The sequence below is a fragment of the Lysinibacillus sp. NPDC093190 genome (assembly GCF_050280425.1).
Taxonomy (GTDB): domain Bacteria; phylum Bacillota; class Bacilli; order Bacillales_A; family Planococcaceae; genus Lysinibacillus.
Window position 1 is genome coordinate 1 of sequence record NZ_JBNNVG010000021.1, and the last position, 57671, is coordinate 57671.

Genomic DNA, 57671 nt, shown 5'->3' on the forward strand with positions numbered 1-57671 from the left:
CAAAAATCTTATTAAATTTAAAGTATAAAGAAATCGGGGTTCATCTGGGTTAACGTGCTGAAAGATTTGTGCACCCCAACATTTGACTTAGAACCAAATAATAGCGAACGCCCGCGCTTCAATGATCGAAGCGACGGAAAGAAGAGTAGCGACGGAAAGAAGAGTCAGGGCGACGGAAAGAAGAGTAGCCGACGGAAAGAAGAGTCAGAGCGACGGAAAGAAGAGCAGCCGACGGAAAGAAAGGCCAGAGCGACGAAAAGAAGAGTCAGAGCGACGGAAAGAAGAATCGGAGCGACGGAAAGAAAGGCCGGAGCGACGGAAAGAAGAGTCAGAGCGACGGAAATAAAAGTCAAATGGTGGATAGCCCCATCAAACCGTACATAAATTTGATGTCGAACAAAAAAAGACATCTCAGAAATAAATCTGGGATGCCTTTAATTTTTTATTTACGATCCATAATTTGGTCGATTAAGCCGTATTCTTTTGCACGCTCAGCAGTCATGAAGTTATCGCGGTCTGTATCTCTTGCAATGACTTCAAGTGGTTGACCAGTGCGTTCTGATAAAATACCATTTAATTTTTCACGTAAGAATAAAATACGTTTTGCAGCGATTTCGATTTCAGTTGCCTGACCTTGTGCACCGCCAAGAGGTTGGTGAATCATTACTTCTGCATTTGGTAATGCGAAACGTTTACCAGGTTCACCAGCAGCAAGTAGGAAAGCACCCATAGATGCTGCCATTCCGATACAAATTGTTTGTACTTGTGGCTTGATAATTTGCATTGTGTCATAAATTGCCATACCAGCAGTAATAGATCCACCTGGTGAGTTAATGTAAAGAAAGATATCTTTTTCTGGATCTTCTGCTTGTAGGAATAGAAGTTGAGCAACAATTGAGTTAGCAACGTTGTCGTCAATTGCGCTTCCTAATAGGATAATACGGTCTTTAAGCAGTCGTGAATAGATGTCATACGCACGTTCACCACGACTTGTTTGTTCAATAACTGTAGGAATTAAATTCATGTTAAATCCTCCTTAAAAAACTAAATTCGAATACTTTTGCTGAAAATTTTCATTGTATTTCAGCTGTAACCTTATCATACACATTATAGTCAGGGAAGGTCAAATATTAACCCTGTTAAAGTGAAATAAATTAAATCAATTTCGCCTTGGCGTAATTGTAGCTGCCGCATCGCTTTCGAACAGACAAACGATTGTAGCTGCCGCATCGCTTTCGCACAGACAAACGATTGTAGCTGCCGCATCGCTTTCGAACAGACAAACGATTGTAGCAGTCGCATCGCTTTCGCACAGACAAACGATTGTAGCTGCCGCATCGCTTTCGCACAGACAAACGATTGTAGCAGTCGCATCGCTTTCACACAGACAAACCCATTGTAGCAGTTGCATCGCTTTCGCACAGACAAACGATTGTAGCAGTCGCTTCGCTTTCACACAGACAAACCATTGTAGCAGTCGCTTTGCTTTCGCACAGACAACCCATTGTAGATGCCGCTTTGCTTTCACTACAGAAAACATTTGCCGCTGCCGTATCGCTTTCGCTCAGATAAACAATGTTGGTCACGCAGGTGTTTTCACAGGATGTGAAGTTCTTAGCCTGAGTTCCTTTTTTTAGTAGGTGTTTTGACACTTACTGGATGAAGATAAAAAAAGTTTAAATGTTTTGCATTCTATAGTTGAATTATGGGCAATAGGTTTGTATAATTGGTAAGGTCACATAAGTTAAAGTACAGTACACTATTTTGTCAGGTATGCTTCAAATGAGGGTTATCTACATCATGCTTTTAGTAAAGCCAAGGGTGAGTACTTTTTTTTTGTGTTCAATTGCCCTCGTGGTGTAATGGATAACACGTAAGATTCCGGTTCTTGCACTGGGGGTTCGATTCCCTCCGAGGGCGCCATTTTACTGATTATTTGATATACTTTTAAAACTCAATTCTCCTAATAAGTAGTTTAGCAGCCTGCTTAGTGGGGAAAAGAGAGGGTAAATAATGGGAATGTTGCCTAATAGGCATTATTCCCGCATTTGTTCCTTTCAAACCTTCAAAAAGGCAACAACTCCAAATTATTTTTTAGTGAACATACCGTACGTGAAGACTAGTTATACTAGTCGAAAAAAAGAATCCTATCTGAGGGGATTCTTTTTTTTTTTGCAAAATATATCTAACTTTAGCACCGATTGTGAATGTATAAATATTCATAATTGGTGCTATTTTCTTTTTTTAATACCGTTTTATTCTAGATAAACCAAATGGAATAAATTTTTATGCGAAATGTTATTGTCTAAAAAGAATAATGTTACTATAATTGACCTAATAGTCTAATATTTCCGAATTGATAAAAATATTAATTGTATTTCGGGAAATAATTGAATTAGGGGGAGAGCTATGAAAAGAAGTTTATCTATGTTACTGGTAGTCGTAGCAGCATTTGTGCTAGTTCTAGCAGGGTGTGGCGCAAAGGACAAGACATCGTCCGGTAGCGTGCCATCCGAAGATGGAAATGGTAAGAAAGTTTATAAGGTAGGAACAGAAGCGACATTTGCACCATTCGAATCGCTTGACGATAAAGGAAATATTGTAGGATTAGATTTCGATATTTTGCAGGCGATTGCAGATGAAATGGGCTTTGAAGTAGAGTGGCAAAATATTGGCTGGGAGCCTGTCTTCCAAACTGTTAAAAATGGGGAAACAGATATCGGTGCAGCAGGGATCTCTATTAATAAAAAGCGTAAAGAAACGTTTGACTTTACAGAGCCATATTATGAATCTCAATTATTAATCGTTGTAAAAGAAGATTCCAAGATTAAATCATTAGCTGATTTAAAGGATAAAAAGATTTCAGTACAAATTAATGCTACAGGTCATGAAGCTGCGAAAAAGCTACAAGGTGATTCAAGTCCAAATATTATGGCGTTTGAAAATCAGCCGGTTGCTATCAAAGAAATGCTAAATGGCAACGTGGATGCTACGATTGGTGATAATGCGGTAGTTTATGAATATATCAAAGCTCATCCAACAGAGAAGCTTAAAGTAATCGAAGATGATGCATTTGAAAAAGAATACTATGGTTTTATGGTTCAAAAGGGGAATACGGAACTTTTAAACAAATTAAATGAAGGTCTGAAAAAAATTAAAGAGAACGGTAAATATAAAGAAATTACAGGTAAAGACCTTAAGTAATAAACGACTGCATGATGGGGCTGTCCTAAAAGAAATAAAGAAATTCTATATATTGATATAAGGTAAAAATCCGCGTAGACTCCTACGTGAAAAAAGAGGACAAGACCCAGCTGAGAGGGTTGTAAAACTGATTTTGCGACAGGAGCACACTGATGCGGATTTTTACTATATTACAAATATGCTAGATTTCTTATGAAGGACCTTTTAGACAACTCCTCATTTAATTTTTGAAGGGGAAGTGAGTTTTCGGATGGACATCTTTGACTTACGCTGGGACATAGTCTGGAACTACCGAGATATGTTTATACGAGGTATTGGTGTGACGCTAATTTTAACACTTAGTGGTTATTTTGGCGGAATTCTTTTAGGACTATTTTTAGGACTTGGAAAATTATCGACGAGAAAATGGGTTTATTGGCCATGTAAGCTATATGTAGATTTATTCCGTGGGACACCGATGCTCGTACAAATATTATTAATTCATTTAGCGGTGATACCGACCATTTTTGGACATTCATTAGGTTACCTGGTTTCCGGGATTACGGCACTTATCTTAAACTGTGCGGCATATAATGCAGAAATTTTCCGCGCGGGTATTCAAAGTATTGCTAAAGGGCAAATGGAGGCAGCTCGTTCTCTTGGCTTAACACATAACCAAGCGATGCGAAAAGTTATTTTGCCACAAGCTTTTAGACGTATGATTCCGCCGTTAGGTAATGAATTTATTGCTTTATTAAAAGACTCATCTTTAGTAACTGTTATTGCGGCACCAGATATTTTATATGCAAGTAAGATCGTTGCCGGAGCTAGCTACCGTTTTTGGGAACCATATATTGTTGCAGCGTTACTCTATTTAATTTTAACGTATGGAGTAACAAAGATTGTAGCGTTTGTCGAAAAACGACTTAGTAATAGCTATGTCCCTCGTAAGGCAGAAGGGCGGGAAACACGATGATTAAAATTGAGAATTTACACAAATATTTTGGCAAACTAGAAGTGTTAAAGGGCATTGATTATGAAATACAGGAAAAGCAAGTTGTCTGTGTTATAGGTCCATCAGGCTCAGGTAAAAGTACGTTTTTACGTTGCATCAATATGCTAGAAGAAGTAACAGATGGTGCAATTTATATCGAGAATGTGAAGATTAACGAGCCAAAAACAAATATTAATGCTATTCGTGCAGAAGTAGGCATGGTGTTTCAACAATTTAATTTATTCCCGCACATGACAGTCATAGATAATGTCACGATGGCTCCGATGCAAATCCGAAAAATGAGTAAGACAGAAGCAGAATCACTTGGACATGAGCTGTTGAAAAAGGTCGGTCTTGATAGTAAGGCTTATAACTATCCCGAGCAGCTTTCAGGTGGTCAGCAACAACGAGTGGCCATTGCCCGTGCGTTAGCGATGAAACCAAAAGCTATTTTATTTGATGAGCCTACTTCGGCACTAGACCCCGAAATGGTAAAAGAAGTTTTAGATGTAATGAAAAATTTAGCGGCTGAAGGTATGACCATGATAGTAGTAACACATGAAATGGGCTTTGCCCGTGAAGTTGGAGATCGTGTTGTCTTTATGGATGGTGGCTATATTGTCGAAGAGGGAACTCCTCAGGATATTTTTAGTAATCCACAAAATGAACGAACAAAAGCATTTTTAGGAAAAGTTTTATAGTTCATTAAATAAGAGCAGCCCCTTGTGATATTGCACCACATATGGGACTGCTCTTGTTTTTTATCATTAATGAAGGGGATTTGTTGTAGTGCTGTATGCATTAAGCATCGTTTGCATATCCTGTTGAGAAAATTGAGGTACTTGATAATAGCCATGCATATTTTGGTAAATAGATAATTCGTATGCCATTTCAATGCAGTTGGGAATACTATCTGCAATAACACGTCTGACAACAGGGTTTGTAGTTTCTGTTGCTGCTGCAGTCATACCTTTTGCCACACCTTTTTGAGCGCCAAGTAAGAAGCCTGAAATAGCTTCATCATTGAGCTCATTTGCATTTTGCATCGGCTTTTTAGGTTGGCCCGGATTTATTCCATATTTAAAATTATTTCCTGTCTCCATTTGATAGCGACCTGTAGGAACCGAAGGATCATGACCTGTGTTATAAGATTCCACAATAGTGTTATACATGCCTAATGTGAAATTATATTGGCGATCCAAAATGCTAAGCAACTCTGTGTCCTTAACCTGTGGACGTAAAACAATGGATTGATTCATACAAGCAATGATTGCACCGATTGTTTCATGCAAATCCATTTGCTCATGTCCACCATGATTCGGGCTTTGTTGTTGGTTGAATGATGTTTGATTTGATGATTCGTTATGAAACGATTGTGTCAAAAAAAGCGCCTCCTAAATATCATAGTTTGTTACAGTATTAAGTATGGCACGTTAGAAAAATTTCATACGGTATTAATGCATTTGCATATATGTAGAATAGAGATGTTTTTTTGCTGCACATTAGTGGTAAGAATAAAGAAAGGTTTATCACCAAAATATGGATGGTAGCTAAAAGAAAGCGAAGGAGGTTTTAAAATTGAAAAAAATATTTGGACCTATAGGAATTATCGTTATTATTTTAGTTGTATTGGCCTTACTATTTATTCCAAAATATAATAGCCTTGTAACGGCCGAGGAAAGCGTTGATTCGAAATGGGCTCAGGTTGAAAATCAGCTACAGCGTCGCTACGATTTGATTCCGAACTTAGTAGAATCTGTAAAAGGATATGCCAACCATGAGAAAGAAGTTATCACAAGTATTACAGAGGCGCGTGCGCAAATGGGAAGTGCACATAGTCCAAAGGAACAGGCAGTCGCCAATGATGCATTGAACGGAGCACTTAGTCGACTGCTAGTAGTCGTAGAAAATTATCCAAATTTAAAAGCAGATGCAAATTTCCGTCAATTAATGGATGAATTAGCTGGGACAGAAAATCGCTTAGCTGTTGCTCGAGAAGACTACAACAATGAAGTGCAGGCTTTTAATAAAACGGTCAAAAGTTTCCCAGGCAATTTAATTGCAGGGATGTTTGGTTTTGAGCAGAAAGAATACTTTAAAGCTGCTGCGGGTGCTGAAAAGGCACCATCTATAGATTTTGGCAGTTCAGGTAAACAATAATGAAACGGTTTATAATCCAACTTGCTATTGTTGGTATCATGTTTATTTTATCTATAAGAATGGCAGATGCCGCAATGCCGACACCAATGAAAAATACGTATATTCATGATTTTGCCAATGTTTTATCTTCAACCGTGAAGGAAGAGCTCAATCATCATTCAGAGCAGCTAGACAAAGGTACAGGTGCTGAAATTATGATCGTAACAGTGGATAATATTAACGGTGAAGAACCAAAAATGTATGCAACAAAAATGATTCGCTCTTGGGGTATTGGTGATGCCAAAAAGAATAATGGTGTATTAATTTTAGCAACGTTTGGGCAGGGCGATGGCAATAATGATGTCGTCATTGCTGTAGGTCAAGGTCTCGAAGGAGCATTACCTGATGGCAAGTTGGGGCGCATTTTGGATTCAGCATTTTATCCAAATGCAAGTGCTGGAGATATTGATAAGGCATTTAAAGCTACGTACGCTGAAGTATTTCAAACCGTCGCGCAGGAATACAATTGGGATGGAGAGATGCCTAAGAATACAGCTGACAATGAAGGAATGCCAACGTGGATGATTATTTTAATCGTTATTATAGTACTTATTGTTTATACATTTATTTCTAATGGTAGAGGAGGCGGGCCTCGTTCTGGTAGACGTGGCGGTTTTCCGGGTGGATTTCCAGGTGGTTTCGGAGGCGGCGGCTCTAGGGGTGGTGGCTTTGGCGGCTTCGGAGGAGGCTCATCTGCTGGTGGAGGAGCAAGTCGGAAATTTTAATATATTCAAAAAGTGAACTTAGCGAAGTTCACTTTTTTACTGGTTTAAAAGGTAATTTTGTTTAATTGCTATCAATTATTGACAATAAGGATAAAATTGCTATAATTTTATTGTATCAACAAACGATATAACGAGAACTGATATAAGGAGGAATCATTTTGAATAAGAGGTTTTTATCAGCATCATTAGCGGTTATTTTAACGGCATCTGCTGTCATTCCAGTATCTATGCAGGAAGTGCGCGCTGCCAATGAAACTAGCAGTCAAGTAGAAGTAAAAGAGGAACGTTTATCTGCTAAGGAGTTTCTAAATTTAACTGTAACAGCTTTAACATTCCAACATGGATCAGAGCCAATGCGTCAGCAAATCATTGATCAGTGGGTAAAAGGCGAAGAATTAAAAGATTTAAGTGTGAATATTAAACGTGATGAAGCGGCACGTATTTTAGTAAGAGCTTTAAATAAAGAGGAAAAAGAAGCAACACTTGCAGAATATCAAGAAAAAGCAAATAAGCTAGGTTTATTTAACGGTCTGTCAAATAGTGAAACGATTTCTAAACAAGATGCGGTTAAAATTTTAAACAATGCTAAAAATGTGAAAAATGGTGTAAGCAATAATGAAGGCGTGAAAGAAATTTCCGTCGAAGATTTTATGAAAAATCCAGGAAACGTCGGCTTTGAACTTTCACCAGATGGCAATTACATTACTTATGCTTCTGCATGGGAAAATCGTTCAAACGTTTTCGTGAAAAAAATGAATGACGATAGCGAGCCAGTACGTGTATCCAATTCAAAGGATCGTGATATTGGGGGATTCTTCTGGAAAGATGATAATTTACTATATGTAAAGGATAAAGGTGGCGATGAAAACTTCCACATTTATTCAACAACATTTAATGGTAATGAGGAAAAGGATTTAACACCTTATCCGAATGTAACAGTAGGGTTATTAAGTAGCTTAAAGGGCGTTAAAGACGAAATCCTTATTATGATGAATAAAGAGGATGCAAAAGTCTTTGATGTGTACAAGCTTAACCTAAAGACTGGTGAAACTACACATGTTGCGAAAAACCCAGGTAACATTACTAACTGGATAGCAGATCGTGATGGAAATGTACGTATGGCAGTTGCTTCAGATGGTGTAGTAGGCACTGTTCTATATCGAGATTCAGAGAAAGATGAATTCAAGCCATTTATTGAAATGGAAGAAGGAGAAGAAGTAACGCCAGTTGCTTTCACTAAAGACAATAAACATATTTTGGCGAAGTCTAATAAAGGAAGAGACAAAGTAGAAATAGTTAAATATGATTTAGAAGGTCATGAAGAAGTGATTATGTCTAACTCAGAAGTAGATGTATCGGGTGTATTATATAGTTCTGAGAAAGATAAAGTATTGTACGGTGCATATGTATCAGATAAGACACATTATCAATTCTTTGACGAGGACTTTGAAAAACTATTCCGTAAAATTCAAAACAAATTAGGTGTTCATGAAAGTGAATTAGGTATTAATGATTACAACAAAGAAATGACAAAATTCATTGTCAGCGTTTCTAGTGACACTGTTTACGGAAAATATTATTACTACGATTCAACAACAGATGAAATGACAGAAATGGCAACGTTAAGCCCTTGGTTAAAACAAGAGGAGCTTGCAGAAATGCATCCAATTTCATATAAGAGTCGTGACGGCTTAACGATTAACGGTTATTTAACATTACCGAAAAACAAAGAGGCTAAAAATCTGCCACTTATCGTCAATCCACACGGTGGTCCATGGTACCGCGATGCGTGGGGCTTTAACCCAGAGGTACAGTTACTAGCAAACCGCGGTTATGCAGTACTACAAGTGAATTTCCGTACTTCAACTGGCTATGGAAAAGAGTTTTTAGAGGCTGGTTATAAACAATGGGGTCTAAAAATCCAAGATGATATTACAGATGGCGTACAATGGGCAATCGACCAAGGTATTGCAGACCCTAAACGCATCGGTATTTACGGTGCATCATTTGGAGGTTATGCAACTTTAGCAGGAATTACGTATACCCCAGATTTATATGCTGCAGCAGTGGACTATGTAGGTGTATCCAACATCTTTACATTTTTAAATACAATCCCTCAGTATTGGGACACGTTGCGTAACCAATTTTATAAGCGTGTAGGTGATCCAGAGAAGGATAAAGAGCTATTAACAGCCGTTTCACCTGTCTTCCATGTGGATAAAATTAAAACACCGTTATTTGTAGCTCAAGGTGCAAATGATCCACGTGTAAACAAAGCTGAATCTGATCAAATTGTGGAAGCATTACGTGCTAGAGGCGTTGATGTGGAGTACATGGTGAAGGATAATGAAGGCCATGGTTTCCATAATGAAGAAAACAGTATCGAATTCTACAATGCAATGCTAAAATTCTTAGATAGCCATCTAAAAAAATAATAAGAAAGAAGACTGTGCAGGAAGTAAGTTCTTGCACAGTCTTTTATTATTTAAGGTCCTATTATAAAGAATATCTCTTTTTATCATATGAACCAACAATTGACAAACACACCAAAATTGTTATAATTTCATTGTATTTACAAATTATACAATACGTACTGATATAAGGGGGAATCATTTTGAAGAAAAGGTTTTTATCAGCATCGTTAGCGGTTATTTTAACAACATCTGCAGTCATTCCAGTATCTATGCAGGAAGTTCGCGCTGCCAATGAAACTAGCAGTCAAGTAGAAGTTAAAGAAGAAAGTCTATCTGCTAAGGAGTTTCTAAATTTAACTGTAACAGCCCTAACATTCCAACATGGATCAGAGACAATGCGTCAGCAAATCATTGATCAATGGGTAAAAGGCGAAGAATTAAAAGATTTAAGTGCACATATTAAACGTGATGAAGTGTCCCGTATTTTAGTAAGAGCGTTAAATAAAGAGGAAAAAGAAGCAACGCTTGCTGAGTATCAAGAAAAAGCAAATAAGCTAGGTTTATTTAACGGTCTTTCGAATAGTGAAACGATTACTAAACAAGATGCGGTCAAAATTTTAAACAATGCTAAAAATGTGAAAAACGGTGTGAGTAATGAAGGTGTGAAAGAAATTTCCGTCGAAGATTTCATGAAAAACCCAGGGAGCGTGGGCTATCAACTTTCACCGGATGGAAATTACATTACTTATAAATCTGCATGGGAAAATCGTTCAAATGTGTTCGTAAAGAAAATGAATGATGATAGTGAGCCAGTACGTGTATCTAGCTCAACGGATCGTGATATAGCCGGGTCATTCTGGAAAGATGATAATTTACTATATGTAAAGGATAGAGGTGGCGATGAAAACTTCCACATTTATTCAACAACATTTAATGGTAATGAGGAAAAGGATTTAACGCCATATCCGAATGTAACAGTTGGGTTATTAAGTGATTTACAGGGCGTTAAAGACGAAATCCTTATTACGATGAATAAAGAAGATGCAAAAGTCTTTGATGTGTACAAGCTTAATGTGAAGACTGGAGAAACTACACATGTTGCGAAAAACCCGGGTAATATTTCAAGTTGGTTAGCAGATCATGATGGAAATGTACGTATGGCAGTTGCTTCAGATGGTGTAGAAGGAACTATCCTTTACCGTGACTCAGAGAAAGATGAATTCAAACCATTTATTGAAATGAAAGCAGGAGATGAAGTAATGCCACTTGCTTTCTCTAAAGACAATAAACATATTTTCGCAACTTCTAATAAAGGAAGAGATAAAGTAGAAGTGGTGAAATATGATTTAGAAGGTAATGAAGAAGTAATTATGTCCAACTCAGAAGTGGATGTAATGGGTGTATTATACAGTCCTGAGAAAGATAAATTATTATACGGTGGATATATAACAGATAAAGCACACTATCAATTCTTTGACGAGGACTTTGAAAAACTATTCCGTAAAATTCAAAACAAATTAGGTATTCAAGAAAGTGAATTAGGCATTAATGATTACAACAAAGAAATGACAAAATTCATTGTTAGTGTTTCTAGTGACACTGTTTACGGAAAATATTATTACTACGATTCAACAACAGACGAATTAAAAGAATTGGCAACATTAAGCTCTTGGTTAAACCCAGCGGAGCTTGCAGAAATGCATCCAATCTCCTATAAGAGTCGAGATGGCTTAACGATTAACGGTTATTTAACTTTACCGAAAAACAAAGAGGCTAAAAACTTACCACTTATCGTCAATCCACATGGTGGTCCGTGGGCACGTGATATGTGGGGCTTTAATCCTGAGACGCAATTACTAGCAAACCGTGGTTATGCAGTACTACAAATGAATTTCCGTTCTTCAGCTGGATACGGGAAAAAATTCCTTGAGGCTGGTAATAAGCAATGGGGTCTAAAAATTCAGGATGATATTACAGATGGCGTACAATGGGCAATCGACCAAGGTATTGCAGACCCTAAACGCATCGGAATTTATGGTGCATCCTTTGGAGGTTATGCAACTTTAGCAGGTATCACTTATACACCAGATTTATATGCAGCAGCAGTGGATTATGTTGGTGTATCGAATATCTTTACACTATTAAACACAATTCCTCCATATTGGGAAACAATGCGTGAAATGCTTTATGAGCGTGTGGGACATCCAGAGAAGGATAAGGAGCTATTAACAGCAGCTTCACCTGTCTTCCATGTGGATAAAATTAAAACACCGCTATTTGTAGCTCAAGGTGCAAATGATCCACGTGTAAATAAGGCTGAGTCCGATCAAATCGTTGAAGCATTACGTGCAAGAGGCGTTGATGTGGAGTACATGCTGAAAGATAATGAAGGCCATGGTTTCCATAATGAAGAAAACCGCATTGAATTCTATAATGCAATGCTAAAATTCTTAGATAGTCACCTGAAAAAATAATATAAAGAAGACTGTGCATAAATTTCTTGCACAGTCTTTTCTAGTTGAAGACTCTAAATTGTTCTTGCCACTCCCGATTGTACAGTCGAGACTTATTTGGATGAAGAGCCGTTATAAGAGCTGAAAAGTATTTCGATATATATCATTTTTCTTATTGTTAATTAATGTGATACAACGGGCTAGCTTTTCTACTCCAACATGAATTTGACGCTCATTCACTTGAGAAATACTTAATCGAATCAGATTTTCCTTTTTATATTCTGGTAGGAACATTCTAGCTGCATCATCCACAAGGACATTTTGCTCTTTTAACAAATTGACGATCTGCTTTGCAGTCACTTTCTCGGGCAGGGAGATAGTAAGATAAAATCCTGAAGAGGGTTTCGTATAATGCGTGTTATTTGGCAGCAATAACTCACAAGCTTCCTGAAGATGTTTCATTTTTCTATAATATAGCTCTTTTATTTTCTTAATATGGCTATTAAACATTCCGCTTTTTAAATAAATTTCTAATGCTCCTTGTGAAAGAACCGAACTATTAAAATCGGCAGTAAATTTATAGCGTAAAAAATTGTTAGTCATTATTTTTGGAAGAACTAAAGACGCAACTCTTAAACCAGGTAGAAAAACTTTAGAAAAACTTTTAATATAAATAACTCTGCCAGAAGGATTGTACGCGAATAATGGATCTGATTTAGTATTTGGATCCAAATCCCCTAAAAAGTCATCCTCAACTATATAGACATCGTATTTTTCTGCTAATTCTACAATTCTTTTTTTCTCTTTATTTGTATAGCTATGTCCAAGTGGATTTTGAAACCTCGGAACAATATAGAAAAACTTGATATCGTTATTGCGAAATATATATTCTAGACGATCGAAATCAATTCCATCCATAGATAAATCCATCCCGAACGTAGTCACTTGCTGTAAATTGGCAGACTCTATAAAACCAAAATAAGTAGGCTGTTCAATTAAAATATTGTTTTTCCCATTTGGAAATGGCATAGAAACTAATAAATTAAGAGCCTGCTGAGAGCCAGACACAATAAATAATCTTTCGGGTTCAGTAAATACTTGTAAGCTTTGCAAATACTTCATCATTTGAAGTCGTAAAGAGTATAGTCCTTGTTGATCGGTGTAAGTGAATAATTCTTCTTTATAAGTATCAATGGCCTGATTGATACAGTGCTGAAAATCAATGTAGGGTATGATGTCTTTATCTGGACCAGCAGACAAAAAGTCAATAATATCATTTTTACTGTCTGGATTTTGAAATTCATTGACAACATAATAGCCGCTTTTGGGAACAGAAAAAATTAAGTGCTCTTTTTCTAGCTCTTCATATGCTTTAACAACTGTGTTTTTACTGCAGGAGAATTTTTCAGAAAGTTGTCGTATTGAAGGAAGTTTACTACCTGCTATAAGTAATCCCTGTGCTAGTTGATCTTTAATTTCATCAATAACCTTATTATATTTTGTATACAATGCAAAGCCTCCTTTATTCTGTACCAGGACAGATGCCGGAAAATTCCGTTTATTTTTACGGTAGTTCCTCTTAATATTTATTATACCAGCACAAATGGTACAAATTTGTATAAAAATATAAGGGGTTGGTAATGGTGCAGGACAATAAGAAGGAAAAAATGGGGTTATTATTAGGCTTAGTGGGCGTCATCTGTTTCAGCTTAACATTACCTGCAACAAGTGTAGCAGTAGAATATTTCGGGACTACAATTGTTGGCTTAGGAAGAGCGGTAGTAGCTTCAATTTTAGTTGCTCTTGTATTGGTTGTGAAAAAAGAAAAGCTGCCCACTGCTCGTCAATTAAAGAGTTCAATTATTGTCTCTTTAGGCGCAGTTTTAGGATTCCCCTTGCTCACCTCTTGGGCTATGACAAGTTTGCCAGTTTCTCATGGAGCTGTAGAGTTAGCCCTTTTACCTTTAGCTACAGCGGGGTTTGCAATGATAAGAGGAGGCGAAATTCCGTCCATTAAATTTTGGATATCAAGTATAGTTGGGGCATTGGCAGTAATGATTTACGCTATGTATCTTGGACTGGGCCAATTACATGTTGCAGATTTAGCATTATTGGCAGCAGTCATTATACTCGGACTTAGCTATGCCGAAGGAGGGGTACTAGCACGAGAATTAGGAAGCTGGCAAGTAATTGCTTGGGCAATTATAATTGCTACTCCTTTTCTTATTATTCCAGTGTTACTAAACGTATCAGCTGAGATGTTGCATGCTCCTTTAAAAGCTTGGATTAGCTTTTTGTATCTTGCTATTGTGAGTCAATTTTTAGCATATGTAGCCTGGTATGGTGGAATGGCTATGGGAGGCATTTCAAGAGTAAGCCAAATTCAATATTTACAGCCATTTTTAATGATTATTTTTGCAGCTTTATTTCTCAATGAACCAATTACATTATTTACTGTTGTAATAGCCTTCATTGTTGTGGCGTCCGTAATTATTGGCAAGAATACCAATGTTGTTAAAAAAGATTCAGAACCAATTAAAAAATAAACAAAAGGTGTCATTACAGTATCTTGCTTATTAATAGCTGTTTCGTTTTATAATAGCTCTTAAGGGAGGTGCAGTAATTGAACGTGAAATTTTTTAGTCGAGATAATTGTGGACTTTGTGTAGAGGGACTGCATACATTAAAGCTAGTACAGGAAGATATAGATTTCGATATTGAAATTATTAATATTGAAGAAGATGAGAGCATACATGAAAAGTATATGTTAATGATTCCGGTAGTGGAAAAGGATGGGCAAGTGATACAATACGGCAATTTGGATTACGCAACACTTATGGAGCATTTGTGTAGCGAATAACAAAGGGGGATCTGCTTATGTACATACCAGCGGCTTTTAAAATGAAGGATATTTCCGAGATGATAGAAGTGATTCAGGAGAACAGTTTTGCAACACTCTTTTCAACTCATGAAGGAATGCCCTTTGCTACACATCTTCCGTTATTGTTGAATGACACAAAAGATTGTTTAATTGGGCATTTTGCAAAAGGGAATCCTCAATGGAAGGATATTGAGAATCAAAAGGTTTTAGTAATATTTCATGGGCCACATTGCTACATATCTCCCTCATGGTATGAAACAAATCATGCTGTCCCAACATGGAATTATGTAGCAGTACATGTTTATGGAGAAATCGAGCTTATTGAGCACGATGATGAATTAATGAACTCCTTTAACAACATGATTAAAAAATATGAACATCATACTAGCACATATAGTCTAACTCAGGTAGAAGAGCAGCTTGTAAGCAATCTAAACAAAGGAGTTCAGGGCTTTAAATTAAAAATCTTAAGTATGGAAGGTAAGAAGAAGTTAAGTCAGAATCATTCTAATGAAAGGCAGCAATTAGTGATTCAAAAATTAGAAGAAATCGAACATACCAATGAGCAGCAAATCGCTCGTTTAATGAAGAAAAACATTAAATGAATTAATCTTAAAAATTTCGCATCTCTTTCGCTATGTATGTGGCAGTGAAGAAGGGGCGGAATTTTTTAACTTCTTCAGTGGGTGTCCAAACATCCGCTGAAATAGAGGAACTCAGTCTAAGAACGCCACGTCCTGTGGCAACGACTGAGTGACCAACATCGTGTTGGCCTAAAGCCTCAGGACGTTACTTTACCCAAATCTTTAGCGGTAATAACCACAATTCACAAATTGTTCAATGAAAGCGATTAGAATTTGAACAGTTTGTGAAGACCTTCACATTAGGATTTATTTTTTACAAAATCGGAGTAGAATAGGAATCAGTAAGAGATTGTTATAAAACAGTTTATCAATTGCATCACATTTTTAGTGATTGTTATATTACAAAAACGTATAGTTGAAGGGAGAATTCACCATGTGGGTTATTACAGTATTTGAGAAAAAGGACGTTCGTATTTTTGAATACACAAATAAAAATGAAGCAACAAAAGCTCTGTGCGGATTTAAGAAAAACGCAATTTTATCTTACACAAAATAAGCTAACTAAAAACTCGTAGCCAATTAGACATGGCTACGAGTTTTTCATTAATACTAGAAACTAAACACGATATTTATATTTATCAGACTCATCAGCATAACGTGTGGTTGATTTCCGTTCCGGCTAGGCGCTTTGTTGCTGACGCTTCGCTTTCGCACAGAGCAAAGCTTCCAGAGGGCGTCCGATGAGCCGCTTCACTCGCGTTGCTCGCTCCAGGGTCTCATCTGTGACGCTGATCCCCAAGGAGTCGCCCAGCCTCCACTCCAATCACCTAATCCATTCTATTTGCAATTGTCTTTTGCAAAAAAAAGCTAATTTAAACTTTAGCGTATTCACAATTAGGCCACTATACATAAAATAAATAGTCCTTTATGTGTCTACATACAACGAACGCTAATTCCAGAGTGTTTTAATAAAAAAATTCCTTTTAGTTTTGTTTACAATATTTCCTCAAAAAATCGTACCCTTAAATTTCTCCGGCTTTTTTACAAAGCTTTCGATTATAAATCCACATTCTGTGCAAATAATGAATTCAACAGCTGAACCTATACTCATCTTATTATCCGGGTACACAGTCGCGTATCCACTTTGTTTACCTCTCCCCAATTCCTTCCCGCCACATTTTGGACATTCTGTTACTTTCGTAGAATTCTTCAATTTGAAACCCTCCCCCTATATATGTGAGCCAACTATTTTTCTGATATATCCTATTATCCATTATTACGAACGAACTGTAAATTGGTTCCAGTTTATTAAGCATTTCCATAATTGAATAATGGAGAGCTTCATTTCACTTCAAATAATTCTTCCTCGTACTAAACAAATTTATTATTTTAAACGGCTTTATTGTAAATTAAACAAGTTTTTTGTTACTTTACATTATTTATAAAGCGTATTATAATGAAATTGTAAGTGGGACGTAATTTTATATAGTGGGACGAAATATAACCCGATACTATTAAAAAGGGAGTAGATAAATATGTTATCTGTACCTGAGGCACAGCAAAGGCTACTTCCGGAAATGTATCCGCTTCTACAATCGAGATATCGTATTTTGCAAACAGTTCAGCTTATGCAGCCAATTGGGCGTCGTACACTTGCAGATTCACTTAAAATGACTGAACGAGAAATTCGTAAAGAAACAGATATTTTACGTGAGCAAGGGTTATTAGATTCTCAAAAGTCGGGTATGGTATGTACAGACGAAGGTGAAGTAGTTATTGATAAGCTACGAGCACTAGTCTATGGATGGTCAGGTCTTACACAGCTAGCTAAATCATTGGAAAACCATTTCGGCTTCCAGCATGTAATTGTTGTTCCAGGTGATTACAATGAAGACGATACGATATTAACATTGCTTGGAAAAGAGGCAGCACATCAATTTATGTCAACAAGCTTTGATGGTCAAATAGTAGCTGTTACTGGTGGGAAGTCGGTTGCATCACTCGCGCAATTTTTACATCCAGCTGATCCACACAACATCACATTTGTTGCTGCTCGTGGAGGTATTGGACATGAAATGCAAATGCAAGCCAATACACTTGTCTCAACATTTGCCATGCAGATGGATGCACAGTATCGCACCTTGTTTTTACCGGAGCATTTAAGTGAGCAGGCCTATCAAGCAATGCTGACAGAGCCAATGGTAACTGAAATGATGAATTATTATGATCATGCAGATTGTGTCATTCATGGTATTGGCTCGGCAGAGGAAATGGCTGTTCGTCGTAATTCATCGCCTGAAGATTTACGGATACTCGAAGAAAAGGGTGCAGTTAGTGAAGCATTTGGCTATTATTTCAATGCAGAAGGCGAAATTGTACATCGAATTCGAACAATCGGTATTCAGTTTGAGCAAGTTCGAAGAAGTAAGCAGGTCATTGCAGTTGCTGCTGGAAAACAAAAAGTGAAGGCAATGCTATCGTACTTTAAGGTAGCGCCAAAGCAAACCATTTTTATAACGGATGAGGTAGCCGCAAAAGCTATCGCCGAAAGTTTATCTTCTTAATAAATTAACTACGTAACTCGTATTTCAGCAGGTGCTATAACACTCTCTGAATGAGAATAAAGCCAATTGTGGATATTATAAATGTCCGAGGCAAAATTAATTATTTAAACAATATTGGAGGAATTGACAATGGCATTAAAATTAGCGATTAATGGATTTGGACGTATAGGACGATTAGTATTTCGTGAAGCTATGAAGCACGATGAATTCGAAGTGGTTGCAGTAAATGACCTAACTGATGCAGGTCAGCTTGCACACTTGTTAACTTATGATTCAGTACACGGTATCTACGATGCTGATGTTTATGCAGACGGTGATTCTTTCGTAGTAAATGGAAAAAAAATCAAAGTATATGCAGAAAAAGATCCTGCTAATTTACCTTGGGGTGAACTAGGTGTTGATGTAGTACTTGAATGTACAGGTAGATTCCGCTCAATGGAAGAAGTAGGAAAGCACATTCAAGCAGGTGCTAAAAAAGCTATTCTTTCGGCTCCAGCGAAGGGCGAAATGCCAACGTTTGTAATGGGTGTTAACCATGAGGATTACAACCCTGAAACAGATGATGTTATTTCAAACGCTTCTTGTACAACGAACTGTCTAGCGCCAGTTGCAAAAATACTTGATGAAAAATTCGGTATTGCGCGCGGTATGATGACGACAATTCACTCGTATACAAACGATCAACGTATCCTTGACTTCCCGCACTCTGATCCACGTCGCGCACGTGCTGGTGCAGTGTCAATGATTCCAACAACAACAGGAGCAGCAGTAGCAGTTTCAAAAGTATTACCTCAATTAAAAGGTAAATTAGATGGCTTCTCTATGCGTGTACCAACACCAAACGTTTCATGTGTTGACTTAGTAGTAGAGCTAAAATCAGAAGTAACAAAAGAATCCATTAATGCTGCATTAAAAGAAGCTTCAGAAAACGAGCTTAAAGGCATTTTAGGATACAACGAACTACCTTTAGTTTCAATTGACTACAATGGTAACCATAACTCTTCAACTGTAGATGGTCTTTCTACAATGGTATTAGAAAATAGTATGGTAAAAGTTCTAGCATGGTATGATAACGAAATTGGTTACTCTACTCGTTTAATGGACTTAGCTTTATATATCGCAGAAAAAGGATTAAACACTAAATAAGTGTCATAATTCGAAAACTAAAGTAAAAAGTGTGACATAATACCGCTTTTTACGCACAAAAAGTATAGCCTTTATAATGTCTTAAAGATATAATATACAAGGGTAATGGGAGTAAGGGAAATTTACCCTTACTCCTTTTTTATACGAAATAAAAGATGAATACATGCAATAAGCGATATCCATTATGACTGGTTATGCAATTGCAAGACATAGAACGTGACTTTTGCTACTATAAAAGCAAGTAAAGGGTAATTCACTATAGCGTGGATTGATTTCCGTTCCGACTAGGGTTTTCTAGGGGCGTCCAATGAGTCTAAAACCCAAACTTCCGGTGATGAAAGCTAGGATGACATTACGATAAAAGTTTGTTGAAACAGAATAACGCTATGTGATGAATGTACCAACTATTTTTATCTAATTCAGTTAAGTGAATGATGTGAGGAGCCAAGATGGGTGAATCCAGGAATTTCACGATTAAAAACTTTGAAGGGGGTTTCTTCATGTTAAATAAGAAGACGATGAAAGATATTGATGTAAAAGGTAAGCGCGTATTTGTACGTGTTGATTTTAATGTACCGATGGCAGATGGTGCGATTACTGACGAAACACGTATTCGAGCAGCAATTCCTACAATTGAATATTTAGTGGAACAAGGTGCCAAAGTAATTTTAGCCTCTCACCTAGGTCGTCCAAAGGGTGAAGTAAAAGAGGATATGCGCCTAACTGCAGTAGGTGTACGTTTAGCTGAATTAATGGGTAAACCTGTTACAAAATTAGATGAGTCGATTGGTCAAGAGGTAGAAAAAGCTGTTGCAAATATGCAAAATGGTGACATTATTCTTCTTGAAAATGTTCGCTTCCACGCTGGTGAAGAGAAAAATGATCCAGCATTAGCAGAACAATTTGCAAAATTAGCGGACGTTTATGTCAATGATGCGTTCGGTGCAGCTCATCGTGCACACGCGTCAACTGAAGGAATTGCAAAGTATGTACCAGCAGTATCTGGTTTCCTTATGCAAAAGGAATTAGATGTGCTAGGTAAAGCATTATCTAACCCAGAGCATCCATTTACAGCCATTATCGGTGGTGCCAAAGTAAAAGACAAAATTGGTGTTATTGAAAGCTTATTAGAAAAAGTGGACCACCTAATTATCGGCGGCGGTTTATCATTCACATTCATTAAAGCGCAAGGCTATGATATCGGTAAATCTTTATTAGAGGAAGATAAAATCGACTTAGCAAAATCCTTTATTGAAAAAGCAAAGGCAAAAGGCGTGCAATTACATATGCCAATTGATGCAGTTGTCGCAAATGAATTTTCAAAAGATGCAGAAACTAATATTGTAGATGTAGACGCTATTCCAGCGGATTGGATGGGCTTAGATATTGGTCCGAAAACAGCTGCTAACTATGCAGAGGTTATTAAAAATTCTAAATTAATCATTTGGAATGGACCAATGGGTGTCTTTGAAATGGATAAATTTGCGAATGGTACAAAAACTGTAGCTGACGCTATGGCGACAACAACTGGTTATACAGTTATTGGTGGCGGGGATTCTGCAGCAGCAGTAGAAAAATTTGAAGTTGCCGATAAAATGGACCATATTTCTACAGGTGGCGGTGCATCACTTGAATTAATGGAAGGGAAAGAGCTTCCTGGAATTGTAGCATTAAACGATAAGTAAAACTGTTTAAAATAAAAAAACATAGGAGGCAATAACGATGCGTAAACCAATTATTGCAGGTAACTGGAAAATGTATAAAACATTTGAAGAGGCTATCCAGTTTGTTGATGCGGTACAGGACAAACTTCCTTCAAATGATAAAGTAGACGCTGTTGTTTGTGCACCAGCACTTTACCTACCTACGCTTGTGCAAGTTGCTAGTGAATCTGAGCTAGCAATTGGTGCACAAACGATGCATTATGAAAACGAAGGTGCATTCACTGGAGAAATTAGTCCAGCTCAGCTAGCAAGCGTGGAAGTAGACTATGTTATTTTAGGGCACTCTGAACGACGTGAATATTATAATGAAACAGATGAAGCGATCAATAAAAAGGTTGCTGCAGCACTAGCGCATAATATCGTACCAATTATTTGCTGTGGAGAAACGCTTGAGGAACGTGAAGCGGGGACTACTGAGCAAAAGGTTGCTCATCAAATTACAGCAGCACTTGCTGGATTTGGAGCACAAGAAGTGGAGCATATGGTGATCGCCTATGAACCTATTTGGGCAATCGGTACAGGTAAAACAGCTACAGCAGAAGATGCTAACCAAGTATGTGGAGCAATTCGTGCAGTAGTGAAGGAATTATATAATGCTGAAACAGCCAATGCTGTACGTATTCAATACGGCGGTAGCGTAAAACCTGAGAACATTCAGGAACTATTATCAAAAGAACATATCGATGGCGCTTTAGTTGGTGGAGCAAGTTTACAACCAGAATCATATTTAAAATTATTGGAGGCGGCAGCAAATGCCTAAAAAGCCAGTAGCATTAATTATTCTAGATGGCTTTGCATTTCGCGACGAAACTTTTGGAAATGCAGTAGCCCAAGCAAACAAACCTAATTTCGATCGTTTATGGAATGAGTTCCCGCACTCAACATTAATTGCAGCAGGTGAAGCGGTGGGGTTACCTGATGGTCAAATGGGGAACTCTGAAGTTGGGCATTTAAATATCGGTGCTGGACGTATTGTCTATCAAAGCTTAACACGCTTAAACAAATCTATTCGTGAAGGAGATTTCTTTACGAATAAAGCATTTTTGGATGCAATAGCACATGCTAAGGCTCATCAATCTAAGCTTCATATCATGGGTTTACTATCAGATGGTGGCGTACATAGCCATTATGAGCATATGTTTGCACTTTTAAAGCTTGCAAAACAACAAGGCTTAGATAAAGTCTTTGTACATGGTTTCTTAGATGGCCGTGATGTTGGACCGTCAACAGCTTTAGGCTATATTGAAGAAACTGAAAAACAAATGAAGGACATTGGCGTAGGTCAATTCGCTTCTATTCATGGTCGTTATTATGCAATGGATCGTGATAAACGCTGGGATCGTGTAGCACTTACTTACAATGTACTAGTAGATGGTATTGGTCAAACAGCTGTCAGCGCAGCAAGTGGTGTTGCTGAATCATATGAGCGTGATGTAACAGATGAGTTTGTTATTCCATTTAGTGTTCAAGAGCATGGAGAAGCAGTGGCAACAATTGACGATAATGACGCAGTTATTTTCTTCAACTTCCGCCCTGACCGTGCAATTCAACTATCTAAAGTGTTTACAAATAGTGAATTTGATGGCTTTGCTTTATCAGCTAACCATCCAAAGAATTTAAAATTTGTGTCATTCACACATTACAGTGATGAAGTAAATGCTCAAGTTGCGTACGCAAACGACAACTTAAAAAATACAATTGGTGAAGTGTTAGCTTCTAATGGCAAAACACAGCTTCGTATTGCAGAAACAGAAAAGTATCCACATGTTACATTCTTTATGAGTGGTGGTCGTGAGGAGAAATTTGAAGGGGAAGAGCGTATTTTAATTGCATCTCCAAAGGTTGCAACATACGATTTACAACCTGAAATGAGTGCCTATGAGGTAACAGAAGCATTGCTTGCAGAGATTGCGGCCGATAAATTTGATGGCATTATTCTGAATTATGCTAACCCTGATATGGTTGGGCATAGCGGAATGTTAGAGCCAACAATTAAGGCCATTGAAACAGTCGATGAATGTCTTGGTAAAGTAGTAGATGCCATCCTTGCAAAAGGTGGCGCGGCTATTATTACAGCTGACCATGGTAACTCTGATGAAGTTCTTACTTTAGAAGGAAACCCGATGACAGCTCATACAACAAACCCTGTTCCAGTAATTGTGACAAAATCGAATTTATTGTTAAGAAATGGTGGCATTTTAGCCGATTTGGCGCCAACCATGTTAGAATTATTACAGGTGTCACAACCTTCTGAAATGACAGGTCTATCATTAATTGAAAAAGAGGAGAATTAATTATGCCATTTATTACACAAATTTATGCGCGCGAAGTTTTAGACTCACGTGGGAATCCAACGGTAGAAGTTGAAGTATTTACAGAATCAGGCGCTTTTGGACGCTCAATCGTACCATCAGGTGCATCTACAGGTGAATATGAGGCAGTAGAATTACGCGACGGTGACAAATCTCGTTACCTAGGCAAAGGTGTATTAAAAGCAGTTGAAAATGTAAACACAATTATTGCTCAAGAGCTAGAAGGTAACTACTCAGTTCTTGATCAAGTTGTCATCGACAAAACTTTAATCGAGCTAGATGGCACAGAAAACAAAGGTAAACTGGGTGCCAACGCCATTCTAGGTGTATCAATGGCAGTTGCACATGCTGCGGCAGATTACTTAGATGTACCTCTTTATCAATATCTTGGTGGATTTAATTCAAAACAACTACCAGTACCAATGATGAACATCATAAATGGTGGCGCTCACGCTGACAACAACGTAGACATTCAAGAATTCATGGTAATGCCTGTAGGAGCAGAATCATTCCGTCATGCATTACGTATGGGTGCTGAAATCTTCCACAACTTAAAAGCAGTACTTAAAGCTAAAGGCTATAATACAGCTGTAGGTGACGAAGGTGGTTTCGCACCAAACCTTGGTTCTAACGAAGAAGCCATTACTGTAATTTTAGAAGCAATCGAAAAAGCTGGCTATAAACCAGGTGAAGAAGTAAAACTTGCAATGGACGTTGCTTCATCTGAATTATTCAATAAAGAAGATGGCAAATATCACTTAGACGGTGAGGGTGTTGTCAAAACTTCTGAAGAAATGGTTGACTGGTACGAAGAGCTAACAAATAAATACCCAATCATCTCAATTGAAGATGGCTTAGACGAAAACGACTGGGCTGGACACAAATTATTAACAGATCGTATTGGTGCTCGCGTACAATTAGTAGGTGACGATCTATTTGTAACAAATACGAAAAAATTAACAGCTGGTATTGAGCAAGGAGTTGGCAATGCAATCCTTATCAAAGTAAACCAAATCGGTACGTTAACAGAAACATTTGAAGCGATCGAAATGGCAAAACGCGCTGGTTACACAGCAGTTATCTCTCACCGTTCTGGTGAATCTGAGGATGCAACAATTGCTGATATCGCAGTTGCTACAAACGCTGGTCAAATTAAAACAGGTGCTCCATCACGTACAGACCGTGTAGCTAAATACAACCAACTTCTTCGCATTGAAGATCAACTTGGTTCAACAGCTGAGTATCTTGGTTTAAATTCATTCTATAACTTAAAATAAGCTATTACTAAGTAGCTTCAGTAATATCGCCTCAAAGGTATGCAAATACTTTTGAGGCGATTTTTTTGTTGCTTGGGTGGGTTTTTGAGGGGCAGCTTTAGGCAAAATGCTCGGGTCCCCGAGAGAACCGCTCAGGTAGGATAAAATCCCCACGATGATTAAAGTTTCACCTATGAATTTTTAATTTTAATAAATACACAAGATGGACATCATCTATCATTTTCTTTACTTCATTCTCGTCCTGCAAGTCATATGTTCGTAAAGAGTTTCCTTTTGATTCTCTGTAGACACCTAATACATAAGTTTCATTTAATTTTAATTTTACGGTTTCATCTCCAAATGCAGAATACCATCCACTAACACTACTTTCGGTAGATGGAATTTTGCCGATTTTTTGAGGGTAAAGTACATATAGAGGAAAAAGCTTAGGAAATGGAGAATACAATATTGAAAGGAGAATTACGATGAAAATTTTTGAAACAGAACGACTTACCCTTCGCTTACAAACAACAGATGATGCGGGTTTTATCCTTGAGTTAATGAATGATCCTTCGTGGTTGCAGTTCATCGGTGATCGCGGATTGAGAACAGTAGAGGATGCATGTGAATATATAGAAAATAGACCAACTCGCATGTATGAGCAATTTGGCTTTTGTCTATATTTAGTTGAAAGAAAAGAAGATCAAACTCCGGTTGGAATTTGCGGTTTAGTTAAAAGAGAGTCGCTAGAAGATGTGGATATTGGATTCGCTTTTCTTCCTAAGTATTGGGGAAAAGGATACGCCTATGAAGCAGCCTCAGCGACATTGGCATATGGTCTAGAGACACTAGGACTAAATCGTATTGTGGCTATCACAACTCAAGATAATGAAGCTTCAGCTAAGTTACTCGAAAAAATAGGCTTGAAGTTTGATAGATTAGTCCAATTTTCCAATGATGCTGAAGAACTTAGACTTTTTTCATTTAATAATCACTTAAAATTATGATGAAAGCAAAGGTGAGAATGTGAATATTAGAGAAGCGAATGAATTAGATTACCCAGAATTAAGAATAATCTATCTGGAATCACGGCGTAAAAATTTCCATTGGGCGGCTTTAGAAGAAATGACTTTAGACGATTTTGATAAAGATACAATAGGAGAGCATGTAATTGTAGCGGAAGAGGATAATCAATTACTTGGATTTGTTTCATTATACTTGCCAGATAACTTCATTCATAATTTATTTATTCATCCAAGTTTCTTAGGTAAAGGTGTAGGGGGTCACTTGCTAAATGCCTCCATTAAAAAAATGAACAAACCGTTAAGATTAAAATGTGTATCCGAAAATCATAAAGCGTTGAAATTTTATGAGAAGAATGGTTGGAAGAAGGTAAATGAAGAAGGAGAAAAGGAAAAATATTGGGTTATGATATATGAATAACGGATTAAGAAGGTCTTGAAATAGCCTTAAACAAGAGGGGCTTCGAGTTCATTTGTAACGAAGAAGGGGTGCAGTAGCATGAATTTTAATATGAAGGAAGCTATTGAAATTCTGGAGCGTACACCGCAAACGTTGGAGTATTTTTTGATTGGATTATCAGATGGGTGGCTACAATGCAATGAAGGTGAAGGAACATGGAATGCTCATGAAGTGATAGACCATCTGATTGAGGGGGAGAAGAACAACTGGATGCCACGATTAGAATTCATTCTTAAAGAAGGGGAAGGTAAAGCATTTCCTCCCTTTGATCGATACGCTCATTTACACAAAGAGAATGAAGATTCTATTAAACAAGCATTATTGGAATTTAAAGAGATTAGAGCTTTAAATATAAACAAGCTTCAGTCCCTACTTAAGCCTGAATTACATTTAGAATTGAAAGGGTACCATCCTGATTTTGGTGTAGTAAAAGTAAGGGAATTGCTTTCTACGTGGGTTGTTCATGACTTAACTCATATTGCTCAAATTGTTCGAGTAATGGCTAATCGATATACAACAGATGCTGGACCGTGGAGTGAATACTTAGGAATATTAAAAAAGAATTGAGGGATGGAGAATTTAGGATTCATCCTATAATGTGTGGTTGATTTCCGTTCCGACTGGCGCTTTGTTGCTGACGCTACGCTTTCGCACAGATAAAACATTTGTTGCTGACGCTACGCTTTCGCGCAGAGCAAAGTTTCCTGGGGGCGTCCGATGAGCCGCTTGGGCAAACACGATGTTGGTTACGAAGGCATTATCACAGGACGTGATGCTTTTTGCCTTCGTTACCCTGTTTGCTCGCGCCAGGGTCTCATCTGTGACGCTAATCCCCAAGGAATCGCCCAGTCTCCACTCCAATCAACTTTTCTACATGATATGCGTTTAATAAAATATCATCCCAACTTTCGCTGATGAACCAAAATTTAGATGATTTCATACAAGAATAACCCTTTCTTAATCATTTAGGAAGGGTTGTGACGAGAAATTGTAGCGATGATTAATTACCCTCGAAGATAATCTACATAAAAAAAGAGACAGCCTTTAGTGATTAACACTTTAGACTGTCTCTACGTTCATTAAACGATTATTTCTGTGCCCAATATTTGTCTAGCTCTTGATCTAGATAAACCCAGCCCTTCCATGCAATATGAATCGTATCCATAATGAAATAAGGATCATAGTCATGGCCTGAGAAATCAACAAATGGAACACCATTATCAGTCAATATCTGGTTCATTTTTTCGTAATATTTTTCACGACGATCCTCAGGATATTCAGTGTAGTCATACCAATGACCATTTACTGGAATAGAGACAAATAGTGGCTTTGCACCAGCATCTTTTAAAATATCAATGACAAGCTGTAAATCCTCATATTCAGGTGAAGACGTATAATCTTCGTTTTTTCGGAATCCTTTAAACCTATCAAGATTAGAATTTTTAAGTCGCTTATAAAACTTGTTTTCAATCATTAAATCATTGGAAACACGTTTTTCGCCATATTTTTCGGCATTTTGTAGTTGTTGCTCAAATGTTTGGTTCACAACTAGTTTGTCATTGTTCTTTAACTTACTCCCCTCTCGAGGGAATAGCGAGTAAAACAAATCTTTTTTCTCTAAAAGTGCCTTTTGGACATGGCCGGCCATCATTGCAAGTCGCCCGATGATTGGTTTTTCCTTACCACCTGATAATTTATATTCATAAATTGTTTTTAGCAGGTCATCGCGATTGACAGTATCAAATTCAAGCAGGCGTTTCATTCCTCGATTTCGAAGATCTTCGTCAATGTCCTTACTATATGCTAAATCATAAGCATGCAACATCGAATAGTTAGGAGAGAAGTGTAATTCATCCATTCCCTTTTTCGTAAACCATTGAGGGGAAATGATGAAAACAATTTTTTTGTCCTTTAAATTCTTTTCTTGTGCGGCAAAATTTAAAAAGTGTGTAATAGACTGCATTCCACCACGGCCGACCATAAATGTCGTATACGGAGCATTTGTAGCTCGAGCATAATTATATGGGTGGAAAGGATCAAAACGATTTAATTCTGAGGAGCCGTATAAAGGCATTGTATTAGGCTCCTGCAACATCCGCTCCTGGAAATACATCCCTTGGAACACTAACGGAGACATACTAGTCTTTGCCTGCTCTACATCTTCATCTGAAATCCAAGCTTTTATCCAGGAATTAGGGAAGAATATCAAGGCAGCAAAAAGAGCAAAAGCAATTAATAATGATAGAAAGCCTTTCTTAATCATTGTCTTTCAGCTAATTCCGCTACAATACGATTTGGCGTGTTCCATTCCTCACGGTTGAAATCAGTAATTGGCACTGAAATATTAAAACGGTTTTCAATTTCCACTAATAAATTAATGGTACCGAATGAATCAAGAAGTCCTTCTTCAAATAAATCAATATCTGGATTTTCTAAAATGATATCGTCCTCGCATAATTCTACTAGCATTTCTAAAACTTGTTGTTTATCCATATTATAAATCTCCTTTATTGTTTAGGCTGCGTTATCATAAAAATATGAACAGAGCCATTAATTAAAATAATGTTCCTGAAAAAATATAGAAACCAAAGCAAATGGCATTAAAAGTAATAAATACGCCGATTGCATGAGTCCATTTATTTTTCGGCCAAATCTTACGCTTCTTATTCCAACGTTCAAATTTATCGAAGCAGATAATTAACAAGGCATGGTAGAGACCGTAGACAACAAAGTGCAATTCTAATCCATGCCAAATACCCATTAAGAAGAACAGTAAAAAGAAGCCAAGATAAGAAACTGTATATTTGTTTTTAATCCATTTTTTCTTAGTCATCCAAAGTACGAAGCGCATATAAACATAATCCCTGAACCAGAATGAAAGACTCATATGCCAACGGTTCCAGAAGTCTTTAATATTACGACTCGAGAATGGACGGTTAAAGTTAATTGGCGTTTGAACACCCATAATGCGACTGACACCAACTGCAAAAGCACTATAACCTGCAAAATCGAAAAATAGATAAAAACTATACATATACATATACGCTATTTGCCCTTGAAAAGGTGTCAAATAGTTATAAGTTTGATTTGGTAAATAAATAAGTGTGTAATTGTATATTAAATAAGCCAAAATAAATTTATATAAAAAGCCTACAAATATACAATTGATCCCACTTAACAGTAGTTTTTGATAGTCTTGACTAGATGGCACAGTGTGCAAATCTTTATAAAAGCGTCTCCAACGATCAATAGGTCCAGAAGTTATTGTTGGGAAGAACAGTAAGAAATAAGCAAGCTCAACTACTGAAATTTTATCCTTAATTAAGCCATCACGTGTTTCTAAAATCATTTGTACCGATTTAAAGGTAATATAGGATACCCCTAAAAATCCAAATAAATTATTAAGGCCAAGCATAGGCAGAACCTTCACAAGTACAAGTGGCAAAATAGACAGCAGTACAGCAATTACGAATACGGACGTGCTATTCTTCTGTAAGCGATATTTTTGGTAACCGACAATTAATAGTAACTGAAATACTGTAAATAGGATAAGAGAAGTTGAGCCATTAAGGGAGTTACCAAAGATAAGAGCTAACACGACAATCGAAATAAAGATATTATAGCGTTTAGCTGATTTCCCACGTAGTCCTAAAATAATGGTTGGCAATAATAAAATACCAATGATGATGAAAAAAAATATATTTCCATAAGCCGTCATACTGTTTCCATAACCGCCAATCCTTTACGATCAACTTTACCGTTAGTATTTAAAGGTAAAGTGTCAATGTATTTGAACGTTTTCGGAATCATATAAGATGGTAAATACTCCGCTAACAATACTTTAAGCTGCTTCGTCATTTTGAAGGCAGAGTCTGTCAATGGTTCTCGTAGAACAACAAACGCACTTAGTGAAACAATTTCATCATCTTTTGAAATAGGTATAACAACACAGCTAGCAACAGCTGGAAGATTGCCAATTTGCTTTTCAATTTCCTCGATTTCTAAACGATAACCGTGTAGTTTCACCTGAAAATCTTTTCGTCCAGAAAAGAACAGATAGCCATCTTTTTCATAACCAACGTCCCCAGTTTTATAAATACGTTGATCCCCTATTGTAGGAAACGCTTTAAGTGTTAAATCAGGTGCCCCAAGATAACCTGCACTTACAGTCGGTCCAGAAATAATAATCTCGCCATCTTCTTGCAAGGATAGATTAGGCTCAGATAGAGGAGCGATTGGTAATTGGTCAAATTGCTCCAAAAGCTCCTTTGTTACTTCTACATAAGATACGGCAACGGTTGTTTCAGTAGGACCGTATAAATTAAAGATAGATGCTTGTGGGAAGCGCTGCATTAATTCTTTAGATACGGATATTGGTAAAACCTCTCCGCAGAATAAAAACGTATTTAAAGAAGGCATTAACGCCTGATCCCATTCCTTGTTCATTAAACACATCTTCGCAAAGGAAGGTGTAGAAGTCCAAACGCGAATACCAGATGAAGCTAATGACTCAAATAACGCTTTTGGATTAGCAATTTGCTCTTGCGTAATAGCGTAAAGTGTTTGCCCACTAACTAGTGCAGGATATAAATCCATTACAGATAAATCAAAGGAATAAGGCGCTTGATTTAGAAACACACCAGTCTCCTGTAAAGGGAAATGTTCATGCATCCAAGCAACAAAATGTGCTAAATTATCAGCTGTAATTTGAACACCTTTTGGCTTACCAGTAGAACCAGATGTGTAAATAATATAATGAATTTCTTGATCCTTAACCCAAGTTGAAGGCTCTGTTGAAGTGCTAGTAGTTTGAGCCACTAAATCACTTACTTCCACTACAGGGACTGCTTGGTTCGAGCTTAATGTTTCAGTCTTAAGTAGCAAACAAGCCTGAGAAGCTTCTATAATAATCTGTAACCTTTCAGACGGTGTAGAAGAGTCAATCGGTACATACGGATGACCTGCTTTTACAGCTCCTAAAAAAGCAACGATTTGTAAAGGTGACATATGTCCGTAGACGACGATAGGTTGTTGTCTTTTTAAATCAAGAGCCATTAAATATTGTGCTACACAATCAGAAAGATGCCAAAGCTCACCATACGTTAAGGAATCACTATTAGTTTGATATGCAGTTCGATCTGGATGCTGTTGTGCCACTTTTTGAATAGCCTCTAAAATACTTAACATAGTTTATATCTCCTTTTCTTAAAATTCCGTATATATAAATGGTCCTGCGTTCATATCATGGAAGCCATGGATAAGAAACAAGAGCACCAAAATGATGAAATAAAATAACGTAAAGCCTATAAAACGTAAAAGCTCATTATTTTTAATGGATTGCATAGGTCCACCTCCAATTAAAAATGAAAAAAGATTATAACCTTGTAAATATACTAAATAAATAGACATATTTTCAAGTTTTTTCAAATAATTTTTTTTTACTTTAATTTAATTTTTAACACTGTTTTGACGGATTGTAGAGAAAAATGTTGCTCAACTCCTATATATTCATAAAATCATAAGATTAATTTAAGGTAAAATTAAGGTTTTGAAAAATATGACTAATATAAAGGTAAGAAAATGATTTTATTTCACCTCAACTTGAATTTTACTAAACTTATGATCATCTTTATTATCGCTGTTTTTCCGTTTCATGTGTACTTAAAAAATCCTTAAATCTCGTAATAGGACATTCGAAACAATGAATGCTATTAACATTAAGCATAATAAATGAAAGTAAAATCCAAGTAAATTCGATGGAAAATATCGGTATAAACTATGATGAGATGCAAAGAGGGGATAAACAAAATGGAAGCCGTATTAAGCAGATGATGAAATCGGTAATCTTTTGAGGACTGTTGCACTGTTGCAAAGACATATTTGAGCAAAAAGAAAAGCGCCACCATCAAGTTAATCATCCCAACTTATGATAGCACCCTTATTTTTATCCCGATATAGAATCCCAAAGTAGGTGGGAGATTAACTGTCCGTAAAAGCCCGATTGGTGAAGATTAATAATCAGTGGGGGTAAGAAAATCCCCGCTGATTAAAGTTTTATTTTAATTAAGAGCATTTAAAACTTTTTTGGAAACGTAAAATTCAGTCCCATTGTAGACATTGATTGTGTCAAACGTATGCGTTTTTGCTGTTTTGTCTTGTTCGTATATTAAAATGTTCTTATTAATTGGGATTGTAACGGTTACATCCTTTTTTTGTGCAATAAATTTAGGGTTCTCTTTATCAGTTAAGTCAATTTTAGATGTGTAGCCTTTTTCAGTGAATGCTTTTGTTGCTGGGATATATAAATCATCTGTCAGCTTATTTAAATCGAAGCCCATAAACTGTGCCATCGCATGTGCTAAATCCGTGTTTTCTACAAGACCTGTAATTTTTGACGGTCCGAACGAGTATAAGAATACATCCTCACCAGTATGTCCACCAGTTGTATAGCCAATATTGGCACGGTCGGCTAGCATTTTTACCATTTCTTCTCCCGTATCTTTAGCTAATCGTAATGTTGTAAGCTCGTCCGCAGATAAATCATCTAATCCATAAAGTGCAGCGACTTCAACGATATTTGATTTATCTTCTTTTAATTGGCTTAGTGCACCTTCAATTGTCATTTTAGCTTTCTTTAGTGGATCGATATAGGCAGATACAGGTGTGTTGGGATAAGTACTTGTCGTGTTGGCATTCCCCATCGTAATACCGCTATTGCCATGGTCTGTAACAGCAATGACCATTGTATTGCCATCTTCTTTTGCAAAATCAACAGCTTCTTTGACTGCAGCATCAAACGATAAAATATCGCTAATAATACCAATTGTGTCATTGGCATGAGCCGCCCAATCCACTTTACTGCCTTCTACAAATAAGAAGAAGCCATCTTCATCCTTTTTCAGCGTATCAATAGCTTTACTTGTCATCTCAGCGAGAGTTGGCTCAGATGCTTTTGTTTTGGAACGATCTAAATCGTAGGCAAGGGCACCTGGAGCAAAACTTCCCCAAATTTTTGGCGATTTACTATTTAGGAGCTCATCACGAGTTTTCACGATGTCATAATTTTTTTCTTTTAGGACATCCACTAGATTCTCGCCATCTTTACGAGCATTTTTAGATGTGCCTGGTGCCAGAGACTCTAAGCCGCCACCTAATACGACATCAATGTTTTGATAAACTTGCTGCTCAGCGATGTTATCATACTGGCTTCTATTATTCACATGTGCAGAAAAGCCAGCTGGTGTAGCATGCTGAATTTCCGAAGTAGAAATTAATCCGGTTGCCTTGCCCTGTTGTTTAGCCCCTTCTAAAACATTAGCTACAGGTCTATAAGCATCTTCTTTGGCAATTTGCTCTAGCCCTGGTGAATTAATAACGGACGGTAGCACACCCACAAATTTATCATTTGATTTATGGCCAGTTGCTAACGCAGTAGCGGCAGGAGCTGAATCTGTAATGGCTGAATCGGCAGAGTATGTACGCACTGCCCCTGATAAAATTTCATCCATCGCTAAGCCTTCACCTTTATACCAACGGGAAAGTGTAACGGCATTATTACTACTACCATCCATCACGAGCATAATCACATTTGTTGGCTTCTTTACTTGAGCTGCTTGTACTTGCGGTTGAGCGATACTAATCGACGATAAAGCAATTGCACTTGCTAAAAACAATGAACTCCATTTTTTTGAGTGTTTCATAATTTTCCTCCTTTTGGTTTATTCACAAGTAAGTGTAAAGGAAGGGTGTAAAGCTACGATGAATTAATTGTTATAAGATTGTAGGGATATTGTTAAAGATAGGATTAATCACGGATAGTTAGGTAATTGGAGTGTGAAGACTGGGCGACTCCTTGGGGATCAGTCATAGATGAGACCTTGGAGCGAAGCGGCTCATCGGTCGCCCCCAGGAAAGCGCCAAGTCGGAACGGAAATCAACCCCGCATTTTGGTGATGAGCTACTGAAGGGGAAAATAGAATCTGCTTACTATCCATTGATTGATGGAAGCTTGCAGATTCTTGAATTGGCTATAAATTTTGTGAATGTTTTTCACCGTCAATGGTTTCGTATAATAAAACCCCTTTATCATCAATGAACAAGTTTTGAACCTCTTCCTCTAATAACACTTCTTCTGAGCCATCGTTTATAAATATCTTTGTTAAAAAGCCGGCATTATCATAATCACTGCAATAAATCACATCGTCAACTGCCGCCAGGTAATAACAGGATGTTTCCGTAACTTGTCTATTTTGTTTTGTTGCTAAGTCATAGGCGTATACCATGTTATCGGTAATGCTATTATAATAAATAACGTTACCAACAGTATCTGCGTACCACATATCATGCATAAAATCGTACGCATTGTTCGTAGCTGCAAAATAGTTTTCATGTGCCCATATATGATCTTCACTTAGTTTCTCGTCATTCACTAAAAAATATGCGTAGGCAATAGCATAAGGTTCATCAGGATTGACATCATTCCAAGTCGTATCAACATGATACCAATCACCATTAACATTAACTAAATTCCATGCATGAAGCTGATTATCGCTATAGCCATATACATATTTAGCATCAAGACCAGCCTCCAAAAATAAACGATAGGCTAATAGTGCATAAGCTTGACAAACGCCAGTTTTTTTACTGATTAATTCATAAACGGATTGTCCTTCTAACGCATCTTCATCAGAATAAGTGGCTAGTTGTACGACAAAGTCATTAACGGCTTTAGCACGATGAAAATCATCCATGTCATTTGTAATAAACTTATTTGCAAATTCCTGAACATAAGTATCAACTTTCTTTTCCTTCTTGGCATCTGTTAAATATGTAAAATCAAATTCTACCAAGTAACCATTATCTTCTTCCCATACTTCTCCGTTAAAATCATCGATATATCCTGCTGTATAAGGATTAACGAAATTAATTATGTTATAAATATTATTTAGTTGTTTTTCAAAAGTATCCCAATCTAATTTGCCTCTATACATTACTGTAAAGTTTGAGTCAAATTCTGCTATATGCTTTTCAACTTTTCTTGAAAATTGTAGCAAAGCGGGATCTTCCTTGAATAATGTCGTTGAAAAAAGATCTTCCGCAGAAAACTCAACTGATTGTGCTTTACTAGTAGGCTCCTTGTGGTCCATAGAGGCCTCTTCTCTGGATTCAGGTTCCTCTGGTAATGCTACTTCGATGGCCTTGATAACAGCTGAGCAAGCGGTAAGCATGCTTAAAATAATAAGCAAAAAAATCAGCAATATACTCTTTTTCATAATTCCTCCCATTATAATTACATTTTTGGCGCATCACTAAAACGTGGGGGTGATTTCCGTGCTTTCCTGGGGGGCGTCCGATGAGCTGCTAATCCCCTAGGAGTCGTCCCTCCACTCCAATCAACTAATATGAATGGTCTATGTTTTAAAATCTTAGTGACGACTATGTTTTTAACTATTATAGGATAAATTGGTAGCAAGGTGGTATGCTGATTTATTAGAAAAACTAACCGATAGAGGGATATTGAGGGCATTTATTAATCTCAGTTTGTCAAGAGAACCTTTTTTTGTTATAATATGATATGTTGTGATGTTCGAAGTTCGGGAGGTGCAGTGAATGCATACAATAGTATTAGTTTCATTAGTTATCGTTGCAATAGCGTTGATCGTTGTAGTATTACTTCAATCTAGTAAAAGTGCAGGCTTGTCAGGTGCCATCTCGGGTGGAGCTGAACAACTATTTGGAAAGCAAAAAGCACGCGGTATGGATCTAATCCTTCACCGTGCAACAATTGTGTTAGCAATATTATTCTTTATTTTAGCACTCGCTATTACAAAAATCTAATAGTTGAAGATATATCGCCTGACCTTTACTGGTTGGGCGTTTTCTTTTATGGTTACATTGTTAGTTCAGCAAAATGAATACCCGCGGAAGCGAAGCGAATACCCGCGAATCACAAAATGACGGATGGAAAAGCTAAAGTGGTGGATAGAAGAGCCCAAATGGTGGATAGATTCCTCAAAGTCGTGGATAGAAGAGCCGAAATAATGGATAGAATCCTCAAAGTGCCGGAAAAAATCCTCAAAAGCCAGAAAGACTATCGAAATTCCAAAAAAAACCATCAAATTAACCGATAAAACCTCATAAAAAGAGTAACAATCGCCCAAGCTTTTGAGGAAGCTTCAGTATGGCTATAATGGTTATAGTATGTATTTGGATGAAGGAGAGCTCGCAATGAAAAAATCGTTATCACAGCCTTTTTTCTTTCAAGCAGGACCAAGAGCAGTTTTATTATTGCATGGATTTACGGGAAGCTCGGCGGATGTGCGAATGCTTGGTAGATATTTAGAGAAAAAAGGGTATACTACATTAGCACCTCATTATAAAGGTCACGGTGTGGAACCGGAGGAACTCATTACAACAGGTCCTGCTGATTGGTGGCAGGATGTCGTTGCCGCGTACAAACAGCTGCAGGATGCAGGCTATGAGGAAATTGCGGTTGCTGGCTTGTCATTGGGTGGTGTGATGGCTTTAAACGTTGCGCTGAATAACCCAGTTAAAGGTATAGTGACAATGTGTGCCCCAATGACGATGCGTACAACGGATGTTATGTTTCAAGGTGTACTAAAATATGCGAGGGACTATAAAAAGTTCCAAGGTAAAGACGAAGAGCAAATTGAAGCTGAGGTTGCGTTAATTGCTGAAAAGGGCATGCCATCTCTCCAAGAGTTGCGAGAATTTATTGCTCGGACACGTCAGGAAATTGACATGATTTATGCACCGATTTTTGTCGTACAAGCGACAAATGATGAGGTAATTGAGACAGAATCTGCCAACATTATATATAATCAAACTGAGTCACTTGAAAAACAGATCAAGTGGTATGAAAACTCAAAGCATGTTATTACATTAGATCAAGAAAAAGATCAGTTACATGAAGATATTTATCGCTTTTTAGAAAGCCTAAATTGGGCACAATAAAACATATTAGGATTTTCTCATGAAGGAGGGAAATTATGAAAGACCAGAAAGATACACTACAAAGTCGTTTACTCGATTTTTTCGGTGGAGAAGATTATAAACCATTAACAGTTGGCGAAATCGAAGACTTATTCGGCTTTGAGGATGCTGACGAATTTAAAGAATTAGTAAAAACGTTAGTACGTATGGAGGGGCAAGGCTTAGTTGTGCGTTCTCGCTCCAATCGTTATGGCCTGCCAGAGCGCATGAATTTACTTCGAGGTAAATTTATCGGACATGCGAAAGGCTTTGGCTTTGTGACACCTGATATTGAGGGGATGGATGATGTCTTCATTCCACCGCATGAAGTAAATGGTGCGATTAACGGCGATATAGTTTTAATACGTGTTTTAAAGGAATCATTCGGTGATCGCCGTGAAGGAACAGTGACAAAGGTAGTAGAGCGTGGACAAACGAGTTTTGTTGGGACGTTCCAAGCAAATCGAGGCTTCGGCTTTGTTGTGTTAGATGACAAAAAACTACCGATGGACATTTTCATTGCTAAAGGAGATACGTTAGGCGCCGTTGACGGACACAAGGTTGTCGTTGAGATCGCTACTTGGCCAGAGGATTTAAAATCAGCAACAGGCTATATCACTAAAATTTTAGGGCACAAAAATGACCCAGGTGTGGATATTCTTTCTATTTTATATAAGCATGACATTCCACCTGAATTCCCGGAAGAAGTGGTTGCTGCTGCGCAACGAGTGCCGGATGAAATTACAGAGGCAGATTTAGAGGGCCGCCGTGATTTACGCCATGAAACGATTGTGACAATCGATGGAGCTGATGCGAAGGACTTGGATGATGCTGTTACCGTAACGAAAAATGTAGACGGTACTTTTAAACTTGGCGTACATATTGCAGATGTTAGTTACTATGTGACACAAGGCTCTGTAATAGATATTGAAGCGTATGATCGTGCGACGAGTGTTTATTTAACAGACCGCGTTATTCCAATGATTCCGCATCGACTATCGAATGGTATCTGTTCATTAAATCCACAGGTTGACCGTCTAGTACTGTCTTGTGAAATGATTATTGATGCAAATGGTAATGTAGTTTCACATGAAATATTCCAAAGTGTCATTAAAACAACTGAGCGTATGACATATAGGGACGTTTACAAAATTTTAGAGGAGCAAGACGAAGCGCTTATTGCCCGCTATGAGCCACTAGTACCAATGTTTAAACATATGGCTGAGCTGTCTAACATTTTACGTACCAAACGTGAAATGCGTGGTGCTATTGATTTTGACTTTAAAGAATCTAAAGTGATCGTGGACGAAGATGGTTGGCCAGTAGATATTGAATTACGTGAACGTACAGTAGCGGAGAAATTAATTGAAGATTTCATGCTAGCTGCCAACGAAACGATTGCAGAGCATTTCCATTGGATGAATGTACCGTTCCTTTACCGTATTCACGAAGATCCAAAGCCAGAAAAGCTACAACGCTTCTTTGAATTTGTCACGAACTTCGGTATTTTAATAAAAGGTACAGGAAACACCGTACATCCGAAGGCATTACAGGATGTAATAAAAGCCATTGAAGGCATGCCAGAGGAGCCTGTTATTTCAACGATGCTTCTACGCTCTATGCAACAGGCAAAATATTATCCTGAAAGTATAGGCCACTTTGGTTTATCAACCGATTTCTATACACACTTTACGTCACCGATTCGACGTTATCCGGACTTAATCGTCCATCGTTTAATTCGTACGTATTTAATTAATAAAGATACATCAAAAGAAACAATTGCACAGTGGAGTATGGCGATGGATGAAATTGCGGATCATACTTCAGAACGTGAACGCCGTGCTGTCGATGCAGAGCGCGATACAGATGCACTGAAAAAAGCACAATATATGTCCGATAAAATTGGTGAAGAGTTTGAAGGGATCGTCTCATCTATTACAAACTTCGGGATTTTCGTGGAGCTGCCAAACACGATTGAAGGACTTGTCCATATTAGCAATATGACAGATGACTACTATCGCTTTGATGACCGTCAAATGATGATGATCGGTGAACGTACAAATCGTCAATTCCGTATCGGAGATGAAGTAACGGTACGTGTAGCAAATGTTATTATTGAGGAGTCATCGATTGACTTTGAAATCGTCGGAATGGTAACGTCTTATGGACGAACACGAAAAGCAGCACCTACTGTGATTCACGCGCGCAAAAATTATAGCGACAACAAAGGTGGTCGTAATGGCCGCAGTGGTGGCCGCAACGAAGAAGAGCGAGGCGGACGTGGCAGTCGCAGTGGCCGCAACGAAGAAGAGCGAGGCGGACGTGGCAGTCGCAGTGGTCGCAACGAAGAAGAGCGAGGCGGACGTGGCAGTCGCAGTGGTCGCAACGAAGAAGAACGAGGCGGACGTGGCAGTCGCAATGGTCGTAATGAAGAAGGGCGAGGCGGACAAGGAGAGCGACGTGAAAACGACCGTGATCCACGAGGACGCCGCAAAGATGGCTCAAGCCCAGGCCCTAAAAAAGGCGTGAAGCAAAAGCAAAGGTTCTACGAGGGCGTCGCCAAGAAAAACAAAAAGAAAAAATCAAAACGTAAATAACGTAAAAGTATAGGTGAAGGCACCAATTAGCGCTTGAAAGCAATTTGAAGCGGGTGCTTTCACTTTATCAATAAAAGCATAAAAGCAGGTTAACCCTGCTTAACCTTTAACTTCTTTCAGCAGAAGTCTCCTACCTCTATAGGTGGTGTGATGAATGCCGGATTTAAGTTACTTTTCAGCGGGTGTCCAAACAGCCGCTGAAAGAAGTTAAAGCCTCCGGCGGATGTCACGGATTCGGAAAGGAATTCTTTGTGCAGGCACAAAGCCGAATCCAGACGCAATTATGCCGAGGCATAATTGATGAAGAGGGTGAATAATATGGCAAAAGGTACTGGAAAAGTATTAGCACAAAACAAAAAAGCCGGGCACGACTACTTCATTGAAGAGACAATCGAAGCGGGCATGGTGCTAACAGGCACAGAAATTAAATCCATCCGTGCAGGAAGGGTTCAACTAAAAGAATCCTACGTACAAATCCGCAACGGTGAAGCATGGATCAATAATATGCATGTCAGCTCATTCGAACAAGGCAACCGCTTTAACCATGACCCACTGCGCGCCCGCAAGCTACTGCTTCATAAAAAGCAAATCGGCGAGCTAGTTGGTGCCGTAAAACGTGACGGCTACACAATCGTCCCATTAAAAATGTACATTAAAGACGGCTACGCCAAGCTCTTAATCGGCGTCGGCAAAGGGAAAAAGGATTACGACAAACGCGACGACATGCGCAAAAAAGCAGCCAAACGCGAAATGGAACGTGCATTCAAAGCGAAAAATCAAGATTAATAGATTGTTAGAAAGCTCACTGGATGGTGAGCTTTTGTATTTGGACGGATAGAATTCTTAGGGCGGGCGAGTTCTAAAGGACGGAGATTTTAAAATATAATAAAGAACTTACCGCATATATAGGAGGAAATCAGCATTCTTATAATAGGAAGAAAATTTATGTTTATGAACTTAGAGCACATTTATTTTGCCGAGGAACGTAATAATGCAAGTGAAAGAAAAAAGCTAGTTTGCTACCATCAAACAAAGCGACCTGTGCAATCGCTCCAAACCCAAAAGACACTGCAAATAATGCTACAGCAAGATGAAGAAATCCTATTAGCGAATCTTTCAAAAATGAATCGCTATATGCTTCGCCGCGCCAAGAAAGAGCCCTACGAAGTCATCGTAAAAGAAAATCCATCTGATCAAGAGCTATTAGAATTTCAACAATTTTACAACGCCTTCGCCAAAGTGAAAAATACAGATCGCGTTCGAAAATTTCATCTGCAAACCTTAAAGCTACTGCGCGAAAAAGGCGCACTCGTCTATACAAAGCTTCAAAACGATGAAGGTGAGGCATTATGCTATCGTCTTTACATTGTCGACGAAGATATCGTTTTTAATTTATATACAGGCACGGCTATCTGGATCAAGGATAGACCAGAATTAAAGCAACAAATCCGCTTCGCCAATCGCTATTTACTTTGGGAAAATATCATGATGTTCCGAAGTAGAGGATACGAACGCTATGATTTTGGCGCAGTAACGAACAAGGAGGTAATTAATGAATTCAAGCTCGGCTTTGGCGCGCAAGAGGTAGAAGTCTTTCATGGCTATCTCACAGATTCCATATTAGGAAAGCTCATTTTGCTTTTAAGAGTTTTGAAATTTAAGATGATAAAATAAGAAAATCATTGTGAGCTAGCCAATTTTTTCTACTATAGCGGGACACTTGAACTATAGCAAGATTTGTTTTATAATAAGTATTACTGAATGCCAGATTACATGGAAGCTTACTTTTAGCTCCCACCGTACTAGAAGAAATTCTAGCTCCTTTGCTTGAACGAGGCTACGTGCTTCGATTCATATTCAAGGGGACGTTACGGATTCGACAGGGATGGTTCAAGCTTTAGTCGCGCGTCGGAGGTCTCGGCTCCGTCATCAACGGAAGTTATATAATAACTGGCAAACAACAAAACTTAGCTTTCGCAGCGTAAGCTCGTAAGCGCTCTGCCTCTCTATCGCCCATGTAGAGAACGTGGGGCCCAACTTTAGTGGGATACGGTCGATGGTGCCACCTGAGTCACCGACAAGAGATTTCCAGGTTAGCGTACAGGACGCCTGTTTGTCGGCATAATGTTACGTGAATTGTAAATAGGCAAACTACACGCGTAGAAGCTGAAGTATTGGAGTTTCTGGACGCGGGTTCGACTCCCGCCGTCTCCATTTTATGGAATCAAATGATTTCAATGAGTGTCAAAACCCTTGATATGAAAGGGTTTTGACACTTTTTTGATTTCATCTGATTTCAATGGATTTCATTCAAATCTAGTCAATTTCTAGTCAAAACTAAGTCAAAAACTTAACCTTCTAAATAGCTAACAAACTTCTGTATAGCGCCTTCTTTCGCCTTTTTCGTGACGTGTGTATAAATGTCTAAAGTAGTTTTTACATCAGAATGCCCAAGTCGATCTTGAACTTCTTTAATGCTCGCACCAGCTTCGAATAAAAGTGAGCAGTGCGTATGACGTAAACCATGTGGTGATACTTTCTTCAAATTGTATTTGTTTTGAACACTATACATCCACTTCTGAACTTGACCAGGCTGTATAAAATCGTTTTTTGTATTACTAAACATCAATTGATTTTTCTTCAGCGTATTGATGCCTAACTTAATATATTGCTGCTTTTGGAGCTTATTCCATTCTTTCAAAATCGATAAAGTTGTTTCATCTAATTTGATCGTACGAGGTTTACCAGTCTTAGTAGTTTTCAAATAAAGCTGCGTTTGTTTACCACGTCCGATAGCTTTATTAATAGTTATCTCGCTTTCCACAAAGTTCACATCATTCCATGTTAAAGCTAATGCCTCGCTTTTACGCATGCCTGTATAAGCGATTAAACGGAATAGCGCATATGCGTTATAGTTGAGGTGATCTTTTGCTTTCTCTAAAAATGAAATTAACTCTTCCTTCGTATAAAAGTTTTCATTTTCATCTTCAGCACTCTCCATAAAGGTTTTCTTAATTTTTGTCTCAACATGAGTGAAGGGATTCGTTTGAATAAAGCCATGCACAATAGCGAAATCCAATACTTTTTTAGCATAAGATTTAATCGTACGAGCCTTTTTAACCTTTGATGCCCATTCATTGTAATGTTTTTGACAAATAGCAATCGTAATTTTCTCGATACGATAACTTCCCATAGAAGGTAAGATATGATTTTTAAAGTAGCCGACTGTTTTAACAAATGTACTTTCTTCAACAGTTTTTTCGTATTGAGTGATCCAAAGATCATATACTTCCTGATATGTCTCCGCGCTTTTTTGTTTGTAAGTGCCTTCAGAGACTTGAAGTTTGATACGTGCTAAAGCAAGCTCAGCTTCTTTTTTCGTTTTAAAACCTCTACGGGTAGTACTGCGAGCTTTACCTGTAAGCTCGTCTACACCTAAATAAACTTGGAACTTATATAACGTTTTACCATCTTTGTTTTGATAACTTTTGATGGGTGAAGAATTGTTTTTAGTCATAGTGATCCTCCTAATATCGTTGCGGGGGCAAGATATAAAGAGAGGATTGATCCTCACAGTTATAATATATAATTTAACTGTGGAAAAATCCTCTCAAAACATCTTAAAAACTATATTCTTCTAAAAAACGATCTATTTCTTTTTTTGAAACTCGTTTAATACCTTCTAGTTCAAAAACTTTTAAGCCTCTGTGGCGGAATTTGATGAAGGTGTTATAGGAAACGCCGGCATACTTGGCAGCTTCTTTAAGTGATAACCACATTTTATCTGAATTAATTTGCATCAATAACTTCCTTTCTAAGTGCGATACCTTTATAACCATGTCTAGGGGTAGAATCATTATTTAGTCGGAATTTAGAAGATACTATACCTAATTCTAAAAGGTAAATCTCTCTATCTTTTTTTAGAACGGGTTTAATTTGATTTTGTATACAATATTTTTCGTAATATTTTTCTAAATTCCTTTTATAAATTCTTCCATCTGGGTGTTGAATACAATTTTGCTCAATAAATTTAACAAAACTATTTTTAGATGGATAATATGTTTCTATTATTGATTCTTCAATATCAATTTTGGTGAAAATATGATTATTTTTAACCCATCTTTTTAACCCTATAACTGACCATTGGGCAATGTAATCAAGTTCAAGTAACAATTTGTTAATTAACTCTGTATCCTGTTTTTCTCTAGGTATGGGATTTAAAAATGGAATAATTACTAACCTTTCAATGAAAGCTTTTGTTTCATGATATTTTTTAATTGTAGGTAGCTGATTTCCAGCAAATATAATGGCTGCTTCATTAACCATTTCAAAAGGTTGTCCATAAAGTTGACGTGTAGAAAATCGATCGTTTCCAGTGAGCTTTTTTAAAGAATCTAATCTAGTAAGTGTAATATCAGAAACTTCACCGCATGTATTCATCCTTTTACCGATTAAATTAGATAAGAAATCATCTTTAGTTAGTTGTTCGAAACTATAGTTAGAAACGTGTTTCTCTCCAATCAACTTTTCTAACAGTTTTAAGATAATTGATTTTCCGGTATCTTTTGGTCCGTATAATATAGGTAAACATTTTATATTTCTAATTTCAGAAATAACGTAACCAAAGAGTTCTTGGATTCGATAATATATTTTCATATCACATTTAGTAATATCTTTCAGGAATTTTTCAAAAATTTCGCCATAATTGGGATTCATTTTATAATCAGCATGAATCTTTGATGTGAAAAATATATTTGGATCGTGTTGAATTTTGATATTGTTCTGAAAATCGAAAATATAATTATTAAAGCAGACATAGGATAGTTTACGGTGAATACTATCTTCATCAATCTCTATATTTGGGGATGATTTAATCCATTGAATAATTTCAATGATAGTATTTTTTGATATTTTACCCTTGATGTCTGCGGGGACATTTTGACGAATAAATTTATCAGCAATATGTTCAAATCTTATATAGTAAGACATGCTTTGATTCCAAACATAAAGAACATCTTGATATAACTTGAATCGAAAATTCTCTAAAAAAGGTCAGCTATATCTGAATTTGAAATAGTTCGTGCAGATTTCTTATTAGTGTCAGGATCCGAAATATTCTTCGGTCTTAACGAATTCGGATTTACATTTAGTTTTTCAGATTTAATTTGATCATTAGAATTCAGTCCGTCCAAATAACAGAGATTCTCATTAAATAAGGGGAGGTTATCTGATATATCTGGAGGTTGAAGAATAACCGGTTCTGAAAATAAATGTAAATCTTTCTGTACCTCAAGAGGTATAGATACGAATTCCTCAGTAAAATATCTGTTATCAAACTCGATCTTTTTACTCATTTAAAGTTTCCTCAGATATTGAAATTTTCTTATCAAATAATGTTCGTAAATTCTCTGATAACTCGATCGGTAATAAATTTAGTAATAAAGCTCTATTATAATAGAGTTTATTTAAAGTATTCCCGTTGTAAACTTGAGAAATTGATTTAACGGGCCTTCAACGAATGAAAAAGAAAATACGAGAAATTACCTCTAGAAAGATGCCATTTCCAATGGAATACCGTATCAAGAAATTAAACCAATATCTAATTGGATGGTGTGGATACTTTGCGCTCGCAGATACACCTTCAATATTCAGCAGATTAGACAGTTGGATTAAAAGGAGGTTGCGAATGTGTCTTTGGAAGAATTGGAAGAAACCCCGAACCAGAGTCAGAAATCTCATTCGTTTAAAAGTTCCATACGGAAAAGCATACGAATGGGGAAATACCCGAAAAGGGTACTGGCGCATTTCAAAAAGCCCCATATTACACAGAACCCTCGGCAATTCCTATTGGGAGAGCCAAGGGCTGAAAAGTCTGCAAGCTCGTTACGAAACTTTGCGTTATTCATCTTAATTGAACCGCCGTATACGGATCCGTATGTACGGTGGTAGGAGAGGACGGAGGTTAATCACCTCCTCCTACTCGATTAATGGAGTCATAATGTTGAGTAAATAGAGAAGTATGCTATTTGTCAATCAGTTTTATCATCATATTTAAACAATTTTCGATATTTGAAAAGGAATAGAAGTAATAGTTTGTCATTGTATGTTAAAATATTTGGGGAAATATATATATTTTAACAGGTGCTGGGTGGGGGAAATATAAAAGATGGCTACTAACGAATTAATCATTTTCAAAAAGGATACAGATGCTCCTGGTTCTAATAGAGGTTTTGTTTATCAGTATCTAAAAACGTTGCTGCTTTGGTTGGATAATTATAAAAAAAAGAGGGATATTACCATATATTGTGAAGTGGACGATGACATAAAGGAAATTAATTTAATAGAACAGACAGTCAGGTTCACCCAATTGAAATGTTATTCATCGGCTTTGAATATAAATAGTGAGGAGATAAAAAAGTCTTTTTATAATTATTTTCTCTTGCATATGATTTACGAAGGATATGAAGGGGAGTATGTATTTGAAACAAACACACATATCTCAAAACGAGATACTGTTATTGAAAAGTGGATGGAACACCAAGGAGACTTAGATGCAAATCAAGAAATACAAAAACTCTGTATTTCTAAGACAAAGGAAATATTACTTGAAGTTTTTGTTGATGAAAAAGAATCTATGGAAAATGCGATTCAAAAGAAGATAGAAACACGTCATGAGAAAATTAAAAATGCAACTTCAGAAAGTGGAGAAGTGCTAATAGAAATTGAGAATCTGAATAAAGAACTTAATGTTCTTCAGAATCTTTCGATAACTTTTGAGGGCAAAATTGATGATGATAAAATTATGGAAGACTTTACAAATCGGATAACATGGATATTTGAAAGTATAGATGCTGTTCAATCTATTGAAGTGTTAAGACAACAGGTGCATGATGCATTAAAAACATTATCGACAGATGAGAGTAGAGTAGATATATATTTCGCTAGATTACTTACGGAGATTAATTTCAAAGCTGTAAAAGAAAAAAGAGAGCAAAGGTATCTTGATAATAAATTATTAGGAAGCATTCTCAGTGAAACAGATGATGTTGTTCGCTTAGGCATTGATAAGGAAGTATTAAAAGAGTTTGACATACTTGGGATAAAAATAAATCAAGGATTTTCTGAAGTTAATCAAAATATTTCTGAATCTGAAAATAGAATTAGACAAGATATAGATTCTTTGGGAGTACGACTTGAACATCAGCTTCAATCTACTTCAAGTGATGCAGAGTATCATTTGTTTGAGATGCCGATAGTCGAACCTGAAGAAGTAGAAGAATTTATCAAACAAGAAAATAATGAGGAACAAAGTAAGCTAGAGATGAAATTTCATAAAATTGAAGGAATTGATGAAGAGAGCAGAAATAATTTGCTACAGACAGCCACTGAATTGAGATGTAGGTACTTGCTGTATTTACAAAGGCTTGGTTTTCAAAATTTCCATCGAGAGTATTATGAAATTAAAAAACTAGAGAAGAAAGTAGAAGATATTTGTAATGATGCTGTTTTAGAGTTACAAATGGATAATCAAATTACTTCAGCAATATTTTATCTTAAATTCAAAAAGGAACTTAAATTAGCCTTAGAGGAATTTAATAAACTAGTAAAAATTAAGAAGTTTGTTGTGGACATTGATGTCGTACATGGTCAAATGTTTCATATGGCTGCGAAGTGCTTCTTAAGATGGCATAGGGAAGGGTAAGGGAATTATGGAGAAAAAGGAAAGTTCGACGGAGGATTTTTTTGATATATTAATTAAAAATGAAGTAGTTATGGAAACAGCACCATTAGATGAACAAAAGGAATATATTCAACCTGATGACGATTATGATTTTCATGCCTATAGAATTTTACTTTTGATTCGAATATGCGGCATTATTAATGAACCATTTTTTAGTCACTTCACCATATATGGAAGAGGGAAGTTTTCGTTCTTTGACTTTCTCATCCGATATCCTTTTTATTTAAAACGAGTCATTGATATTGAAAGAAAACCCAAGCTGTTAGATAATTTAAAACTTAAATCATTTGAAACGGAAAGAGCGCTTTCGCCAATGATTAAATATATTCGAGGACCTTGGGACCATCGCTATGATGCAATTTTGAATTATATGGTGAGCAAAAGTTTGATTAAAGTTGAATTTAATAATTTCAATAAAAGTAAAAAAGCAATGTGCTTAACTTTAACAGAACTTGGAATTCAAATTTCAGATCAAATAATAGAAGAAGAACCTGTTTGGGTAGATAGGATGGAAATAATTAATGCTATCTTTCCTAAAAATGCAACAAATGAAAGAATAGATGCATATATAAGAAAGCATTTTCCATCATTAATACTTGGAATTGAAGGTGAGTAGAAGTGTTTATTGAAGCAGTAAAAATAAGAATTATAGCTGAGAGCGGTAATAAGTATGGCCGTTACCTTAACTTTTTGGTGGATAACGAAATAAGTGAAGTTAATATGATTTTTGGTAAGAATACCTTGGGGAAATCTACACTTGTCGAAAGTATTGTATATGGCCTAAATGGTGAAGCCATTTATGGAAAGAAGCAAAGAGAAATTATCAATTTTAAATTGTTATTAAAGAAATTTATGAATGAAAAACTCGAACATGCTGAAATTTATTTACAATTACAAAGTAATGGAAAGCGGGTTGTCGTATTAAGAGATGCTATTGAGAATAACGAACCAGTTATTATTTTTAAAAATGTTTCATTAGAAGAGCATGATACAGGGATGACATTAGATGATCGTGCAATTGAAAAAGATTTTTATAAAATTAACAAAGATAAAAATATAGTTGGAAATTTAACATATCAAGAGTTTTTATTTTCTTTTTTAGATATGGAACCAATTCGTAAAGTAAGCGAAGATTTAGTGGAAGATACTGAAAGTGAAGATGAGCGATTAATTTTTTATATTCAAAACTTATTACCCCTTTTTGTTGTATCGCAAGAAGCTTGGACTGATATTCAGGCGACAAATCCAAAGTATGAAATTGCAGATATAAAGAAAACAGCATTTGAATTTTTACTAGCCCTTTCTTGTACGGATGTTGCAAAGTATAGACATTCATTAGAATTTTATAATTCACAATTAAGGCAAAAGATGAATTCTTTAAAGGATTTACAAGAAGTAGTGCAATTATTGTCTCACGTCGAATCAAAACAAATAGATCAAGAAATTATAGATAAGAAAAACGAAGTAATTGACCTTCAAAAGAACATTTCAGAATTGGAAAAAGGAAATCATTTAGTCGATAATGTCCTAAAAGAAATCCGCTCTAAATATCGTCATATTACTATGGTAGCCAAGAGACATGAAGAATCGATAGAATTACTGGAAGCTGAAATATCCCAATATCAGTATTACATAACCAAAATTGAATCGGATATTGAGAAAAATGATAAGCTTAAAACTGCAAAAAAATTAATTGGAATTTTACCTATTGAGACATGTCCAAGATGCTTAAATGGCATAAAAATCCAGGAAAAAGAAGAATTGACTTCTGGATGTTGTGATTTATGTGGTTCGGAATTAAAAAATGTAAATAATACCGTCCAAACTCTGCAATACCTATTGGATGAACTAAAAGATTTTAAAAGATTAATGGAGAAGAAGGAAGATGCAAAAAAAGAAATAGCAAACAAATTGTTCTTAGCTCGTTTGGAATTAAAAGAGTTGAGAAAAACAATGGACAGTTATGAAAACCAACTAAAACCGCAAAGTATGGAACAATATAATTTCTTTTCAAGAGAAGTTGGTCGAATAGAAAATAGCATTAAAGAATTAGAGAAAGATAAAGAAGTTTTGAGAAAATATGAAAATATTGCTAATGAAAAAGATAATATTGCTACTAAAATAAAAGAGTTGAAAAAGAGTATTAAAGATGCAAAAGCAAGTGAGGATTTAGATAAAGAAAAACTTGAAACCTTTGAAAAGGAATTCAAAGATATTCTCTTTAAATTAGATTTTCTAAAAGATGGTTTTGATACTTCTAAAGTAGATAATTTAGATAAGTCAATTAAGGAAAAAGGAAAAAAGGATAAGGATATATCCGTTATAACTCGAATATACGAACAAATAAAGATAGATAGAGAAGACTATTATCCCAAAATTGATGGAGTCAATCTGTACAACATTACTTCAAGTAGTGGATTAATAAGAATTATTTTGTCTTATTATTTGGCTTTATTGAAGACTGGTTTAATATATTATAATTCCGCAAATCATCCATACCTATTAATATTAGATGAACCAAGACAGCAAAATTTAGATTTGGATACGTTCAACCAATTTTTAAATGAATTATACCTATTAAAAAAAGAATATCCTAAACAATTACAAATAATTGTAGCTTCCTCAGAAGAAGGAAATATAAAAAAAGAAGATATTAGGTTGTATTTAAACAAAGTAGATAATAAATTAATTAAAGAGATTATTGAAGAGTAAATTTAAATGTGAAGTAAATCAAAGTCATAAATAAGAATGTAAGTTGAAAGATATTATCAGGAAAAGTTACGTTTAAATTGATTCTAGTAAAAAAATGGAGTATGTATTTTTTATATTTCGTAAAGTTTAAACGCAGCAGTCCCGATATAGGTAGCTTCTGTTACGTTTATTCCATTATTGGAGCCAAAAACGAGGATTGCTTAGTTAATAACTGATATTGTCCGTTTGATTTTAACTAATTAATATTGAAATTAGAATAACGTTGATTACAATAATGGGAGAAAATAGCGAATTTTGAAGTTATGATTAGGTGTGTATGTTATCTGTTTATTAATCAAATACAAATTGATCTAAAAACATTGGCTACCATAGCCCATACTTTATGCCTCTTAGATAACTATGGTGAAGAGTATCATAATTAAATGTGTTTTTTGTGAAAAACAGAAACGGCACTTTCCAAATTGTATGGAAAGTGCCGTTTTGATTAGATGAATATTCGTTGCATGAAGGGGTTCGTATTAAAATTTCAGTTATGATTATTTGAAGTATCATGAAGGTTCTGTGATTTTTAGATAAAATACTGCTAATTAATCAGATGATTTACAGACATAAATTATCGGATTAATTGTTTTAGAGCTTGTAAAAGATATTACATACTATGAAAAAAGTTTAAGGAGTTCGATTTAGATAGTTTGAAAAAAGCCCCTACACTATAAAAAAGTGTAGAGGTACTTGTATTACATATTTTCAAATATAGACATCTGTTTTTTAACGGTATGATCATCTTTTTTGCTAGACTTTTTAACTTCAGTTTTCTTTTCGATGTCATCCATTATTTTTCTAATTTCATTCAAAGTGATTTTTTCTATCATTGCTTTATCAATACCAGCAGATAAGGCATTGATGAATAGCGTATGGAGTTGATTTTCTAGTATATTGGATAGCTTAGTAGTGGAGAAAAATACTTCCTTTATACTATTAAATTCTACAGAACTGTTTTCACTTTTTAGTTTTTCAACACCTTCACTACTACCAATAACGTATAGTGATGACCATTTAAATTTAAGGTTTTCTAGAACACCTTCCCAAGTGCCGCTTTTTTTTGTGCCTGAAATTTTTGCTGAAGCTACTAAAGTTACATCTCCTGTAGAGTGTATAAATTTATTTCGTTGCATTGCATAGGGACCTGTAAAACGTGCATTTATAGGCTGTGTAGACATAATAAGTAATTGTCCATTTTGAATATACTGGCGAACTTCTTTATTTCTACTCCATTGAGACAGGCCGTCTGAAGGGAAAATAACAGCTTTGCCACCAGCTTTTAAAGCAGCGTTAGTAGCGGTACTATCAACTCCTCGAGCACCACCGGAAATGACTAGGACATCATTATTGGCCGCATCTTCACAAATATTTTCTACATTGTTTAATTCTTCTGGTAAAGCATCTCTAGCTCCAACGACACTTAAAGCATGAGGTGAATTCAAAATGTTTAAATCACCTATATAATAGTAAAAAGCTGGTCTTTGATTAAGTGATAATTTTTTTAAACGTTTTGGCATATAAGAACGAAATACTACATTGTATCCTTGATTTAAGGCTTCCTCTAATTCGATCATCGAAAAGCCAAGTTTTTGACGTTGCTCAACTTTTTTAATGATTTTTGTTTTTTGAGAAGTTGTTGCTTCAGTTAATACGTTCATTAGTTCACTAGGGCTACAGTTTAATAGAAACTCAGGTTCTAAATTATTTTGTGCTAAAGATTTCACAGTTGCATTCCATTCAAGAATTGTAAATGCTGTAGTTTTGGTATGTGGAAGTAGGGCGCAAAATAAATATGTTGCTAGCTCATTATTTGAAAAAGGCATAAATAACTCCTTTCTTAGTCACTACCACTAGTATCAGAAATTGCAAATGGTGTAACTTTGACATTATTATAGTTAGTGGCTATCATTTCAGCGCCAATTGCAAATGTCCATTTAGAATCTACGAAATCATCTACTAAAAGAATGTGTTTATTTGATAAATCAATCTGACTATTAATATATAGATAGTTTCGAATATTGGCTTCTTGATGTTGAGTATTTAAAAATGCTTTTTGTTCAGGTTCATCTGGCTTCTTTGCTAAAATGTGCGCATACTCACATTTTAATGCTTTAGCTAGCGATTGTGCAAACTGTGGAACAAGTAATGATCTGCGGTTAGATGGAATTGGTACAATAACTACATCATCCCAATTCAATTTGTTTTTATAAAAGTAAGTTTTCAATTTTTTTGAAGAAGCTTCGATTAAAATATTTGAAAAAGCTTCATTGATATATTTACCTCTTCGGGCTTCTTGTCCTAATTCTTCATGGTAGTAACTTAAAGCAATTCCCGTTTCGGATACATAAGCAAGATTTCCATGACCTGGAAGGACTGATTTTTTACGTGGTTCAATTAAAATAAATTGATTATTAAAGAAATCCTGAACCTTATCTTTTTCAATAGTTGTAACAGTATCGATAGTGTGAGTCCATGGATTTAAACAGTTGCTACATTGTCCACAAGGTTTTGAAAAAGGATCATCTAAAGATTTAGTGATAAACTGCATCAGACACCCATGGTCATTTTGATATGCTAAAAGCTCATTGTATTCCTTTATTTTCATTTGAATAACAGATTCATAATAATTTTCTTGTGAAAAATATTGTTTAGGTGTTCGATAATAATTACTGCCGTCTTTCGCTATAATACCCTCGATAGATAAAAGTTTTAATATTTGCTTTAATATTCCGCTTTTAATGTTAATATTTGCGGATAAATCACTTATTTTAGCCTCGTTGCAAGTATTTAAGTAAGAAAGTACTTGCTCGATATCTTCTTGTTTGGGGAAAGAATTATAAATGAAATATTCATTGATACTTGTTTCTTCCTCGCCTCCATATAAAAGAATACAGTAGGAGTCGCGAATATTACGACCTGCCCGTCCTATCTGTTGATAATATTCAATCATAGACTTTGGCGTGTAGTAATGTATGACAAAGCTAATATCGTCTTTATCAAATCCCATACCTAAGGCAATGGTTGAGACGAGAACTTTTAGTTCATTATTAATTAGCTTTTGTTCAAGTTCAACTTTTACATCTTCGCTAAGACCACTATGATACGGATAAGCAGCAATTTGATTTGATTGTAACCACTGTGCTAGACGTTCACATTCTTTAATTGTTGTTGCATAAATTATTCCAGATCCAGGAAAAGAAGCGATGTTTTTTGAAATCCAAGAATACTTTAGTTCTGTTGTAGGTAAATGAATTTTATGTAGCTTTAAAGACTTTCTTTGTAAAGGACCACGTATTACTTCACAATCACCTAGCTGTTTAGCAACGTCTTGAATAACACGATTGTTTGCTGTTGCTGTTGTTGCAAGAACTCCAATATTGCTAGGCAAACTATCTAATAACTGTTTGATTCTTCTATAATCTGGTCTAAAATCATGCCCCCAGTCTGAAATACAATGGGCTTCATCTACTACAAATAAAGCGATTCTTAATTGACTAAGTAATCGAATGAATTCTTCTTTTTGTAATTGTTCAGGTGTAATGAATAAAACATCACATTGACCACTATTACAACGATTAATAACTTCTATGCGCTCAGCTTGTGTTTTATTTTGCTGACCATTTATACTTTCAGCTGTAATATTATACTTTGCTGTGCTTTCTATTTGATTTCGTGCTAGGGATAAGAGTGGACTAATAATGATGGTCACACCCTCCCCACGCTGACGGAGTATTTTTGTGGCCAAGAAATATACAAGACTTTTTCCCCAACCAGTTTTTTGTACAACCAATACTCGTTCTTTATTAATCACTTTTCGTACTGCTAATTGCTGAAATTCATCCCTAAAGGTAGCTTGATCTCCAAAAACTTCAGTTAATTTAGTCTTTAAAATCGGCATATTTTGCCCTCCTAGTTATATTGATTCAAATCACTTAAAATTATAACAAATTTTGTTAATTTAAAGGTAATTATAACCTCGGAAAATTTATTTTTGTATAATTTATAAGAATTTTAAGTGCAGTAAGGATTTTTTTACTCTATAAATGATAGGTTATTCTAAGAGGGAATTTGAGTGAGTATAAAAGTAAATTGAGAGAATTAGTCATTTTGTGTAAATGAACAAGACTGCAAGAAAGACTACCATTTTTGAGATTACTGAAGTTTTTCGAAACCATTTATAGCAACGATTATTTCTAGACTAGCAACATATTTTATGATTATGAAAAATATGATTGTAATGGCGATATCAATCAATAGAAAGTTTCACATTAATTGCGTAGGGAAAGAGATATGGTATATTAAAAATGTTCTTTTTGTAATAAGGAAAAAAATGTTAAGTGAAAATCAGCACAATTATAAATGAAAAAGCTGCTTGATTTGTTCAAGCAGCTTTTTGTTATGAGTGCAACTTATTTATATATGGATTATTTTCAGTATGCATTTGGCTAGAATTCTTTACGGCTGCATTTGAATATAATATAAATTTCGTTGTATTACAAATACTCATCAGGGTAAATGTCGACATTTAATAGAGGGATTTTAATAAATGGCCCTCCAAAAAATTATAGTACCGGTATTTTTAATTCATGAATGAACAAATCCCAGGTACCTTTTAATATTGGTTTATTAGGAACATAAATAATCGTAGCATCACGGCCACGTGTTAGAAGCACTCGATAGGCATTAATTTTCATTTGTTGTGGATTTTTAGCACCAGTTTTAGTGTAGTTGCATTGCCATTGTCCATTATGCCAGTATAAATCTTCATCCCAATGTACGATAGCTGTATCTAACTCAAGGCCTTGTGTTTGAAATTCAGTTGCAGCATAGCGTAATTCTTTACAGTAATAATCGCTATTCGGATAATTAAAATAAGCTGTCGCAGGTTTTGGTAGCATATTACGTCCACCGAATGGAACTACTGGAATATGTTTTGAATGGTCTGCACCAGAAGCACATAAAATTCCAAATGTTTTATTATCGCCTGTATATAAGTTTCGCAGTTGTTCTTTTGCACGCTGTAAGTCGTTTGTCACGAAAATAGGATAACGTTGTTGTTCCAAGGGTTGCTTCAACAGCTGAGCATTTTCAATATCGTCATCAAGCAACGCATTCACAAAAGCATAATATTTGAGCGCGGCATGTGAACGTAATGAACAGTTTAGATGTAAGTGTTCATGTTGTTCATAGCGTTCAGCGTTCTCAAATAAAAGGTTTTCGTGCTTTGCATGAACGGTAATACCCTGGTTTTGAATCGCCGTATTCCACAAACTTAATCCACTTTCCTCACCTAAATGGATTTCTTGTCCATCACCAATTAATCCAATGACAACACTCCAAGGTTTATTCGCTTTTGCAATTTGAATAATGACATCTGGTTCGCTTAAATGGCTATTCATTTTTTGTGCATCCCAGGCGCGTTGGGCTTCGTCAAAAATGATAATTTGCTCATGAGGCGTTTTACCGTGTTGCAAATAATCGCGCTTATAACTATAAAGTGATTGAACAAACGTTTTATTGTTGAGCGTATCTTGTAATACTTCAACTAATGGACCGTTGCCTGAGAGATAAATAGAATTTGGCGTTGCATGTGCGATCTTTAAGCCTAAAAAGGTTTTCCCAGCACCAGGTTCACCCGAAACTAATATGAGATGGTGCGTGTTTGTTTGCTGCGCTTCCTCAATAACGGATTGGATCGTATTATATACATCATCAAAGTTACTGCTATCAACTGCTTTAATGCGCGGTAAGTCTTTATTGTTTAAAATGGCACGTGCCGCTTCCAGCATAGAGGGGGAGGGTTGATATGTACCTTCTAAAAATTGATCTGCTGAAATTGTATTGTTCGTGCTTCGTTTAATAAGCCCATTAATTAATTTGCATAAGCTATTTTGAGATGCTAAGTACACTTGGAACTCATTTTTTGGTAACAGTGTACCACTTGAATGGTTTGTCAGTAGTAATACACCTGTTACTTTGAGTGAATGCTTCTGTACGGTCGAATGGTAATGTTCGATATCACGAACATACAGGGAAGTTTGTAAATATTCCGAAGCACTAACGGCGTTATAGCTTTTACACTCAATGACAAGTACGTGTCCAGGAAGTAGCAAAAGTACATCTGGACGACGACCACTGCCACGTAAAATAGAATATTCAAAAATGAGCCAGCCATCAAGAGTATTGTAGTTGTGGAAAATTTGCTGCAACTTTTCGAAGCAGTCTTTCCACGCTTTTTGCTGTGATTGAATTTTTTCTTGTTCCTCATGCCATTGCTGTGAACTGAGTGAACCATATACATAAGAAGTTAATGTTTGAACAAAGTCGTGTAATGAAAGTTGTAGGAATTCTCTGATTGTGCCTTTCCAGCCATAGTTCAATGTGATCACCATCCAGTTAATAGAATAATTAAAATAGCGAGTTTTTCATCTGACACCATAGTCCAATGTTTTCCATCATTATACAATGTATTTAATAATAAGGATAAATAATATTTTGGGAGGTTATTTCATGACAATGACACGTTCGTTAGCAATAAATGAAGTTGTAAATAATCAACAGCTTTGTGAGGTGTTTTTATGTGCGCCGCAGGGAGGAATGCGTAAGTCGAATAGTACTAATACTTTGACGCTTATTTCGGATAAGAAGAAGCTTTATGATGATAAGGTTGAAGATGATATCTATCATTACACAGGAATGGGCCAGAGTGGCGATCAGAAGATGAGCGGTCAAAATTTTACGTTAGCGGAATCAGATAGTAATGGAGTGGAGATTCACTTTTTTGAGGTAATGAAGCCAAGAGAATATACATATCGCGGACAAGTAGAGCTTGCGGGGGAGCCATATCAGGATCAACAAAAAGATCAAGATGGCAGACAGCGCCTTGTATGGATTTTCCCACTGCGCTTAATGGATAGCAAAGCGAAGTTTTCGAAACTACCATCAGCTACGCATGATAAGCAAGAGCTACAAGAAGAATTTCGAGGAGTTCAGCAAGTTGAAAATCTACCCATATCACAAACTGAAAAAGAACGTTTGATCAAATCACGTATAGGCCAGGGAAAGTTTAAAAAGTTACTGATTGAACGTGAGTGTAAATGTGCATTATGTGGGGTATCAGATCCGCGCGTTCTAATTGCGAGTCATATTAAACCATGGAGTGCTTCGACAAATGAGGAGCGACTTGATGTGAATAATGGATTATTACTTTGCCCGAATCATGATGCATTGTTTGATAAACATTTAATTTCGTTTGATTTAAATGGAAAGATTGTGATATCTCATTCTTTAGATGAAACAGCTCGTGTATTTTTGAATGTAAACGATGCTTTGCGAGTTATGTTAAATGAAAAGCAGTTGAGTTATATGGAGGGGCATTACCAAAATTTAATTAATGCTATAAAAATTCAATGAATCAAAGTAGGTGTTTTATATGAATCTAACCGTAAATCAAGCAGTTTGGTTAGGGGCAGCAATGATAACGTATGAACGATTTAAAAATAATGAAGTAAAATCTATTGATGATATTGCGCTTGTTCAAACGGGTATTAGAAAGAGAGCACAAAGTTTAACAGTTAATAATGTGGATAGTGCGAGGATTTCCCAGCATTTTAACGCGGATCATCAAAGCAATACACAAAATTATTTTAGAACGATGAAGGAAAAAAAAG

The 57671-nt window shown here is 36.3% G+C and carries 48 protein-coding genes, 1 tRNA gene, 1 other RNA gene and 1 pseudogene (1 of these 51 running past the window's edge); 33 read left to right on the forward strand and 18 right to left on the reverse strand.

All coding sequences use genetic code 11. The features are described 5' to 3' along the window. Positions 1-442: 442 nt before the first annotated feature. Complete coding sequence (gene clpP, locus ACQKOF_RS16245) at positions 443-1024, reverse strand: ATP-dependent Clp endopeptidase proteolytic subunit ClpP (RefSeq protein WP_370048401.1); 582 nt, start codon at positions 1022-1024, stop codon at positions 443-445. Positions 1025-1113: 89 nt separating this feature from the next. After that, on the reverse strand, positions 1114-1383 hold the full coding sequence (locus tag ACQKOF_RS16250; protein ID WP_427559115.1) for a hypothetical protein: 270 nt from the start codon (positions 1381-1383) through the stop codon (positions 1114-1116). A 465-nt stretch (positions 1384-1848) separates the two neighbouring features. On the opposite strand from ACQKOF_RS16250, the gene ACQKOF_RS16255 reads away from it, so the two are divergent. The 4 genes from ACQKOF_RS16255 (at position 1849) to ACQKOF_RS16270 (ending at position 4878) form a co-directional block, all read left to right on the forward strand. Next, positions 1849-1923: transfer RNA gene (locus ACQKOF_RS16255), tRNA-Arg, on the forward strand. A gap of 486 nt (positions 1924-2409) precedes the next feature. Next, a complete protein-coding gene (locus ACQKOF_RS16260; RefSeq protein ID WP_427559118.1) occupies positions 2410-3204 on the forward strand; it encodes a basic amino acid ABC transporter substrate-binding protein in 795 nt (264 codons plus the stop codon). Positions 3205-3454: 250 nt separating this feature from the next. Further along, positions 3455-4159: an amino acid ABC transporter permease gene (locus ACQKOF_RS16265; RefSeq protein WP_427559121.1), complete on the forward strand. Its 705-nt coding sequence runs from the start codon at positions 3455-3457 to the stop codon at positions 4157-4159. Further along, complete coding sequence (locus ACQKOF_RS16270) at positions 4156-4878, forward strand: amino acid ABC transporter ATP-binding protein (protein WP_427559124.1); 723 nt, start codon at positions 4156-4158, stop codon at positions 4876-4878. Before ACQKOF_RS16265 ends, ACQKOF_RS16270 begins: the two co-directional genes overlap by 4 nt. Before the next feature lie 66 nt (positions 4879-4944). Here the strand turns inward: ACQKOF_RS16270 and ACQKOF_RS16275 are convergent, their stop codons facing one another. After that, on the reverse strand, positions 4945-5559 hold the full coding sequence (locus ACQKOF_RS16275; protein WP_370042643.1) for a spore coat protein: 615 nt from the start codon (positions 5557-5559) through the stop codon (positions 4945-4947). 196 nt (positions 5560-5755) lie between these two features. On the opposite strand from ACQKOF_RS16275, the gene ACQKOF_RS16280 reads away from it, so the two are divergent. The 4 genes from ACQKOF_RS16280 (at position 5756) to ACQKOF_RS16295 (ending at position 11989) form a co-directional block, all read left to right on the forward strand. After that, entirely contained in the window at positions 5756-6337 is a 582-nt protein-coding gene (locus ACQKOF_RS16280) for a LemA family protein (RefSeq protein WP_427559127.1), read from the forward strand. Continuing rightward, the gene (locus ACQKOF_RS16285; RefSeq protein ID WP_427559130.1) at positions 6337-7101 is read left to right on the forward strand and encodes a TPM domain-containing protein; all 765 of its coding nucleotides are present in this window, start codon (positions 6337-6339) and stop codon (positions 7099-7101) included. Before ACQKOF_RS16280 ends, ACQKOF_RS16285 begins: the two co-directional genes overlap by 1 nt. A 158-nt stretch (positions 7102-7259) precedes the next feature. Beyond that, positions 7260-9536 carry a S9 family peptidase gene (locus tag ACQKOF_RS16290; protein ID WP_427559133.1) on the forward strand — a complete coding sequence of 759 codons (2277 nt, stop codon included), beginning with the start codon at positions 7260-7262 and terminating at the stop codon, positions 9534-9536. Positions 9537-9715: 179 nt separating this feature from the next. Then, a complete protein-coding gene (locus ACQKOF_RS16295) occupies positions 9716-11989 on the forward strand; it encodes a S9 family peptidase (RefSeq protein ID WP_427559135.1) in 2274 nt (757 codons plus the stop codon). Positions 11990-12100: 111 nt separating this feature from the next. On the opposite strand, the gene ACQKOF_RS16300 is transcribed toward ACQKOF_RS16295, so the two are convergent. Further along, positions 12101-13477 carry a PLP-dependent aminotransferase family protein gene (locus tag ACQKOF_RS16300; protein WP_427559137.1) on the reverse strand — a complete coding sequence of 459 codons (1377 nt, stop codon included), beginning with the start codon at positions 13475-13477 and terminating at the stop codon, positions 12101-12103. A 131-nt stretch (positions 13478-13608) separates the two neighbouring features. On the opposite strand from ACQKOF_RS16300, the gene ACQKOF_RS16305 reads away from it, so the two are divergent. From ACQKOF_RS16305 to ACQKOF_RS16320, 4 genes are all read left to right on the forward strand, one after another. After that, positions 13609-14514, forward strand: coding sequence for a DMT family transporter (locus ACQKOF_RS16305; RefSeq protein WP_427559140.1), 906 nt, complete (start codon positions 13609-13611; stop codon positions 14512-14514). A gap of 77 nt (positions 14515-14591) precedes the next feature. After that, complete coding sequence (locus ACQKOF_RS16310) at positions 14592-14828, forward strand: glutaredoxin family protein (RefSeq protein WP_400726801.1); 237 nt, start codon at positions 14592-14594, stop codon at positions 14826-14828. 17 nt (positions 14829-14845) lie between these two features. Beyond that, positions 14846-15454: an FMN-binding negative transcriptional regulator gene (locus tag ACQKOF_RS16315; protein ID WP_427559143.1), complete on the forward strand. Its 609-nt coding sequence runs from the start codon at positions 14846-14848 to the stop codon at positions 15452-15454. Positions 15455-15866: 412 nt separating this feature from the next. Continuing rightward, the gene (locus tag ACQKOF_RS16320; protein WP_255350026.1) at positions 15867-15989 is read left to right on the forward strand and encodes a hypothetical protein; all 123 of its coding nucleotides are present in this window, start codon (positions 15867-15869) and stop codon (positions 15987-15989) included. 450 nt (positions 15990-16439) lie between these two features. On the opposite strand, the gene ACQKOF_RS16325 is transcribed toward ACQKOF_RS16320, so the two are convergent. Then, positions 16440-16646: a transcription initiation factor TFIIIB gene (locus ACQKOF_RS16325; RefSeq protein WP_427559146.1), complete on the reverse strand. Its 207-nt coding sequence runs from the start codon at positions 16644-16646 to the stop codon at positions 16440-16442. A gap of 322 nt (positions 16647-16968) precedes the next feature. On the opposite strand from ACQKOF_RS16325, the gene ACQKOF_RS16330 reads away from it, so the two are divergent. The 9 genes from ACQKOF_RS16330 to ACQKOF_RS16370 all read left to right on the forward strand — a co-directional run bounded on the left by ACQKOF_RS16330 (position 16969) and on the right by ACQKOF_RS16370 (position 26484). Further along, entirely contained in the window at positions 16969-17997 is a 1029-nt protein-coding gene (locus ACQKOF_RS16330; RefSeq protein ID WP_427559149.1) for a sugar-binding transcriptional regulator, read from the forward strand. Between the two features lie 129 nt (positions 17998-18126). Then, positions 18127-19143 (forward strand): type I glyceraldehyde-3-phosphate dehydrogenase, encoded by a 1017-nt coding sequence (gap, locus tag ACQKOF_RS16335; protein WP_427559151.1) that lies wholly within the window; start codon positions 18127-18129, stop codon positions 19141-19143. Positions 19144-19643: 500 nt separating this feature from the next. Beyond that, positions 19644-20828, forward strand: coding sequence for a phosphoglycerate kinase (locus ACQKOF_RS16340; protein WP_427559154.1), 1185 nt, complete (start codon positions 19644-19646; stop codon positions 20826-20828). A 37-nt stretch (positions 20829-20865) separates the two neighbouring features. Next, a complete protein-coding gene (tpiA, locus tag ACQKOF_RS16345) occupies positions 20866-21627 on the forward strand; it encodes a triose-phosphate isomerase (RefSeq protein WP_134026196.1) in 762 nt (253 codons plus the stop codon). Then, complete coding sequence (gpmI, locus tag ACQKOF_RS16350; protein ID WP_427559158.1) at positions 21620-23161, forward strand: 2,3-bisphosphoglycerate-independent phosphoglycerate mutase; 1542 nt, start codon at positions 21620-21622, stop codon at positions 23159-23161. The genes tpiA and gpmI overlap by 8 nt, the downstream gene beginning before the upstream one ends. A gap of 2 nt (positions 23162-23163) precedes the next feature. Continuing rightward, complete coding sequence (gene eno, locus ACQKOF_RS16355) at positions 23164-24456, forward strand: phosphopyruvate hydratase (protein ID WP_427559161.1); 1293 nt, start codon at positions 23164-23166, stop codon at positions 24454-24456. Positions 24457-24920: 464 nt separating this feature from the next. Then, on the forward strand, positions 24921-25442 hold the full coding sequence (locus ACQKOF_RS16360) for a GNAT family N-acetyltransferase (RefSeq protein ID WP_427559164.1): 522 nt from the start codon (positions 24921-24923) through the stop codon (positions 25440-25442). Positions 25443-25461: 19 nt separating this feature from the next. Beyond that, a complete protein-coding gene (locus ACQKOF_RS16365; RefSeq protein ID WP_427559165.1) occupies positions 25462-25878 on the forward strand; it encodes an N-acetyltransferase family protein in 417 nt (138 codons plus the stop codon). A gap of 78 nt (positions 25879-25956) precedes the next feature. Next, positions 25957-26484 carry a DinB family protein gene (locus ACQKOF_RS16370; RefSeq protein WP_427559168.1) on the forward strand — a complete coding sequence of 176 codons (528 nt, stop codon included), beginning with the start codon at positions 25957-25959 and terminating at the stop codon, positions 26482-26484. Positions 26485-27004: 520 nt separating this feature from the next. Here the strand turns inward: ACQKOF_RS16370 and dltD are convergent. From dltD to ACQKOF_RS16405, 7 genes are all read right to left on the reverse strand, one after another. Then, a complete protein-coding gene (gene dltD, locus ACQKOF_RS16375; RefSeq protein WP_427559171.1) occupies positions 27005-28180 on the reverse strand; it encodes a D-alanyl-lipoteichoic acid biosynthesis protein DltD in 1176 nt (391 codons plus the stop codon). Beyond that, complete coding sequence (gene dltC / locus ACQKOF_RS16380; protein WP_427415690.1) at positions 28177-28410, reverse strand: D-alanine--poly(phosphoribitol) ligase subunit 2; 234 nt, start codon at positions 28408-28410, stop codon at positions 28177-28179. The genes dltD and dltC overlap by 4 nt, the downstream gene beginning before the upstream one ends. A gap of 61 nt (positions 28411-28471) precedes the next feature. Further along, entirely contained in the window at positions 28472-29635 is a 1164-nt protein-coding gene (dltB, locus tag ACQKOF_RS16385; protein ID WP_427559174.1) for a D-alanyl-lipoteichoic acid biosynthesis protein DltB, read from the reverse strand. Further along, entirely contained in the window at positions 29632-31104 is a 1473-nt protein-coding gene (gene dltA, locus ACQKOF_RS16390; protein ID WP_427559177.1) for a D-alanine--poly(phosphoribitol) ligase subunit DltA, read from the reverse strand. Before dltA ends, dltB begins: the two co-directional genes overlap by 4 nt. Positions 31105-31122: 18 nt before the next feature. Further along, positions 31123-31260 carry a teichoic acid D-Ala incorporation-associated protein DltX gene (locus ACQKOF_RS16395; RefSeq protein ID WP_370042601.1) on the reverse strand — a complete coding sequence of 46 codons (138 nt, stop codon included), beginning with the start codon at positions 31258-31260 and terminating at the stop codon, positions 31123-31125. 716 nt (positions 31261-31976) lie between these two features. Next, the gene (locus ACQKOF_RS16400; protein ID WP_427559179.1) at positions 31977-33617 is read right to left on the reverse strand and encodes an alkaline phosphatase; all 1641 of its coding nucleotides are present in this window, start codon (positions 33615-33617) and stop codon (positions 31977-31979) included. A 327-nt stretch (positions 33618-33944) separates the two neighbouring features. Further along, positions 33945-35189, reverse strand: coding sequence for a transglutaminase domain-containing protein (locus ACQKOF_RS16405; protein ID WP_427559182.1), 1245 nt, complete (start codon positions 35187-35189; stop codon positions 33945-33947). A gap of 337 nt (positions 35190-35526) precedes the next feature. On the opposite strand from ACQKOF_RS16405, the gene secG reads away from it, so the two are divergent. The 6 genes from secG to ssrA all read left to right on the forward strand — a co-directional run bounded on the left by secG (position 35527) and on the right by ssrA (position 41723). Continuing rightward, on the forward strand, positions 35527-35754 hold the full coding sequence (secG, locus tag ACQKOF_RS16410) for a preprotein translocase subunit SecG (RefSeq protein WP_427559185.1): 228 nt from the start codon (positions 35527-35529) through the stop codon (positions 35752-35754). Positions 35755-36144: 390 nt separating this feature from the next. Further along, positions 36145-36891 carry an alpha/beta hydrolase gene (locus ACQKOF_RS16415; protein ID WP_427559188.1) on the forward strand — a complete coding sequence of 249 codons (747 nt, stop codon included), beginning with the start codon at positions 36145-36147 and terminating at the stop codon, positions 36889-36891. Between the two features lie 35 nt (positions 36892-36926). After that, positions 36927-39506, forward strand: a complete 2580-nt coding sequence (gene rnr, locus ACQKOF_RS16420) for a ribonuclease R (RefSeq protein WP_427559190.1) — start codon at positions 36927-36929, stop codon at positions 39504-39506. A gap of 318 nt (positions 39507-39824) precedes the next feature. Beyond that, positions 39825-40292 (forward strand): SsrA-binding protein SmpB, encoded by a 468-nt coding sequence (gene smpB / locus ACQKOF_RS16425; protein WP_427559193.1) that lies wholly within the window; start codon positions 39825-39827, stop codon positions 40290-40292. Between the two features lie 159 nt (positions 40293-40451). After that, a complete protein-coding gene (locus ACQKOF_RS16430; RefSeq protein WP_427559196.1) occupies positions 40452-41180 on the forward strand; it encodes a hypothetical protein in 729 nt (242 codons plus the stop codon). A gap of 187 nt (positions 41181-41367) precedes the next feature. Continuing rightward, positions 41368-41723, forward strand: a transfer-messenger RNA (tmRNA) gene (gene ssrA, locus ACQKOF_RS16435). A 133-nt stretch (positions 41724-41856) separates the two neighbouring features. Here the strand turns inward: ssrA and ACQKOF_RS16440 are convergent. The 3 genes from ACQKOF_RS16440 to ACQKOF_RS16450 all read right to left on the reverse strand — a co-directional run bounded on the left by ACQKOF_RS16440 (position 41857) and on the right by ACQKOF_RS16450 (position 44495). After that, a complete protein-coding gene (locus tag ACQKOF_RS16440) occupies positions 41857-43023 on the reverse strand; it encodes a tyrosine-type recombinase/integrase (protein WP_427559199.1) in 1167 nt (388 codons plus the stop codon). A gap of 103 nt (positions 43024-43126) precedes the next feature. Further along, positions 43127-43306, reverse strand: a complete 180-nt coding sequence (locus ACQKOF_RS16445; protein WP_427559203.1) for a helix-turn-helix domain-containing protein — start codon at positions 43304-43306, stop codon at positions 43127-43129. Beyond that, positions 43296-44495 carry a DNA primase family protein gene (locus ACQKOF_RS16450; protein ID WP_427559206.1) on the reverse strand — a complete coding sequence of 400 codons (1200 nt, stop codon included), beginning with the start codon at positions 44493-44495 and terminating at the stop codon, positions 43296-43298. Before ACQKOF_RS16450 ends, ACQKOF_RS16445 begins: the two co-directional genes overlap by 11 nt. Positions 44496-45015: 520 nt before the next feature. On the opposite strand from ACQKOF_RS16450, the pseudogene ACQKOF_RS16455 reads away from it, so the two are divergent. The 4 genes and pseudogenes from ACQKOF_RS16455 to ACQKOF_RS16470 form a co-directional block, all read left to right on the forward strand. Then, positions 45016-45417, forward strand: a pseudogene (locus ACQKOF_RS16455) (group II intron maturase-specific domain-containing protein); the annotation flags it as partial. 255 nt (positions 45418-45672) lie between these two features. Further along, entirely contained in the window at positions 45673-47208 is a 1536-nt protein-coding gene (locus tag ACQKOF_RS16460; protein WP_427559208.1) for a hypothetical protein, read from the forward strand. Between the two features lie 7 nt (positions 47209-47215). Beyond that, positions 47216-47863, forward strand: a complete 648-nt coding sequence (locus ACQKOF_RS16465; RefSeq protein ID WP_427559211.1) for a hypothetical protein — start codon at positions 47216-47218, stop codon at positions 47861-47863. 2 nt (positions 47864-47865) lie between these two features. Then, positions 47866-49959: a hypothetical protein gene (locus ACQKOF_RS16470; protein WP_427559213.1), complete on the forward strand. Its 2094-nt coding sequence runs from the start codon at positions 47866-47868 to the stop codon at positions 49957-49959. 737 nt (positions 49960-50696) lie between these two features. Here the strand turns inward: ACQKOF_RS16470 and ACQKOF_RS16475 are convergent. From ACQKOF_RS16475 to ACQKOF_RS16485, 3 genes are all read right to left on the reverse strand, one after another. Beyond that, positions 50697-51824: a DNA-processing protein DprA gene (locus ACQKOF_RS16475; protein ID WP_427559216.1), complete on the reverse strand. Its 1128-nt coding sequence runs from the start codon at positions 51822-51824 to the stop codon at positions 50697-50699. A 14-nt stretch (positions 51825-51838) separates the two neighbouring features. Beyond that, complete coding sequence (locus ACQKOF_RS16480) at positions 51839-53899, reverse strand: RecQ family ATP-dependent DNA helicase (protein WP_427559219.1); 2061 nt, start codon at positions 53897-53899, stop codon at positions 51839-51841. A gap of 664 nt (positions 53900-54563) precedes the next feature. After that, entirely contained in the window at positions 54564-56390 is a 1827-nt protein-coding gene (locus ACQKOF_RS16485; protein WP_427559222.1) for a DNA/RNA helicase domain-containing protein, read from the reverse strand. A gap of 121 nt (positions 56391-56511) precedes the next feature. Here ACQKOF_RS16485 and ACQKOF_RS16490 point away from each other — a divergent pair, with 121 nt between their 5' ends. Both ACQKOF_RS16490 and ACQKOF_RS16495 read left to right on the forward strand, forming a co-directional pair. Then, the gene (locus tag ACQKOF_RS16490; protein WP_427559225.1) at positions 56512-57414 is read left to right on the forward strand and encodes an HNH endonuclease; all 903 of its coding nucleotides are present in this window, start codon (positions 56512-56514) and stop codon (positions 57412-57414) included. Between the two features lie 19 nt (positions 57415-57433). Further along, positions 57434-57671 carry the 5' portion of a hypothetical protein gene (locus ACQKOF_RS16495; protein WP_427559227.1) on the forward strand. The gene runs 8 nt beyond the window's last position, so 238 of the gene's 246 nt are visible here — the first part of the coding sequence; it begins with the start codon at positions 57434-57436; the stop codon falls past the right edge of the window.

What these genes read in the sequence shown, in the direction of transcription:
- clpP (WP_370048401.1), bottom strand. Translation starts at nt 1,024, where the DNA reads ATGAATTTAATTCCTACAGTTATTGAACAAACAAGTCGTGGTGAACGT.
- ACQKOF_RS16260 (WP_427559118.1), top strand. Translation starts at nt 2,410, where the DNA reads ATGAAAAGAAGTTTATCTATGTTACTGGTAGTCGTAGCAGCATTTGTG.
- ACQKOF_RS16265 (WP_427559121.1), top strand. Translation starts at nt 3,455, where the DNA reads ATGGACATCTTTGACTTACGCTGGGACATAGTCTGGAACTACCGAGAT.
- ACQKOF_RS16270 (WP_427559124.1), top strand. Translation starts at nt 4,156, where the DNA reads ATGATTAAAATTGAGAATTTACACAAATATTTTGGCAAACTAGAAGTG.
- ACQKOF_RS16285 (WP_427559130.1), top strand. Translation starts at nt 6,337, where the DNA reads ATGAAACGGTTTATAATCCAACTTGCTATTGTTGGTATCATGTTTATT.
- ACQKOF_RS16305 (WP_427559140.1), top strand. Translation starts at nt 13,609, where the DNA reads ATGGTGCAGGACAATAAGAAGGAAAAAATGGGGTTATTATTAGGCTTA.
- ACQKOF_RS16315 (WP_427559143.1), top strand. Translation starts at nt 14,846, where the DNA reads ATGTACATACCAGCGGCTTTTAAAATGAAGGATATTTCCGAGATGATA.
- ACQKOF_RS16320 (WP_255350026.1), top strand. Translation starts at nt 15,867, where the DNA reads ATGTGGGTTATTACAGTATTTGAGAAAAAGGACGTTCGTATTTTTGAA.
- ACQKOF_RS16330 (WP_427559149.1), top strand. Translation starts at nt 16,969, where the DNA reads ATGTTATCTGTACCTGAGGCACAGCAAAGGCTACTTCCGGAAATGTAT.
- gap (WP_427559151.1), top strand. Translation starts at nt 18,127, where the DNA reads ATGGCATTAAAATTAGCGATTAATGGATTTGGACGTATAGGACGATTA.
- ACQKOF_RS16340 (WP_427559154.1), top strand. Translation starts at nt 19,644, where the DNA reads ATGTTAAATAAGAAGACGATGAAAGATATTGATGTAAAAGGTAAGCGC.
- tpiA (WP_134026196.1), top strand. Translation starts at nt 20,866, where the DNA reads ATGCGTAAACCAATTATTGCAGGTAACTGGAAAATGTATAAAACATTT.
- gpmI (WP_427559158.1), top strand. Translation starts at nt 21,620, where the DNA reads ATGCCTAAAAAGCCAGTAGCATTAATTATTCTAGATGGCTTTGCATTT.
- eno (WP_427559161.1), top strand. Translation starts at nt 23,164, where the DNA reads ATGCCATTTATTACACAAATTTATGCGCGCGAAGTTTTAGACTCACGT.
- ACQKOF_RS16360 (WP_427559164.1), top strand. Translation starts at nt 24,921, where the DNA reads ATGAAAATTTTTGAAACAGAACGACTTACCCTTCGCTTACAAACAACA.
- ACQKOF_RS16370 (WP_427559168.1), top strand. Translation starts at nt 25,957, where the DNA reads ATGAATTTTAATATGAAGGAAGCTATTGAAATTCTGGAGCGTACACCG.
- dltD (WP_427559171.1), bottom strand. Translation starts at nt 28,180, where the DNA reads ATGATTAAGAAAGGCTTTCTATCATTATTAATTGCTTTTGCTCTTTTT.
- dltC (WP_427415690.1), bottom strand. Translation starts at nt 28,410, where the DNA reads ATGGATAAACAACAAGTTTTAGAAATGCTAGTAGAATTATGCGAGGAC.
- dltB (WP_427559174.1), bottom strand. Translation starts at nt 29,635, where the DNA reads ATGACGGCTTATGGAAATATATTTTTTTTCATCATCATTGGTATTTTA.
- dltA (WP_427559177.1), bottom strand. Translation starts at nt 31,104, where the DNA reads ATGTTAAGTATTTTAGAGGCTATTCAAAAAGTGGCACAACAGCATCCA.
- ACQKOF_RS16395 (WP_370042601.1), bottom strand. Translation starts at nt 31,260, where the DNA reads ATGCAATCCATTAAAAATAATGAGCTTTTACGTTTTATAGGCTTTACG.
- ACQKOF_RS16400 (WP_427559179.1), bottom strand. Translation starts at nt 33,617, where the DNA reads ATGAAACACTCAAAAAAATGGAGTTCATTGTTTTTAGCAAGTGCAATT.
- ACQKOF_RS16405 (WP_427559182.1), bottom strand. Translation starts at nt 35,189, where the DNA reads ATGAAAAAGAGTATATTGCTGATTTTTTTGCTTATTATTTTAAGCATG.
- secG (WP_427559185.1), top strand. Translation starts at nt 35,527, where the DNA reads ATGCATACAATAGTATTAGTTTCATTAGTTATCGTTGCAATAGCGTTG.
- ACQKOF_RS16415 (WP_427559188.1), top strand. Translation starts at nt 36,145, where the DNA reads ATGAAAAAATCGTTATCACAGCCTTTTTTCTTTCAAGCAGGACCAAGA.
- rnr (WP_427559190.1), top strand. Translation starts at nt 36,927, where the DNA reads ATGAAAGACCAGAAAGATACACTACAAAGTCGTTTACTCGATTTTTTC.
- smpB (WP_427559193.1), top strand. Translation starts at nt 39,825, where the DNA reads ATGGCAAAAGGTACTGGAAAAGTATTAGCACAAAACAAAAAAGCCGGG.
- ACQKOF_RS16430 (WP_427559196.1), top strand. Translation starts at nt 40,452, where the DNA reads ATGTTTATGAACTTAGAGCACATTTATTTTGCCGAGGAACGTAATAAT.
- ACQKOF_RS16440 (WP_427559199.1), bottom strand. Translation starts at nt 43,023, where the DNA reads ATGACTAAAAACAATTCTTCACCCATCAAAAGTTATCAAAACAAAGAT.
- ACQKOF_RS16445 (WP_427559203.1), bottom strand. Translation starts at nt 43,306, where the DNA reads ATGCAAATTAATTCAGATAAAATGTGGTTATCACTTAAAGAAGCTGCC.
- ACQKOF_RS16450 (WP_427559206.1), bottom strand. Translation starts at nt 44,495, where the DNA reads ATGTCTTACTATATAAGATTTGAACATATTGCTGATAAATTTATTCGT.
- ACQKOF_RS16460 (WP_427559208.1), top strand. Translation starts at nt 45,673, where the DNA reads ATGGCTACTAACGAATTAATCATTTTCAAAAAGGATACAGATGCTCCT.
- ACQKOF_RS16465 (WP_427559211.1), top strand. Translation starts at nt 47,216, where the DNA reads ATGGAGAAAAAGGAAAGTTCGACGGAGGATTTTTTTGATATATTAATT.
- ACQKOF_RS16475 (WP_427559216.1), bottom strand. Translation starts at nt 51,824, where the DNA reads ATGCCTTTTTCAAATAATGAGCTAGCAACATATTTATTTTGCGCCCTA.
- ACQKOF_RS16480 (WP_427559219.1), bottom strand. Translation starts at nt 53,899, where the DNA reads ATGCCGATTTTAAAGACTAAATTAACTGAAGTTTTTGGAGATCAAGCT.
- ACQKOF_RS16490 (WP_427559225.1), top strand. Translation starts at nt 56,512, where the DNA reads ATGACAATGACACGTTCGTTAGCAATAAATGAAGTTGTAAATAATCAA.